59 protein-coding genes and 1 other RNA gene (2 of these 60 cut by a window edge) are annotated in these 55,175 nt (G+C 63.6%); 38 read left to right on the forward strand and 22 right to left on the reverse strand.

What is annotated here, in order from left to right; genetic code table 11:
* The 3 genes from HT051_RS04630 to HT051_RS04640 form a co-directional block, all read left to right on the forward strand.
* Positions 1–1,154 carry the 3' portion of an NAD(P)(+) transhydrogenase (Re/Si-specific) subunit beta gene (locus HT051_RS04630; RefSeq protein ID WP_174540945.1) on the forward strand. 244 nt of this gene lie to the left of the window's left edge, so the window shows 1,154 of its 1,398 coding nt (coding positions 245–1,398); the start codon falls outside the window, past its left edge; its stop codon occupies positions 1,152–1,154.
* 168 nt (positions 1,155–1,322) lie between these two features.
* Positions 1,323–2,978, forward strand: coding sequence for a heme peroxidase family protein (locus HT051_RS04635; protein ID WP_174540946.1), 1,656 nt, complete (start codon positions 1,323–1,325; stop codon positions 2,976–2,978).
* Positions 2,979–3,129: 151 nt separating this feature from the next.
* Complete coding sequence (locus HT051_RS04640) at positions 3,130–3,987, forward strand: alpha/beta hydrolase (RefSeq protein ID WP_174540947.1); 858 nt, start codon at positions 3,130–3,132, stop codon at positions 3,985–3,987.
* A 64-nt stretch (positions 3,988–4,051) separates the two neighbouring features.
* Here HT051_RS04640 and rpsU read toward each other — a convergent pair whose 3' ends face one another.
* On the reverse strand, positions 4,052–4,282 hold the full coding sequence (gene rpsU / locus HT051_RS04645; RefSeq protein ID WP_174540948.1) for a 30S ribosomal protein S21: 231 nt from the start codon (positions 4,280–4,282) through the stop codon (positions 4,052–4,054).
* Positions 4,283–4,482: 200 nt separating this feature from the next.
* On the opposite strand from rpsU, the gene HT051_RS04650 reads away from it, so the two are divergent.
* A complete protein-coding gene (locus tag HT051_RS04650) occupies positions 4,483–5,736 on the forward strand; it encodes a glycosyltransferase (protein WP_174540949.1) in 1,254 nt (417 codons plus the stop codon).
* 692 nt (positions 5,737–6,428) lie between these two features.
* On the opposite strand, the gene HT051_RS04655 is transcribed toward HT051_RS04650, so the two are convergent.
* The 3 genes from HT051_RS04655 to HT051_RS04665 form a co-directional block, all read right to left on the reverse strand.
* The gene (locus HT051_RS04655; RefSeq protein ID WP_174540950.1) at positions 6,429–7,517 is read right to left on the reverse strand and encodes a 5-(carboxyamino)imidazole ribonucleotide synthase; all 1,089 of its coding nucleotides are present in this window, start codon (positions 7,515–7,517) and stop codon (positions 6,429–6,431) included.
* Positions 7,510–8,025 (reverse strand): 5-(carboxyamino)imidazole ribonucleotide mutase, encoded by a 516-nt coding sequence (gene purE, locus HT051_RS04660; RefSeq protein ID WP_174540951.1) that lies wholly within the window; start codon positions 8,023–8,025, stop codon positions 7,510–7,512. Before purE ends, HT051_RS04655 begins: the two co-directional genes overlap by 8 nt.
* A 102-nt stretch (positions 8,026–8,127) precedes the next feature.
* The gene (locus HT051_RS04665; protein WP_174540952.1) at positions 8,128–8,334 is read right to left on the reverse strand and encodes a YdcH family protein; all 207 of its coding nucleotides are present in this window, start codon (positions 8,332–8,334) and stop codon (positions 8,128–8,130) included.
* Between the two features lie 251 nt (positions 8,335–8,585).
* Here HT051_RS04665 and HT051_RS04670 point away from each other — a divergent pair, with 251 nt between their 5' ends.
* A complete protein-coding gene (locus tag HT051_RS04670; RefSeq protein ID WP_174540953.1) occupies positions 8,586–8,762 on the forward strand; it encodes a YdcH family protein in 177 nt (58 codons plus the stop codon).
* 57 nt (positions 8,763–8,819) lie between these two features.
* Here HT051_RS04670 and HT051_RS04675 read toward each other — a convergent pair whose 3' ends face one another.
* Positions 8,820–9,194, reverse strand: coding sequence for an STAS/SEC14 domain-containing protein (locus HT051_RS04675; protein ID WP_174540954.1), 375 nt, complete (start codon positions 9,192–9,194; stop codon positions 8,820–8,822).
* A gap of 277 nt (positions 9,195–9,471) precedes the next feature.
* On the opposite strand from HT051_RS04675, the gene HT051_RS04680 reads away from it, so the two are divergent.
* Positions 9,472–10,086 (forward strand): SH3 domain-containing protein, encoded by a 615-nt coding sequence (locus HT051_RS04680; protein ID WP_174540955.1) that lies wholly within the window; start codon positions 9,472–9,474, stop codon positions 10,084–10,086.
* Positions 10,087–10,140: 54 nt separating this feature from the next.
* Here HT051_RS04680 and HT051_RS04685 read toward each other — a convergent pair whose 3' ends face one another.
* Both HT051_RS04685 and HT051_RS04690 read right to left on the reverse strand, forming a co-directional pair.
* Positions 10,141–10,551, reverse strand: a complete 411-nt coding sequence (locus HT051_RS04685) for a DUF1622 domain-containing protein (protein ID WP_246810178.1) — start codon at positions 10,549–10,551, stop codon at positions 10,141–10,143.
* A gap of 79 nt (positions 10,552–10,630) precedes the next feature.
* A complete protein-coding gene (locus HT051_RS04690; protein ID WP_174540956.1) occupies positions 10,631–11,020 on the reverse strand; it encodes a tautomerase family protein in 390 nt (129 codons plus the stop codon).
* Between the two features lie 184 nt (positions 11,021–11,204).
* On the opposite strand from HT051_RS04690, the gene HT051_RS04695 reads away from it, so the two are divergent.
* Positions 11,205–11,549 (forward strand): hypothetical protein, encoded by a 345-nt coding sequence (locus tag HT051_RS04695; protein ID WP_174540957.1) that lies wholly within the window; start codon positions 11,205–11,207, stop codon positions 11,547–11,549.
* Between the two features lie 54 nt (positions 11,550–11,603).
* On the opposite strand, the gene HT051_RS04700 is transcribed toward HT051_RS04695, so the two are convergent.
* From HT051_RS04700 to HT051_RS04715, 4 genes are all read right to left on the reverse strand, one after another.
* Positions 11,604–12,137, reverse strand: coding sequence for an HD domain-containing protein (locus HT051_RS04700; RefSeq protein WP_174540958.1), 534 nt, complete (start codon positions 12,135–12,137; stop codon positions 11,604–11,606).
* Between the two features lie 69 nt (positions 12,138–12,206).
* Positions 12,207–13,835 carry an acyl-CoA synthetase gene (locus HT051_RS04705; protein WP_174540959.1) on the reverse strand — a complete coding sequence of 543 codons (1,629 nt, stop codon included), beginning with the start codon at positions 13,833–13,835 and terminating at the stop codon, positions 12,207–12,209.
* A 143-nt stretch (positions 13,836–13,978) separates the two neighbouring features.
* Positions 13,979–14,908 carry a DUF1013 domain-containing protein gene (locus tag HT051_RS04710; RefSeq protein ID WP_174540960.1) on the reverse strand — a complete coding sequence of 310 codons (930 nt, stop codon included), beginning with the start codon at positions 14,906–14,908 and terminating at the stop codon, positions 13,979–13,981.
* Positions 14,909–15,048: 140 nt separating this feature from the next.
* Positions 15,049–16,050 carry an NAD(P)H-quinone oxidoreductase gene (locus HT051_RS04715; RefSeq protein WP_174540961.1) on the reverse strand — a complete coding sequence of 334 codons (1,002 nt, stop codon included), beginning with the start codon at positions 16,048–16,050 and terminating at the stop codon, positions 15,049–15,051.
* 79 nt (positions 16,051–16,129) lie between these two features.
* On the opposite strand from HT051_RS04715, the gene HT051_RS04720 reads away from it, so the two are divergent.
* The 3 genes from HT051_RS04720 (at position 16,130) to HT051_RS04730 (ending at position 17,772) form a co-directional block, all read left to right on the forward strand.
* Positions 16,130–16,318 (forward strand): DUF1192 domain-containing protein, encoded by a 189-nt coding sequence (locus HT051_RS04720; RefSeq protein WP_174540962.1) that lies wholly within the window; start codon positions 16,130–16,132, stop codon positions 16,316–16,318.
* Positions 16,319–16,605: 287 nt separating this feature from the next.
* The gene (locus tag HT051_RS04725; RefSeq protein WP_174540963.1) at positions 16,606–17,130 is read left to right on the forward strand and encodes a DUF1465 family protein; all 525 of its coding nucleotides are present in this window, start codon (positions 16,606–16,608) and stop codon (positions 17,128–17,130) included.
* Positions 17,131–17,178: 48 nt separating this feature from the next.
* The gene (locus tag HT051_RS04730) at positions 17,179–17,772 is read left to right on the forward strand and encodes a hypothetical protein (RefSeq protein WP_174540964.1); all 594 of its coding nucleotides are present in this window, start codon (positions 17,179–17,181) and stop codon (positions 17,770–17,772) included.
* Between the two features lie 477 nt (positions 17,773–18,249).
* Here the strand turns inward: HT051_RS04730 and rpmE are convergent, their stop codons facing one another.
* Complete coding sequence (gene rpmE / locus HT051_RS04735) at positions 18,250–18,471, reverse strand: 50S ribosomal protein L31 (protein ID WP_174540965.1); 222 nt, start codon at positions 18,469–18,471, stop codon at positions 18,250–18,252.
* Between the two features lie 197 nt (positions 18,472–18,668).
* Here rpmE and HT051_RS04740 point away from each other — a divergent pair, with 197 nt between their 5' ends.
* On the forward strand, positions 18,669–20,501 hold the full coding sequence (locus HT051_RS04740) for an ABC transporter transmembrane domain-containing protein (RefSeq protein ID WP_246810179.1): 1,833 nt from the start codon (positions 18,669–18,671) through the stop codon (positions 20,499–20,501).
* A gap of 636 nt (positions 20,502–21,137) precedes the next feature.
* Here the strand turns inward: HT051_RS04740 and HT051_RS04745 are convergent.
* The 6 genes from HT051_RS04745 to HT051_RS04770 form a co-directional block, all read right to left on the reverse strand.
* Positions 21,138–22,166: a peptidoglycan -binding protein gene (locus HT051_RS04745; protein ID WP_174540966.1), complete on the reverse strand. Its 1,029-nt coding sequence runs from the start codon at positions 22,164–22,166 to the stop codon at positions 21,138–21,140.
* 2 nt (positions 22,167–22,168) lie between these two features.
* A complete protein-coding gene (locus tag HT051_RS04750) occupies positions 22,169–23,188 on the reverse strand; it encodes a MotA/TolQ/ExbB proton channel family protein (RefSeq protein WP_174540967.1) in 1,020 nt (339 codons plus the stop codon).
* A 204-nt stretch (positions 23,189–23,392) separates the two neighbouring features.
* Positions 23,393–24,199 carry an inositol monophosphatase family protein gene (locus HT051_RS04755; RefSeq protein ID WP_174540968.1) on the reverse strand — a complete coding sequence of 269 codons (807 nt, stop codon included), beginning with the start codon at positions 24,197–24,199 and terminating at the stop codon, positions 23,393–23,395.
* A 78-nt stretch (positions 24,200–24,277) separates the two neighbouring features.
* Positions 24,278–24,841 carry an elongation factor P gene (efp, locus tag HT051_RS04760; RefSeq protein WP_174540969.1) on the reverse strand — a complete coding sequence of 188 codons (564 nt, stop codon included), beginning with the start codon at positions 24,839–24,841 and terminating at the stop codon, positions 24,278–24,280.
* A 159-nt stretch (positions 24,842–25,000) separates the two neighbouring features.
* Positions 25,001–25,978 carry a tetratricopeptide repeat protein gene (locus HT051_RS04765; protein ID WP_174540970.1) on the reverse strand — a complete coding sequence of 326 codons (978 nt, stop codon included), beginning with the start codon at positions 25,976–25,978 and terminating at the stop codon, positions 25,001–25,003.
* On the reverse strand, positions 25,975–26,598 hold the full coding sequence (locus HT051_RS04770; RefSeq protein ID WP_174540971.1) for a thiamine phosphate synthase: 624 nt from the start codon (positions 26,596–26,598) through the stop codon (positions 25,975–25,977). Before HT051_RS04770 ends, HT051_RS04765 begins: the two co-directional genes overlap by 4 nt.
* A 285-nt stretch (positions 26,599–26,883) precedes the next feature.
* Here HT051_RS04770 and HT051_RS04775 point away from each other — a divergent pair, with 285 nt between their 5' ends.
* From HT051_RS04775 to HT051_RS04790, 4 genes are all read left to right on the forward strand, one after another.
* Complete coding sequence (locus HT051_RS04775; protein ID WP_174540972.1) at positions 26,884–27,141, forward strand: DUF4164 family protein; 258 nt, start codon at positions 26,884–26,886, stop codon at positions 27,139–27,141.
* A gap of 38 nt (positions 27,142–27,179) precedes the next feature.
* Positions 27,180–27,551 (forward strand): cell division protein ZapA, encoded by a 372-nt coding sequence (locus HT051_RS04780; RefSeq protein ID WP_174540973.1) that lies wholly within the window; start codon positions 27,180–27,182, stop codon positions 27,549–27,551.
* Between the two features lie 57 nt (positions 27,552–27,608).
* Positions 27,609–27,765: non-coding RNA, 6S RNA (gene ssrS / locus HT051_RS04785), on the forward strand.
* Positions 27,766–27,900: 135 nt separating this feature from the next.
* Positions 27,901–28,722 carry a TIGR00282 family metallophosphoesterase gene (locus HT051_RS04790; RefSeq protein WP_174540974.1) on the forward strand — a complete coding sequence of 274 codons (822 nt, stop codon included), beginning with the start codon at positions 27,901–27,903 and terminating at the stop codon, positions 28,720–28,722.
* Positions 28,723–28,746: 24 nt separating this feature from the next.
* Here the strand turns inward: HT051_RS04790 and HT051_RS04795 are convergent, their stop codons facing one another.
* Positions 28,747–28,977 carry a hypothetical protein gene (locus HT051_RS04795; RefSeq protein ID WP_174540975.1) on the reverse strand — a complete coding sequence of 77 codons (231 nt, stop codon included), beginning with the start codon at positions 28,975–28,977 and terminating at the stop codon, positions 28,747–28,749.
* 188 nt (positions 28,978–29,165) lie between these two features.
* Between HT051_RS04795 and HT051_RS04800 the strand changes: the two genes are divergently transcribed.
* The 19 genes from HT051_RS04800 to HT051_RS04890 all read left to right on the forward strand — a co-directional run bounded on the left by HT051_RS04800 (position 29,166) and on the right by HT051_RS04890 (position 47,763).
* Entirely contained in the window at positions 29,166–29,492 is a 327-nt protein-coding gene (locus HT051_RS04800; RefSeq protein ID WP_174540976.1) for a hypothetical protein, read from the forward strand.
* A gap of 98 nt (positions 29,493–29,590) precedes the next feature.
* Positions 29,591–30,337: a YebC/PmpR family DNA-binding transcriptional regulator gene (locus HT051_RS04805; protein ID WP_174540977.1), complete on the forward strand. Its 747-nt coding sequence runs from the start codon at positions 29,591–29,593 to the stop codon at positions 30,335–30,337.
* An 89-nt stretch (positions 30,338–30,426) separates the two neighbouring features.
* Positions 30,427–30,951, forward strand: a complete 525-nt coding sequence (ruvC, locus tag HT051_RS04810; RefSeq protein WP_174540978.1) for a crossover junction endodeoxyribonuclease RuvC — start codon at positions 30,427–30,429, stop codon at positions 30,949–30,951.
* Positions 30,948–31,568: a Holliday junction branch migration protein RuvA gene (gene ruvA / locus HT051_RS04815; protein ID WP_174540979.1), complete on the forward strand. Its 621-nt coding sequence runs from the start codon at positions 30,948–30,950 to the stop codon at positions 31,566–31,568. Before ruvC ends, ruvA begins: the two co-directional genes overlap by 4 nt.
* A complete protein-coding gene (gene ruvB, locus HT051_RS04820; RefSeq protein WP_174540980.1) occupies positions 31,565–32,608 on the forward strand; it encodes a Holliday junction branch migration DNA helicase RuvB in 1,044 nt (347 codons plus the stop codon). The genes ruvA and ruvB overlap by 4 nt, the downstream gene beginning before the upstream one ends.
* The gene (gene ybgC / locus HT051_RS04825; RefSeq protein ID WP_174540981.1) at positions 32,605–33,069 is read left to right on the forward strand and encodes a tol-pal system-associated acyl-CoA thioesterase; all 465 of its coding nucleotides are present in this window, start codon (positions 32,605–32,607) and stop codon (positions 33,067–33,069) included. The genes ruvB and ybgC overlap by 4 nt, the downstream gene beginning before the upstream one ends.
* A gap of 214 nt (positions 33,070–33,283) precedes the next feature.
* Positions 33,284–33,967 carry a protein TolQ gene (gene tolQ, locus HT051_RS04830; RefSeq protein ID WP_174540982.1) on the forward strand — a complete coding sequence of 228 codons (684 nt, stop codon included), beginning with the start codon at positions 33,284–33,286 and terminating at the stop codon, positions 33,965–33,967.
* Positions 33,968–33,970: 3 nt separating this feature from the next.
* Positions 33,971–34,420 carry a protein TolR gene (gene tolR, locus HT051_RS04835; RefSeq protein ID WP_174540983.1) on the forward strand — a complete coding sequence of 150 codons (450 nt, stop codon included), beginning with the start codon at positions 33,971–33,973 and terminating at the stop codon, positions 34,418–34,420.
* A 28-nt stretch (positions 34,421–34,448) separates the two neighbouring features.
* Entirely contained in the window at positions 34,449–35,393 is a 945-nt protein-coding gene (locus HT051_RS04840; RefSeq protein ID WP_174540984.1) for a hypothetical protein, read from the forward strand.
* A gap of 80 nt (positions 35,394–35,473) precedes the next feature.
* Positions 35,474–36,847 (forward strand): Tol-Pal system beta propeller repeat protein TolB, encoded by a 1,374-nt coding sequence (gene tolB, locus HT051_RS04845; protein ID WP_174542871.1) that lies wholly within the window; start codon positions 35,474–35,476, stop codon positions 36,845–36,847.
* A 691-nt stretch (positions 36,848–37,538) separates the two neighbouring features.
* Positions 37,539–38,048 carry a peptidoglycan-associated lipoprotein Pal gene (pal, locus tag HT051_RS04850; RefSeq protein WP_174540985.1) on the forward strand — a complete coding sequence of 170 codons (510 nt, stop codon included), beginning with the start codon at positions 37,539–37,541 and terminating at the stop codon, positions 38,046–38,048.
* Positions 38,049–38,257: 209 nt separating this feature from the next.
* The gene (gene tilS, locus HT051_RS04855; RefSeq protein WP_208454387.1) at positions 38,258–39,604 is read left to right on the forward strand and encodes a tRNA lysidine(34) synthetase TilS; all 1,347 of its coding nucleotides are present in this window, start codon (positions 38,258–38,260) and stop codon (positions 39,602–39,604) included.
* A gap of 209 nt (positions 39,605–39,813) precedes the next feature.
* The gene (ftsH, locus tag HT051_RS04860) at positions 39,814–41,751 is read left to right on the forward strand and encodes an ATP-dependent zinc metalloprotease FtsH (RefSeq protein ID WP_174540987.1); all 1,938 of its coding nucleotides are present in this window, start codon (positions 39,814–39,816) and stop codon (positions 41,749–41,751) included.
* A gap of 86 nt (positions 41,752–41,837) precedes the next feature.
* Positions 41,838–42,059 (forward strand): hypothetical protein, encoded by a 222-nt coding sequence (locus HT051_RS04865; protein WP_174540988.1) that lies wholly within the window; start codon positions 41,838–41,840, stop codon positions 42,057–42,059.
* The gene (locus HT051_RS04870) at positions 42,060–42,644 is read left to right on the forward strand and encodes a hypothetical protein (protein WP_174540989.1); all 585 of its coding nucleotides are present in this window, start codon (positions 42,060–42,062) and stop codon (positions 42,642–42,644) included.
* Between the two features lie 7 nt (positions 42,645–42,651).
* On the forward strand, positions 42,652–43,734 hold the full coding sequence (folP, locus tag HT051_RS04875; protein ID WP_174540990.1) for a dihydropteroate synthase: 1,083 nt from the start codon (positions 42,652–42,654) through the stop codon (positions 43,732–43,734).
* Positions 43,735–43,944: 210 nt separating this feature from the next.
* Positions 43,945–45,291, forward strand: a complete 1,347-nt coding sequence (gene glmM, locus HT051_RS04880; RefSeq protein ID WP_174540991.1) for a phosphoglucosamine mutase — start codon at positions 43,945–43,947, stop codon at positions 45,289–45,291.
* A gap of 352 nt (positions 45,292–45,643) precedes the next feature.
* Entirely contained in the window at positions 45,644–46,384 is a 741-nt protein-coding gene (locus HT051_RS04885) for an outer membrane protein (RefSeq protein ID WP_174540992.1), read from the forward strand.
* Between the two features lie 209 nt (positions 46,385–46,593).
* Entirely contained in the window at positions 46,594–47,763 is a 1,170-nt protein-coding gene (locus HT051_RS04890; RefSeq protein ID WP_174540993.1) for a phosphoserine transaminase, read from the forward strand.
* An 18-nt stretch (positions 47,764–47,781) separates the two neighbouring features.
* On the opposite strand, the gene HT051_RS04895 is transcribed toward HT051_RS04890, so the two are convergent.
* Positions 47,782–47,994 (reverse strand): hypothetical protein, encoded by a 213-nt coding sequence (locus HT051_RS04895; protein ID WP_174540994.1) that lies wholly within the window; start codon positions 47,992–47,994, stop codon positions 47,782–47,784.
* Positions 47,995–48,249: 255 nt separating this feature from the next.
* On the opposite strand from HT051_RS04895, the gene HT051_RS04900 reads away from it, so the two are divergent.
* Together HT051_RS04900 and HT051_RS04905 are read left to right on the forward strand one after the other, a co-directional pair.
* Positions 48,250–49,542, forward strand: a complete 1,293-nt coding sequence (locus tag HT051_RS04900; protein ID WP_174540995.1) for an adenylosuccinate synthase — start codon at positions 48,250–48,252, stop codon at positions 49,540–49,542.
* Positions 49,543–49,556: 14 nt separating this feature from the next.
* The gene (locus HT051_RS04905) at positions 49,557–50,318 is read left to right on the forward strand and encodes an SDR family oxidoreductase (RefSeq protein WP_174540996.1); all 762 of its coding nucleotides are present in this window, start codon (positions 49,557–49,559) and stop codon (positions 50,316–50,318) included.
* Positions 50,319–50,894: 576 nt separating this feature from the next.
* On the opposite strand, the gene HT051_RS04910 is transcribed toward HT051_RS04905, so the two are convergent.
* Positions 50,895–52,253, reverse strand: coding sequence for an FAD-binding protein (locus HT051_RS04910; RefSeq protein WP_174540997.1), 1,359 nt, complete (start codon positions 52,251–52,253; stop codon positions 50,895–50,897).
* 193 nt (positions 52,254–52,446) lie between these two features.
* Between HT051_RS04910 and HT051_RS04915 the strand changes: the two genes are divergently transcribed.
* The gene (locus HT051_RS04915; RefSeq protein ID WP_174540998.1) at positions 52,447–53,817 is read left to right on the forward strand and encodes an NAD(P)/FAD-dependent oxidoreductase; all 1,371 of its coding nucleotides are present in this window, start codon (positions 52,447–52,449) and stop codon (positions 53,815–53,817) included.
* A gap of 284 nt (positions 53,818–54,101) precedes the next feature.
* Here the strand turns inward: HT051_RS04915 and HT051_RS04920 are convergent, their stop codons facing one another.
* Complete coding sequence (locus tag HT051_RS04920; protein ID WP_174540999.1) at positions 54,102–54,902, reverse strand: SDR family oxidoreductase; 801 nt, start codon at positions 54,900–54,902, stop codon at positions 54,102–54,104.
* Between the two features lie 188 nt (positions 54,903–55,090).
* Here HT051_RS04920 and HT051_RS04925 point away from each other — a divergent pair, with 188 nt between their 5' ends.
* Positions 55,091–55,175, forward strand: partial view of a hypothetical protein gene (locus HT051_RS04925; protein WP_174541000.1) — the 5' portion only. Its footprint extends 284 nt past the window's final position; 85 of the gene's 369 nt are visible here — the first part of the coding sequence; the start codon lies at positions 55,091–55,093; its stop codon lies beyond the right edge, outside the window.

The following is a 55,175-nucleotide window of genomic DNA, read 5'->3' on the forward strand; positions in this document are numbered from 1 at the left end:
CCATGACGGCGATGCCGGAGCTGGTGGCCGCCTTCCACAGCCTGGTCGGCCTTGCGGCCGTGCTGGTGGCGGGCTCGGCCTTCTATGCGCCGGAAGCTTTCGGCATCGGCGCGCCGGGGGCGATCCATGCCTCCAGCCTGGTGGAGATGTCGCTCGGTGTGGCCATCGGTGCCGTCACCTTCACCGGCTCGATCATCGCCTTCGCCAAGCTTTCGGGGCGTATGTCGGGCAAGCCGATCACCCTGCCGGGGCGCCATCTGATCAATATCGCGCTGGCCGCGGGGCTGATCGCCTTGGTGGTGATGTTCTGTCAGCAGCAGACGGCGGAGCTGTTCTGGGCCATCGCCGGCCTGTCCTTGCTGCTCGGTATCCTGATCATCATCCCGATCGGCGGTGCCGATATGCCGGTGGTGGTCTCGATGCTCAACTCCTATTCGGGTTGGGCGGCGGCCGGTATCGGCTTCACCCTGGGCAACACGGCGCTGATCGTCACCGGCGCGCTGGTCGGCTCCTCGGGCGCGATCCTCTCCTACATCATGTGCAAGGGCATGAACCGCTCCTTCATCTCGGTGATCCTGGGCGGCTTCGGCGGCGAGACGGCGGGACCGGCCGGCGGCGACGGCGAGCAGAAGCCGGTGAAGCTCGGCTCGGCGGAGGATGCGGCCTTCCTGATGAAGAACGCCTCCAAGGTGATCATCGTCCCCGGCTACGGCATGGCGGTGGCGCAGGCGCAGCATGCCTTGCGCGAGATGGCCGACAAGCTGAAGGCGGCGGGCGTCGAGGTGAAATACGCCATTCACCCGGTGGCGGGGCGCATGCCCGGCCATATGAACGTGCTGCTGGCCGAGGCGCAGGTGCCCTATGACGAGGTGTTCGAGCTGGACGACATCAACAGCGAGTTCCCGCAGACCGACGTGGTCTATGTGATCGGCGCCAATGACGTCACCAACCCGTCCGCTGAGGACGATCCGTCATCGCCGATCTACGGCATGCCGGTGCTGGAGGTCTGGAAGGCGGGCACGGTGCTGTTCAACAAGCGCTCGCTCGCCTCCGGCTATGCCGGCATAGACAATCCGCTGTTCTATCGCGACAACACCATGATGGTGCTCGGCGATGCGAAGAAGATGACGGAATCGATCGTCAAGGATCTTTAGCGCCAGGCGCGCGCCTTCCCGGGCGCGACCTCTCTCTGCAGACACAGCGTTTGAATCACCCCGGCAGAAATCTCTGCCGGGGTGATTGCGTTCGGTCCGCCGAACGCGACTAGCAAGGTAGTTAATTTCTATCTATAGTTGTGACGTGGCAACGTTGGGAGGTTGGCCATGCTCAAGAAAATCTCGCATGCCGGCGGCGTGACCGACACCGATGAAGTGTTGTTTGCGACCGCCTTCGGTTATCTGTTTCCCGAGCTTGCGCGGTCGCCGCGAGCTCTCTTGCAGGAGGGGCAGGACACGGTCCGCGAGCTTTTGGAGCTCGGCGAGGCGATGGCGGTGGATACGGGCAAGCCGCCGAAAGACTCCGAAATTCCTTCGGTTTTCACCTATCTCGGTCAATTCATCGACCACGACCTCACCGCACGCACCGACCGGGAGACGACGGCGAGCGAGGTGTTCGCGCCCGATGGCGGCTCGTTGCCGATCAAGCCGCGAAGCCCCGAGGAGATCGTCACGACGCTGAAGAACGGGCGGCGTCCGCAGCTCGATCTCGACAGCGCCTATGGAGATGGCCCCTCATTCCTCTATCAGAACGGTGAGCCTGCGCCCGGCAGCAGCACGGTTGCGCAGGATCTCTACGATTCGGATCTGAAATTCCGGCTCCAGAGCTACAAGACGAAGTCGATCATCGACCTGCACCGGCCGCGCTCCAACCAGGATCATCCGCGCCCCAACGACCGTATGGCGCTGATCTCCGATATGCGGAACGATGAGAACGTCAATGTCAGCCAGCTCCATGCCGCGTTCCTGGCCTTCCATAACGCCATCATGGACGGTCTGGAGATGGAGAATAAGAGCCGCCGGAGCAAGAAATTCAGTCTGACGCAGCGCTTCGCGCAGGCCCGGCAATATGTCCGTTGGACCTATCAATACATCGTCGTCGAGCAATATCTGCGGACGGTGTGCATCCCGGAGGTCGTGATCGACGTCAAACGGAACGGCCCTGCCTTCTACGGGCCGGTGAGCGGTGGGCTGCCGCTCTTCATGCCGCTGGAATTTTCCGTGGCGGGCTTCCGTTTCGGCCATTCCATGATCCGGCCGAGCTATAAGCTCCGCGGCGCCGAACGCCGCGTCGAGACGCTTCTCGATGTCTCCAGCTCGGAAAAAGAGGAGAAGGATAGACTGCTGCGGTTCAACCGCAGCGGCCCGGATGCGTGGCGGCTGGAGGAGAAGTTCACCGTCAATTGGAAAGACTTCGTGGGCGCGAATCCCGCCAATAAGGCCCGGCCGATCGACAGCTTGCTGGCGGCCGGGCTCGGCCAGCTCCCCGGCATGGGCGGGCTGACGGTGATGGCGCATCTCGCCAAGCGCAATCTGATCCGCGGCTTCTCGTTGAATATCCCGACCGGGCAGGCAGTGGCGGCGGCTTTCGGTGTGGTGCCGCTCACGCCGAAGGAAATTCGGGATGCCGAGAGCGACGGGATCGGCAATGTCCTGGATAAGACCAGCTTCATGGAGCGGACGCCGCTTTGGTATTACATCCTGCGGGAATCGGCGGTTCAGTGCGGCGGCAATTCGCTTGGTGTGATCGGGAGCCATATCGTGGCGGAGACGATTATCGGCCTGCTCAAGAAGGATCCAAACAGCTACCTCAACCAGTACGGTGTGGCGCGGAACATCTCCAAGGACGGCATCGAAGTCCCGACCAAGGATGGCCGGGTCTGCGTCGGCTCGATCGAGGGATTGCTGCATGTGGCAGGGGTGTTCCCGGAAGGGAGAACGGCTGTGAAGCAGGTGAAACCTCGCAGACGCCTCGGCTCCTAAGCCTTCTGCGCCAACCGGACACCGCATCTTTCAAGCGGAGCCGTCTTCCCGGCGAAACGGTCTTTCCAGCGGCAACCCTCTGGCAAGCATGATCGCTCCTGCGCCCAATTGCGGCTTTGTAATCTAGGGCTGTCAGAGTATGTCTCGCCCTATGCTTGTGAAACTGCTGCTGCTTTTCGTGGTCGCCTATGCGCTTGTCTGCCTTGCCGGCCGCAAGGTGCACCGTCACTTCGTCTATGTGCCGGATAAGACCTATGTCACGCCGGAGGAGGCGGGGCTCGAGGGCGTCCGGGAGGTCAGGCTGAAGACGCCTGACGGGGTGACGCTGATCGCCTGGTACAAGGCGGCGCCGGCGGGCAAGCCGACCCTTCTCTATTTCACCGGCAATGGCGGCTCGGTGGCGACCCATGCGGCGAAATTCGCCGAGATCGTCGATGCGGGCTACGGCCTCTTGATGTTGAACTACCGCGGTTACGGTGGATCGGAAGGGCGCCCGACGGAGGCCGACAATGTCGCCGATGCGGGGCTGGCCTATGCCTATCTACGAGAGCAGGGCGTGCCAGCCGACGAGATCGTCGCTTACGGCGAATCGCTCGGCACCTCGGTGGCGACCCAGCTGGCCACCGGTCACGACGTGAAGGCGCTGGTGCTGGAAGCCCCGTTCAACACCATCGTCGATGTGGGGCGGCGGCGCTGGTGGTTCCTGCCGCTTCGCCTGGTGATGGTCGATCAGTACCGCTCGCAGGATTATATCGGCGATGTCCGCGTGCCGCTCTTCGTGGTGCACGGGACGGAGGACAGCGTGATTCCGCTCGCCCTGGCCGAAAAGCTGTTCGCCGCGGCGAAGCAGCCGAAGGAGATGGAGATCTTTCCGGAGGCGGATCACAACGATCTCTACGAATATGGCGCCTTCCGCGCCATCGACCGCTTCCTGCAAAGCCTGGATGCCAAGCCGCAAGCCCGCAGCAGCAACGCAAAGAAGCCCGCAACAGCAAAGGCTGCGGGCTAACGAAAGCGGCCGGAGCTTGCCTCCGGCCTTACCTGCAATGGATCGATTACGAGCTTAGCGCGCCTTAGCGGCGGCCGCGGCCACGGCCCGGGGTCAGACCCTCGCGCTGAGCGCGCTTGCGGGCCAGCTTGCGGGCGCGACGGATGGCTTCGGCCTTCTCGCGGGCACGCTTCTCCGACGGCTTCTCGTAATAGTTCCGGAGTTTCATCTCACGGAACACGCCCTCGCGCTGCATTTTCTTCTTCAGCGCGCGGAGCGCTTGATCGACATTGTTATCGCGTACAACGACTTGCACTTGAGTGCTATCTCCGAATAGTGATCTTTAGAGGATCGAAGCGGGTCCAAGCCACGCCTATCGGCGAGCGGCCGACCTCAAATCTGGGGCGTTCTCTAACAAATGACCCGCCGCTTGTCCAGCGAGCATAAGCGTTTTCAGCCTCCGGAAATATTCCCGCGCTATCTTGGCTCCAGGCCTTTCTTACTGGGGAATTCGGCATGAAGGTGCTGCTCTACACCTTCGGCACGCGCGGAGACGTCCAACCCTTTGTGGCGCTCGGCGTGGCGCTGAAGCAGCGCGGCCACGAGGTAACGTTGTGCACGGGCAAGGGCTATGACTGGCTGATCGAGGCCTATGGGCTCACCCCGGCGACGGTTTCGATCGATTATCGGGCCATCATCAAGACCCCGGTCGCGATCGAAGCCTTCCGCAGTATTTCAGGGCGATTCAAGGCGTTACGGGAATTCAAAGGGGTCATCCGCACCCAGTTCGACGAGATGTGGACGGTGGCGCAGGAGGTGCGGCCCGACGTCATCGTGTATCACCCGCGGGGCTTTGCCGCGCAGCATATCGCCGAGGCGCTGCAGGCGGTGGCGATCCCTTCGACGCTGCAGCCGGCCTTCGTGCCGACGGGCGCGTTTCCCAATCCGCTGACGCCGTTGCCGGATATGGGCTGGCTCGGCAACCGGCTGAGCCACGATCTGATCGACCGGGTGACCCGCTGGGCGCAAAGCTCGCTGATCGGGAAATGGCGCGAATCCAAGCTCGGGCTGACCTCCAAGGGACAGGTAAATTTCTTCGAGGGCTACGATCCGCAAGGGCGCCTGCGCCAGCGGCTGCATGCCTATAGCCGCTATCTGGCGCCGCCGCCCGACGATTGGACCGAGCGGGAGCGGGTCACCGGCTATTGGTTTTTGAACCGGGCGGAGCAGTTTCAGCCGCCGCCTTCGCTAGAGGCCTTCCTCGCCGCCGGGCCGCCGCCGGCCTATGTCGGCTTCGGCAGCATGCCGGCGGCCAATGTGAAGCGGCAGACCCGCATGGTGATCGAGGGCCTGCGCCGGGCCAAGATGCGCGGCGTGCTCGCTTCCGGCTGGGGCGGGCTCGACGCGGTGCCGGCCGACGATATCTACAGCCTGGAATCGGTGCCGCATGACTGGCTGTTCCAGCGCTGCGCGGTGGTGGTGCATCACGGCGGCGCCGGCACCACTCATGAAGGCTTGCGCTGGAGCCGGCCGACGATCGTCTGTCCGATGGGGATCGATCAGCCCTATTGGGGCCGCATGGTCCATGCGCTGGGCGCGGGGCCGAAGATGGTGCCGTTGCGCTCGCTGACGCCGGGCGGGCTGGCAAAAGCGCTGGAGCAGGCGAAGAGCTGGAGCATCGTCTCGCGCGCCGCCGAGATCGGCACGGCGATCGGCCAGGAGAAGGGCGCCGAGGACGCGGCCGAGATGATCGACACCTTGTCTTTTTAAGTTGCGCTACCGGCCTCTGGCCTACTTGAGCGCTTGTTTAGGTGCGCTATCGGGCTTTTGTTTGCCCTACCGCTTCGCTGCTTGAGGGCTCTGCGGACCATGACGATAGAGCAGCGGAGCGAGCACCTATTTCCTTCGTCATTGCCGGGCTTGACCCGGCAATCCATGAATACCAGGGCCTGTTGAAAGAGCTACCACGGAGGTCATGGATCCCCGGCACAAGGCCGGGGATGACAAACGTGGGGAGAGGGCGTGAGCTACTCAGACTCGCGTCAAATTCAGTCGTCATGCCCGGACTTGATCCGGGCATCCACGCCGTTACCGCGCAGCTCGGGGAGCGGTGCTCTTAAGCGTAGGGCGCAAGCGGGTTGGAAACGGCATGGATTGCCGGGTCAAGCCCGGCAATGACGAAGGAGGAAGACGGGGGGCACGTAGCATCGGTCAAATTCAGTCGTCATGCCCGGGTTTATCCCGGGCATCCACGAATGAGTGCGGTGCTTTTGCGAAAGACGTGGATGGCCGGGACACGCCCGGCCATGACGAAGGCGGAAAGGCGGGGGGCCTCATGGTTCGAGACACGCTTCCTTCGGAAGCGCCCTCACCATGAGGAGCACGAGCCTAAGACCGCCTCATCCTGAGGGCGAGCGCAGCTCGCGTCTCGAAGGAGAGGCGGTCCTGTTGGGATCCTGCTGCTAAAGCGTCGTCTTGGGGAAGATGCGGGTGATGTGGCCCATCTTGCGCCCCGGTCGAGCCTCGGCCTTGCCGTAAAGATGCACCGCCATGCGCTCGTCGGCGGCAAACTCGCGCCACTTGCCGGCATCGTCGCCGATCAGATTGGTCATCATGGCGTCGCTATGCCGGCCGGTGGCGCCGAGCGGCCAGCCGGCAATGGCGCGGATATGGTTCTCGAACTGGCTGACCAGGCAGGCATCCAGGGTCCAGTGGCCGGAATTGTGCACCCGCGGGGCGATCTCGTTGACCACCAGCTCCGGGCTGTCGCCCGGGCAATGGAACATCTCCACGCAGAGCACGCCGACATGGTCGAGGGCGGCGGCGATCTTGCCGGCGATGTCGCGGGCGGCATCGGCGCATTCGTCGCCGACAGTGGCGGGGGCCCGGCTGACGGCGAGGATGCCGTCCTGGTGCTGGTTCTCTATTGGGTCGTAGAAGCCGAGCGCGCCGTCCCGACCGCGGGCAACGAGGACGGAGATCTCGCGCTCGAAGGCGACCAGGCCTTCCAGAATGGCCGGCTGGCTGCCGATGGCGGCGAAGGCTTCCTCCGCCTGATCGGCACCGCGGACCATGGCCTGGCCCTTGCCGTCATAGCCGAAGCGGCGGGTCTTCAGCAGGGCCGGTGCTTTAATGGTCTGAAGCGCCTCTTTCAGGTCGGCGACCGAATCCACCTTGGCGAAAGGCGCCACCGCAATGCCGAGGCTCTCGACGAATTGCTTCTCGATCAGCCGGTCCTGGGTGGTGGCGAAGGAGCGCGCCGGGGGATGAAGCTGCGCCTTGCTGGCGGCGGCCTCCAACGCGGCGGCGGCGACATTCTCGAACTCGCAGCTGACGACGTCGACCTCTGCGGCGAAGGCGGCGATCTTTTCCGCATCGTCATAGGCGCCGATCACGGTCTTGTCGGCAACTTGCGAGGCCGGCGAGTCCGGGCCGTCGGCATAGATATGGGTCTTGAGCCCGAGCTGGGCGGCCGCGACAGAGAGCATGCGGCCGAGCTGGCCGCCGCCCAGAACGCCGATGACGCCACCGGGCGCTAAAGGATCAGGCATCTTCGGGAGTCTCGGCGATGGAATCTGTTTGAGCTTGGCGCCAATCGGCGACGCGGATGGCGAGCGCTGCATCTGCCAGCGCGAGGATCTGCGCGGCGAGCAGGGCGGCGTTCTTGGCGCCGGCCTTGCCGATGGCCAGGGTGCCGACGGGAATGCCGCCCGGCATCTGGGCGATGGAGAGCAGGCTGTCGAGGCCTTTGAGGGCTTTGCTCTCGATGGGAACGCCGAGCACGGGCAAGGCCGTCATCGAGGCGGTCATGCCGGGCAGATGCGCCGCGCCGCCGGCGCCGGCGATGATCACCTTCAGGCCGCGGTCCTGCGCTTCCTTGGCGTAGGCGTAGAGCCGGTCGGGGGTGCGGTGCGCGGAGACGATGCGGGTCTCGTACGAGACGCCGAGCTTATCGAGGATGTCGGCGGCGTGTTTCAGGGTCGGCCAGTCGGACCGGCTGCCCATGATGATGCCGACGACGGGAGAGCCGCTGGTGCTGTTTGGCGCTGGATCGCTCATTCCAGATATCCTTCGGCGCAAAGTCCGCGCCGTTCCCGGAAAAGCGCGCGATTATAGGGGTGCGCGGGGGCTTGGCAAGGTGGCGGCGTAATAACACGCCTCTTAAGCGATGATGTCGGGGAGGAGGGTGTCCTCGATGCGGGAGATTTCATCCTTCAGCAGGAGCTTCTTCTTCTTCATGCGGCGAAGCTCGAGCTGGTTGCCATAGCCGGAATCCTCGAGCGCATTGATGGCGCTGTCGAGGTCGCGATGCTCCTGCTTCAAGCGAGCCAGAGCGTGCTGGAGCTCTTCCAGCTCCTCGCTATCCATGGCTGTCCTCGACCCCCTTCAAGCCTTGGCCGGCCGGCTCTCTCAGGCTGCGGCCGGCTCCCCCAGGACGGGCGGAGTATTGCGATGAATGGCGCCAAGCGCAAGGCGCCAGGGCAGAGCGGGCGGTGCTGTGAGATTCGGTCGCGGCCTGAAATAATTCGTGACCCTTTTGCGAACCCTGCGCGTTAGACAAGCCCAGCCGTTTGGTCCAAACTGAACGGCCCTGGACCAGCCATTATGGAGGTCTGAATATGGCGCTTGAAGCACATCTCTCGGAGCTTTCCCACAAGCACAGGACTTTGGAGCGTAAGATCGAGCAGGAGGAGGCCAGACCGATGGCCGATCCGCTGAAGATCACCGATTGGAAGCGCAGGAAGCTACGTCTCAAGGACGAGATGGAGCGCCTCAAACATCAGGTACAGCATTAGAGTCTGAGGTCGGACGCAAGGCCGGCTGGCAGCGCGTTCATTGCAGCGAACGCGGGGCTAGAACTCCGCGTCCTCGCTCGCGCGCAGCCAGTCGCGCGCCTCCTCCTCTTCGCCCGGCTTGAAATAGCGCACTTCGCAGCGGGAGAAGGGTGCGACGAGCTCCGACCACAAGTCGACGATCTTGGCTTCGCAGACCACCGCGCAGCGGGTGAGATCCTTCAGGTGGCGCAGGCTGAAGCGGATGTCGTGCCAGAAGGCGGTGGCGTCCATGCCTTCGAAGCTCTCGACGATCTCGAGCACGCGGATATCGCCGTGGCGGGCGATGAACGCCTCCAGCTTGGCGGCGACGGCGTCGAATTCCTCGGTCGAGACGCGGCCCGAAACGGTGATCTCGGCGGTCTTGGCGTTGTCGGATTCCTTGTAGCTCAGCATTGTCCTTCCCTTTGGCGCCCGGCGCAGCTCGCCCCTTGCGTGCCGCCGAGTGTATCGGCGCGGTCCTAGCCTTGCCAGCAGCCATGTTCGGCCATGACGGTTTATGTATGCCCGTTTACGCGGCGGGTTTTGCCGGCGGTACGGCCCGATTCCCGTCAAACGGGTGAGGCGCGACCGTTACCGGAACGATCCTCATAGACAACTCGTTAACCAGCCAAGTGACGCTGCGCAATTGCGGGGGGCGGGAGCTTCGCAAGCCGGCGAAAGGAGCTTGGTTATGACCAGATTGGTGATGATGCTTTGGATGGCGAGCGGAGCGGTCTTCGTTCTCGGCGTCTTTCTGCTCGCCCAATCCAATCTCGGACCGCAGGACACGCGTGCCGCCCGCCAGGACGCGATGCTGGCGGCCGCGCCGCGGGTGAATGAGAGCGCTGTCGCGCGAGCTCCGGTGACGCACGAGACGGCCTGGCAACCGGTCCTGGCCGAAAACGATGTGCAGCAGGCAAACGGCCAGCCGCCGCTGCCGCCGAAGCGGCCGGATCAGCCGGCGCGCTGGACCCAAGTTTCCGGGACGGATGCGGTGCTGCGCGCATCGCCGGACGAGGCGGCGGCGATGATCGCCGGCTTCCCGGTCGGCTATAGGCTGAGCCTTCTGTCAGAGCAGGGCGGCTGGGCCAAGGTCGAGGAGCCGAAGAGCCGCACGGTCGGCTGGATGCAAGTTTCGCAGCTGGACGGCAATGGCAGCCCGGTGGCCAGCACCGGCCGGTCGGGATCGCGTATCGCCATGGCGGAAAGTAGCGATGACATGAATGCTCCCGCGGTGCATGACCGCCGTGTCGCTCGCCGCAACGGGCCGATCGCCAATCTGTTGCGGGCTCTGGGCGGGCGCTAGCCGCGCTTTGCCGAAGAGGCGCCAAGAGCGAGAACGCCAAGCGCGCAAAGAGCGCTAACAGCGCTTCGAAGAAGAGCGGTTATCCCGGAGCGGCCGGGTCACGCCGGCTTGGTCCTCCGGGTCGACCACCTTGCTGAAGGTGGCGATGTCCTTGGCCAGGAAATAGTTCAGCATGGTGCGGATGAAGGCGATGGCGCCGAGCTTGCCGATATCGTCCCAGGTCGGGCTGATGGCGGTGTGCACGATGTCGGCGGCGAGCGCGAATTCCAGGGCAAGCAGGATCCAGGTGGCGAATTTCAGCCAGATGACGCGGCCCTGATAGGCGGTGGGCTCGCGCTTGGCAAAGGCCTGGAACAGCAGGATCAGGGCTTCCGAGGCGCCATAGGCGACGACCAGCACGGCACCCGCCTCGATCGCCAAGGCGACGAAACCGGCAATCTCCTTGAACTGGTCCTCCAAACCCAACGGACGCCCCCCGATTGATTCGCGTGAGATCTAGTGTCCGCGAGGGGAGGCGTCAGGCCAATGGATTTTGTGAAATCGTCTACAACTCCCCGGTGAGGAATTGCGGCCTTCCATAGCCGAAGGACCAGTCTTCGTCGCTATTCTCCACCATGGTCACCACCACGTCGGAGGGGGCGATGCCGCATTGGCTGGAGAGCTCCTCGGTGAGAAGGCGGTAGAAGGCCTCCTTCTGATCTTTCGGCCGCGGCCGGGTGGTGATCTGGAAGAACACCACATCGCGGGTGCGCTGGATGCCGAGGCCGGTATCCTCGATCTTCATATGCTCGGCGGGATGCTCGGAGAGGATCTGATAGCGGTCGCCTTCCGGCACCTTGAAAGCGGCCAGGACGGCGCGGTGCGTGGCGTCGAGGAGCGCCTGGCTCTCCTCCTCGGTGCGGCCTTCAATGGTGTCGATCTTGATCAGAGGCATTCGCAATCTCCTGCGGGCGCTAAGTATTCTTGGCGCAATGGGGTGCAATTAACCCTTGCGGACCTTACCTGGAAACTATCCCGCGCTGTTTTTGGTTTGCATTTGCGGGGTATCGCTCAAAGCCGGCCTGTGGGGCAACCCAGCATCGGCTTTTCATTTGAGACCAAGACCTAGGAGAAACGTCTTGCGTAAATTCATTCTTGCCATTGCGACCGGGGCCGGGCTCGGGATTGCGGCCTTCGCCGCGCCGGCTTCGGCGCTGCCGGTCGGGGCCTCGGCCGCGTCGGGCGCCGGTAGCGCTGCTGCCGTTGCCGGCGGTGATGTGGTGCAGGTCGGCTGGCGCCGCTACTGCTATTACCATCCTTACGATTATCGCTGCCGCGGCGGCCGTCCCGGCGTTTCGGTGCGTGCGCCTGGCGTGAGCGTTGATATCGGGCCGCGCCGCTATGTCGGTCCGCGGGTCTATTACCGGCACTACAAGCCGTATAAATACAAGAAGCGCTGGAAATATCGCCGGCGCTACTGGTAGCGACCGGTGCAATGAAAAGCCCGCCCTTTGAGGCGGGCTTTCTTTTGGCCTACCTCATGGATGTGCGTCTTGACGGGGCGCCCTGTCGAAGAGGCCGGCCAGGTCTGCAAGGCTCTCATCCATCCGGTTGCAGAGGTCGGAGATGATTGGCAGCAGGTAGGGTCTGCGCACTAGACGCTCGGAAAGCTCGTGCCACCCTCCTTCCGTGCCGATCCGACCGATAGCTTCGCGGCCTGCGTCCTCATCGGCGATCGCAAGTGCATCGGCCAGTTTCAGAGCGTCGGCGAGCTCCGTTTCCGCCTTAACACCAGTCCGGTGGTCATGGGCGCGGATGGCCTCGAGGGCGTCGGAAGGTAGGTCGTCAGCTAACCACTGGGCAGTCAGGATCCCGTGAAGCTGGCGATTGCCCTTGGTTTCGGTCTCGTCGAGGTCATGGCAGAGCCCGACGACCTCCCATAGGTCTGCGTTTTCCTGCGACTTTTCCGCAAGCTGCCGCATCAAATGCGCCACGACCCGGCAGTGGGTGGCCTTCGGGCTATCGCCCAAATGGGCCTTCAACTTGGCATGAGCCTGTTCGATCGTGATCAATGTGAGAGTTTCAGCAAAGAACGGGGCTGCAATGTCTTGAGGGTGCCAGGAGCATGCGGCCGAGGCGGCTTAGACCTCTTCGGTCATCTCGCGCAGCTTGAACTTCTGGATCTTGCCGGTGGAGGTGCGCGGCAGCTCGGTGAACACCACGAAGCGCGGGCATTTGAAATGGGCGAGCCTGTCGCGGCAATAGGCGATGATCTCGTCTTGCGAGATCTCCGTGCCGGGCGCTACCTCGACGAAGGCACAAGGGGTCTCGCCCCATTTCTCGTCCTGTTTGGCGACCACGGCGGCGGCAGTGATGGCCGGGTGCTTGTAGAGCACGTCCTCCACCTCGATGGAGGAGATGTTCTCGCCGCCGGAGATTATGACGTCCTTGGAGCGGTCTTTGAGCTGGATATAGCCGTCCGGGTGCAGCACGCCGATATCGCCGGAGTGGAACCAGCCGCCGGCGAAGGCCTCTTCCGTGGCGTGGCGGTTCTTCAGATAGCCCTTCATCACGATATTGCCGCGGAACATCACCTCGCCCAGGGTCTCGCCGTCGGCGGGCACCGTCTCCATGGTCTCCGGATCCTTGACCGTGAGGCCTTCCAGCGCGTGGTAGCGGACGCCTTGGCGGATGCGCAGGGCCATGCGTTCGGGATGCTCCAGATCGTCCCATACGTCTTTCCACTCGTTGAGCGTCGCCGGACCGTAGGTCTCGGTCAGCCCATAGAGATGGGTGAGGTGGAAGCCGGCATCGTCCATGGCGGCGAGCACGGCGGCGGGCGGCGGGGCGGCGGCGTGGTTGAAGGCGACCTTATGGTCGAAGTCGCGCTTTTCGTCCTCGCCCGCCTGCAGCAGCACCGACATGACGATGGGCGCGCCGGAAAGATTGGTGACCTTGTGCTCGGCGATGGCGTCATACATCGGCTTGGCACGCACCTGGCGTAGGCAGACATGGGTGCCGGAGACCAGCGACAAGGCCCAGGGAAAGCACCAGCCATTGCAGTGGAACATCGGCAGCGTCCACAGATAGACGGGATGGGTCTGCATGCCGGTGGCGATGGTGTTGGCGTAGCACATCAGCGCCGCGCCGCGATGGGTATAGACCACGCCCTTTGGGTTGCCGGTGGTGCCGGAGGTGTAGTTCAGCGAGATGGCGTTCCATTCGTCGGTCGGCATCTGCCAGGCGAACTCCGGATCGCCGGACTGGACGAAATCCTCGTAGTCCAGATCGCCGAGGCGCTCGCCCTCGATGCCCATCTCGGTATCGGCATAGGCGATCAGCTTTGGGTGCACGCTGGCCTGGGCTAGAGCCTCCTTCATGGCGGGGGTGAATTCGGTGTCGGTAATCAGCAGCTTGGTCTCGGCGTGATCGAGCTGGAAGGCGATGATCGGCGGATCGAGACGAGTGTTGATGCAATGCAGCACTGCGCCGATCATTGGCACCGCGTAATGGGCCTCCAGCATGGAGGGGGTGTTGGACAGCATCACCGAGACGGTGTCGCCGGGGCCGATGCCGGCCTGAACTAGTGCGCTCGCAAGGCGCCGGGCGCGGGTATAGAACTCCCCATAGGGAATCGCCAAGCTGCCATGGATGATGGCGGTGTGGTCCGGATAGACCATGGCCGCCCGCTCCAGAAACACGGTGGGCGTCAGCGGCTGATAATTGGCCGGCGTCTTATCCAGATGAAAGTCGTAAGGACTCGTACTCATGCTTCTTCATCCCCCCTACGGAGGGTCTAAAGAAGCAAGTCAGCGCGGTTCCATCAACGGGAATATGAACGATCCGACCGGAAATTTGCACGAAGGCGCCATGAGGCCCCGAAAGAGGCGGATTCCTCAAGGCGGACACGGCGTTAGCTGCGCGTGTCTTCTTCCTCGTCCGTATCGGTCTCGCCGGCCTCTTCCTCAGTAGCGGCGTTTTCGGCAGCGTTATCCTGATCGCCGTCCTCAGCGCTCTCGTCGTCAGCACTTTCGTCTTCAGAGCTTTCGGCCGCCGGGACGTGGTCGAGCGGATCCTCGCTCTCCGCCTGCTTCAGCTGCTCCAGCTTGGCGAAGACGGAATCGGGATCGGGCGTATCGTCGTCGGTCTCGCGCTCCGAATGGCCCATCATGGCCTCGGCCTCGCGGGCGAACACAGCGCCGGGAGATTCGTCGAACGGAGCCGGGGTCTCGGTCTCCTCCATGGTGCTCTCCTCGGCGGAGAGCAGGGTGCCGGCCTTGGGCTCGGGCTCGCCGCGGGCCTTGCGCTCACGCTCAAGACGCGCCGCGGCCTTCTTCACCTCGGCGTCGAGGTCGATCTGCGAGCAAAGCCCCAGCGTAACCGGATCCTGGGCCTGCAGATTGGCCGAGTTCCAATGGGTGCGCTCGCGGATCGCCTGGATGGTCGGTTTGGTGGTGCCGACCAGGCGCATGACCTGCGAATCCTTGAGCTCCGGATGGTTCTTGGTGAGCCAGAGAATGGCATTGGGCCGATCCTGGCGCCGCGAGACCGGCGTATAGCGCGGGCCCTTCTTGGTCTTGACCTCAGGCACCTCGACCTTCGGCTCGGCGAGCTTCAGGCGGTAGGAGGACTGCTCCTCGGCTTTGCGGATTTCCTCGCGGGTGAGCTGGCCGGAAGAGATCGGGTCCATGCCCTTGATCCCTTGGGCCACGTCGCCATCGGCGATGCCTTTCACCTCCAGGACGTGGAGATGGCAGAATTCGGCGATCTGGTCGAAGGTGAGCGAGGTGTTGTCCACCAACCAGACGGCGGTTGCCTTCGGCATCAAGGGGATACGGTCCATGGGTCCTTCCAAACCTTATAGAATCCGGCTGTGCTCTCGCCCCCTTCCGGCGCGAGAGCCACGAGATAACGATGAAGGGGATAGGCTCTATATAGGGCGTGACGGTTTGGTACGCAAATGGTTCCGTGACACCCTTGCCGTCAGCCCCGCTCCACGGTGAGCACGATCTTGCCGATATGGTGGGGGTTATCGATGCGCTCATGGGCCTTTGCCGCGTCGGCGAGATCGAAGGTGGAGTCCATGATGGGGGCGAGCGTGCCGTCTTCCACCAGGGGCCAGATCTCCGCTTCGATGGTCTTGGCCATGACGGCTTTGGCCTTGTCGGACTGGGCGCGCAAGGTGGAGCCGGTCAGGGTCAGGCGGCGCATCATCAGCCGCATCAGGTCGAGCTCGACCTTGGAGCCTTGCAGGAAGGCGATCTGCACGATGGTGCCTTCGGTGGCCGCGGCGTAGATATCCTTCTGCACGTAGTCGCCGCCGACCATGTCGAGGATCACGTCGGCGCCGTGGCGCTCGGTCACCTGTTTCACCACCTCGACGAAGTCTTCCGTCTTGTAGTTGATGGCTTTGGTGGCGCCGAGCTCCTCGCAGGCATGGCATTTCTCGTCGGTGCCGGCGGTGACGATCACCTTGGCGCCGCGCAGGACCGCCATCTGGATCGCCGTGGTGCCGATGCCGCTGGAGCCGCCATGCACCAGCAGCCAGTCTCCAGCCTTCAGTCCGCCACGCTCGAACACGTTGTGCCAGACGGTGAATACGGTCTCCGGCAGGGCGGCCGCTTCGGTGAAGGAGAGGGCTTTCGGCTTGATCAGGGTGGTGGCCTCTGGGGCGACGGCATATTCGGCATAGCCGCCGCCATTCACCAGGGCGCAGACCTCGTCGCCCGCCTTGAAGCGGGTGGCGCCTTGGCCGGTGCCGACGATCCGGCCGGCAACCTCCAGGCCGAGCAGGTCGGATGCGCCTTTCGGCGGCGGGTAGAGGCCTTTTCGCTGCAGCACGTCGGGCCGGTTCACGCCGGCGGCGTGAACCTCGATCAGCACCTCGCCTTCGCCCGGCTCCGGCATGGGGCGCGATGCGGTCTGCAACACGTCGGGCGCGCCGGCCTCGCGGGCTTCGATGACGGTGATGGTCGATGGCAGCATGGATCTCTCCGGAAAATTCGAATGGGGTCGGTCGAGCGCGGAGTTTAATCATCTCGGCGCCAGATGATAGGATCGGGACATGAATTGGGACGAGCTCGAACCGAAAAAACCGCCGCAGCATCAGCTCGGTCAGGATCTCTCGGCGCTTTCAGTGGATGAGCTGAAGGCGCTGATCGAAACCTTGCAAGGTGAGATTGCCCGGGTGGAGGCGGAAATGGCCGCCAAGCAGTCCACGAAAAGCGCCGCGGAAGCCGCATTCAAGCGCTAGGGATTTTACGAAATTTTCCCCGGTAAATTCCCGTTTAGGTAAATCCACCATTAGGATTAACAACTTATTAGGGATTTAGCCTTAACGTTCCCCTTATCCAGTCCTCTGGATCGGAGTGGCCCCAACCACTCTGTTTGACGCCTCCCTGTTAACTTCCTGAGCCGCCCGTCGAGGCGGCTCTTTTTTTGGTTGATTCCGGGGTTAACCTTTTGTCGCATGAGGTGGTCCGAAATGGGACGACTTGGCATAGTGTGCGGCTTGCCAGCGACGGGAGGGGAAATTAGCCGATGGCGGAGAGTTCGAGCGAAGACGGCAGCGAGGTAACCATCTCGTTCGGCGCCAAATTTGCCGAGTCCGAACAATTTAAGGCGGTTTTTCGCGAGGGTATGGCCCTTGTGGAGGAAGCCGCGGCCTATCTCGACGGGGATGGCCGGCTGGAGGCGCGCGCGCTGAAGCCGCCGCTTTCGCTCGCCTACGCGACCGAGAGCATGAGGCTTACCACACGGTTAATGCAGCTTGCCTCCTGGCTTCTGATTCGCCGCGCCGTGACCGAGGGCGAGCTCTCGCCGGAGCAGGCGATCGAGGAGCAGCGCAAGATCAAGCTGCCGGTGAAAGGCTCCGACAAGCCGAACAAGGATTTCGAGGATCTGCCGGAGCGGCTGAAAGAGCTGATCGGCGAAAGCCTCAAGCTGCAGGAACGGGTGGTCCGGCTCGACGCCATGCTGACGCAGAAGGACAGCCCGCCGGAGGCGGAGCATCCGCTGCATAGCCAGATGTCGCGGTTGCGCGCCGCATTCAATAGCGGAGAATAAACCCCTCATCTGCCGGGGCGGGCGAGGGAGCTTCGAGGAGAAAATGCCATGAGGTTGCCTCTCGCTGCGTTGTTGCTCCTGGTTTCCGTCACGCCGAGCGCGGCGGAAGATTGCCGGGAGACGTTTATCCGCCTGCTCACCGACCAGAGCGACAAGGGGCCGGTGAAGGTCCACGTCACCCAGGCGATCAAGGGCGGCCCCAGCACCACGAATTACAATTATCAGCTCGGCCCCGGCCACTGGATGACGGAGATGATCGAGCCGGCCGCCGGGCAGTGGACGCTGGTCTACGACAACGTGATGTATTCCTCGACCGACAAGGGGAAGAGCTGGACCGAGGTGCGTACCCTGGATAGCGGCCAGCGGGCCGAGGACGGGCAGAAACATCTGGAAGAGGCGGCGGCGACCGCCGCCAACGAGGCTTGCCGGGACGAGGAGTTCGACGGGGTGATGCATCAGGTGGTGGAGGCGGATTACGACTATCCGCAATTCGGCACCAAGCATCACCAGGTTTATTGGGTGAATCCGGAGACGGGCTGGATCACGAAATCCGTCACCACCACGGTGCAGAGCGGCTTCGAGAGCACCACGACGCAGCTGATCGAGGCTGCGCCGGATCTTGAGTTGCCGATGCCGGAGTAGGGCGGGCCCAGGGGCCTAGGCCCTTCTGTGAAGCGTCATGCCGGCAACAGCCGGCATCCAACCCAATCGTCTGAGATTGTTGCTGGATCCCGACTTTCGTCGGGATGACGCCGTGCTGGATGCGGGGCGCGCCGGTCTACGGATGGTTCGACATTCTCCGTCGTCATGCCCGGATTTATTCCGGGCATCCACGCTTACAACGTCCGCGGTTCAGACCGTTCGTGGATGGCCGGGACACGCCCGGCCATGACGATTCAAAGAAAGGCCGTGGGCCAAATGGTTCGAGACACGCTTCGCCGATGGCGAAGCCCCCTCACCATGAGGAGATCGGGTACGGGCGCGATCCTCACCCTGAGGGGGCCGAAGGCCCGTCTCGAAGGGTGCAGGCCCCAACAGACCTATGCCGGAACGACAAAGGCCGGGCGAACCCGGCCTCTTTTCGTTGCGCTAACGGCCTCCGGCCTGCTTGAGCGCAGGCTACTTGATGAAGCCTTCGTATTTCGCCTTGAAGCGCGAAACACGGCCGCCGCGGTCGATCAGGTGCTGGCTGCCGCCGGTCCAAGCCGGGTGGGTCTTGGGGTCGATATCGAGCTTCATGGTCTCACCTTCCGAACCATAGGTCGAATAGGTGGTGAATTCGGTCCCGTCGGTCATCACGACGTTGATCGCATGATAATCGGGATGGATGTCTTTCTTCATGGCCTTAACCCGCATCTTAGGGGTGTGTCTTAGAATTTGGCGTGGCTATACCGGAAGTTGCCGGGGCGCACAAGGCCGGGAGGCGGATTTGCGGGACTTTCGCCCCTGCGCCGGAAGGGCGCGGGAGTAATCCTTGCGCTCTACCTTGCCGATGACGCATTCTCCGCCCAAATCTAGAACCAATCCATTGTAAGATTGTGACAGCTCTCGATTCAGAAACGGCCGGCCGGGTCACCCCGATCGACCCATTGCAGGAGGCGGCCGAGGAGGCCAAGCCTCGGCGGTCGCTTGCGCCGCTGCTCAATCTGAAATCCTACGTGCTCCGCTATAAGGGTATGGTCGCCGCCGCGGCGCTGGCGCTGATCGTCTCGGCGGTCGCCACCTTGGTGTTGCCGCTGGCGGTGCGGCGGATGATCGATATCGGCTTCAGCGGCGCCGAGCCGATCCTGATCGACGAGTATTTCATCACCCTGATCGGCGTCGGCCTAGTGCTGGCCTTGGCGAGCGCGGCCCGCTTCTACTACGTGAACTGGCTCGGCGAGCGGCTGGTGACGGATATCCGCACCGATGTGTTCAGCCATCTTCTGACCCTGAGCCCCGCCTTCTACGAGATGACCCGCTCCGGCGAGGTGCTCTCGCGCCTCACCGCCGACACCACCCAGGTGAAGGCGGCGATGAGCACGGCGGTGAGCCTCGCTTTACGCAATATCCTGATGCTGGTCGGCGCGCTGGCGATGATGTTCGTCACCAGCTGGAAGCTGTCCTTGCTGGTGCTGGTGGCGATCCCGATCATCGTCCTGCCGCTGGTGGCCTATGGCCGCTCGGTCAGGGCGCTGTCGCGCCGGGCCCAGGATACGCTGAGCCAGGCTTCGGCCTATGCCAGCGAGAGCCTGGCCCAGGTGCGCATTCTGCAGGCCTTCGTCAACGAGCCGGCGGCCCGCCAGCGCTTCGATGCCGATGTGGAAGGCGCCTTCAACGCGGCGCTGTCGCGCAACCGCTCCCGCGCCGGGCTGACGGCGCTGGCCATGTTCCTGGTCTTCGCATCGGTGGTGGCGATCCTCTGGTACGGCGCACAGGACGTGATGTCCGGTGCCATGAGCGGCGGCAGTCTCGGCCAGTTCGTGCTCTATGCGGTGCTTGCCGCTGCTTCGCTCGGCCAGCTCAGCGAGGTCTGGGGTGAGGTGAGCCAGGCTTCCGGCGCGGCTGAGCGGCTCGGCGAGATCTTGCAGGTGAAGCCGCAGATCGTCTCGCCGAAAGATCCGATGCCGATGCCGGTTCCGGCCAAGGGCGAGATCAATTTCGACGAGGTGACCTTCGCCTATCCGACGCGGCAGGAGACCAGCGCGCTGCACCGGGTCTCGTTCCATATCGAGCCGGGCGAGCGGGTGGCCATTGTCGGCCCGTCCGGCGCGGGCAAGACCACGCTGTTTGCCCTGCTGCTCCGCTTCTACGATCCGGCCCGCGGCATCGTCACTGTCGACGGGGTGCCGGTGAACCGGGCCGCGCTGGACGAGCTTCGCTCGCATTTCGCGCTGGTGCCGCAGGAGCCGGCCCTGTTCGCCGATACGGTGGCGGAGAATATCGCTTTCGGGCTTGCCGGGGTGAGCCGCGGCGATGTCGAGGCCGCTGCCAATGCCGCCTTCGCCCACGACTTCATCATGGATCTGCCGGAAGGCTACGACACCAATCTCGGCGAGGGCGGCGTGCGGCTCTCGGCCGGGCAGCGCCAGCGGATCGCCATCGCCCGGGCGCTGCTTCGCAAGGCGCCGATCCTGCTGCTGGACGAGGCCACCAGCGCGCTGGATTCGGAGAGCGAGATCCTGGTGCAGCGGGCCTTCGACAAGGTGATGGAAGGGCGGACCACCCTGGTCATCGCCCACCGGCTTTCCACCGTGACCAATGCCGACCGCATCTTCGTGATGGATGGCGGGCGTCTGGTGGAAGAGGGCACGCATCAGAGCTTGCTCAAGAAGGGCGGCATGTATGCCCGCCTCGCCGAGCTGCAATTCGCGCCGGATGCGGCGGAGTAGTCCCGTAGTCCGTGGCGCTACTTAGAAGCCGTCATGCTGAGGTGCCCGGCTCTGCCGGGCCTCGAAGCATGGACCACGTCTCCTTCGAGGGCTGCCTAGGGCAGCCGCCTCAGGATGACGTGGTGTAAACGCTTGTCGAGTCGACAATTTATCATCTCGTCATGCCGGCAACAGCCGGCATCCAACCCGATACGCTGAGAAAGCTGCTGGATCCCGACTTTCGTCGGGATGACGCCGTGCTTGATGTGGGGCGCGTTGGGCGAGCGAGAGCTCGACATTTTCCGTCGTCATGCCCGGATTTATTCCGGGCATCCACGTTTGCGGCATTGCGGTTCTAGATGTTCGTGGATGGCCGGGACACGCCCGGCCATGACGGCTCAGAGAAACGCTGCGGGCCACATGGTTCGAGACACGCTTCGCCGATGGCGAAGCGCCCTCACCATGAGGAGAGAGGGCAGGGGGTTACTCCTCACCCTGAGGGGGCGAAGGCCCGTCTCGAAGGGTGCAGGCCCAAAGTAATGCGTCATTGGCGGGCTTGATCCGGCAATCCAGAGCGGCTTGTTCCTGAGCGTGATGCCCCTGGATGGCCGGGACACGCCCGGCCATGACGGACGAAGGATTGAGGCTGCAGGCCCTCTACCGCTCGGTCAGCTTCAGCTCGATGCGGCGGTTCTTGCGGAAGGCCTCCGTGTTGAGTCCCGGATCCAGCGGCTGATATTCGCCGAAGCCCGCCGCCACCAGGCGGGAGGGCTTCACCCCGTCGCGGATCAGATATTTCACCACGGAGATGGCGCGCTCAGAAGAGAGCTCCCAGTTGGAGGCGAATTCCGGCGTGGCGATCGGGTTGATGTCGGTATGGCCGTCGACCCGCAGCACCCACGGGATGTCCTCGGGGATCTCGCCCTCCAGCTGCTTCAGTGCGCTTGAGAGCTTGTCGAGCTGCGGCTCGGCGCTGGGTTTCAGCGCGGCGGAGCCGGAATCAAACAGCACCTCGGCCTGGAAGACGAAGCGGTCGCCGACCACGCGGATATCCTCGCGATTGCCGAGGATCTCGCGCAGCCGGCCGAAGAAATCGGAGCGGTAGCGGGCGAGCTCCTGCACTTTGCGGGCAAGCGCCAGGTTCAACCGCTTGCCGAGATCGGCGATCTTCACCTGGCTTTCGCGGTCGCGCGCTTCCGACGCCTCGAGCGCCTCCTGCAGCGAGGCGAGCTGTTGGCGCAAAGCGGCAAGCTGCTGGTTCAGCACCTCGACCTTGGCCAGCGCGTCGTTGGTGATGCCCTTTTGCTCGGCGAGCTGTTTGGTGAGGCTGGAGGCGCGGGCCTCGGCCCCTTCGGTCTCCTTGCCCTGGTCTTCGAGAAGGGCGCTCAGCCGCGCATTCTCCGCCGTCTTGTCGGCGAGGGTGGCTTGCAGCGCGGCGAGGCTGTCTTCCAGTGACTGCTTCTTGGAGCGCTCCAGCGCCAGAAGCTCGGTGAGCTGGGAGAGCTGGGTGTTGAGCCGGGCCAGCAGCGTGTCCTTGCCGCTCGCCTGCTGGGTGATGAAGTAGTTGGCGAGCATGAACATGGACAGCAGGAAGATCACCACCAGAAGCAAGGTGGAGAGCATGTCCACGAAGCCCGGCCAGTAATCGCCTCCCGGGGGCCGGCGGCGGGATCGCGCCAGGGCCATGGCTATTTCTGCTCCTTGGGCGGCGTTGCCTTATCGGCGATCTGGCGAAGCGTTTCGGCCAGCTCATGCTGTTGCTGGGATTGATCGTCGGCCCATTCGCGCACGATCTTCTGCTCGGCGCGCATCTGCTTGATCATCTTGTCGACGGTCTGGGTCAACTCCTGCACCGCGGCGGTGGAATCGCCGCCTTTGCTGCGGGCGACGTTGTCGCTGAGATCGGAGAGCGAGCGCTGCATGTCGAGCAGCGCGAAGCGAAGCTGCGGCGGCACGCCGGCCGCGCTGCCCGAGTCGCCGGACTGCAGCTCGGTGATGCCGGACAGCCAGTCTTCCAGCTCGTTATAGAAGCGGCTCTGGGCATGGCCGGCCTGCAGGTCGAGGAAGCCGAGGATCAGCGAGCCGGCAAGACCGAACAGCGAGGAGGAGAACGCCGTACCCATGCCGGAAAGCGGCGCGATCAGACCTTCTTTCAGCTGATCGAACAGCATGGTGCTCTCGGTGCCGTTGGTGTCGAGGCTGGCGACGGTGTTGCCGATGGAGCCGATGGTCTGCAGCAGGCCCCAGAAGGTGCCGAGCAGGCCTAGGAAGACCAGCAGCCCGACCAAATAGCGGGTGGTCTCGCGTGCCTCGTCCAGGCGCGAGGCAACGGAATCGAGCAGCGAGCGCATGGCGCCGGCGGCGAGCGAAAGCTGGCCGGTGCGGTCGCGGAGCATGGTGGCCATGGGCAGAAGCAGCACCGGCTGGTTTTCCACCGCAAGGCCCGGATCGGCGATGCGGAAGGAATTCACCCAGCGAATCTCGGGATAAAGGCGCAGCACCTGGCGGAAGGCATAGACGATTCCGACCAGCAGCACGCCGACGATCAGCCCGTTCAGGCCGGGATTGGCCATGAAGCTGTTGCGGATCTGGTGAGTCTGACCGTCAATGATGACGCCGAGCAGCGCGGTGAGGATGAGGAACAAGATCATCCGCCACAGAAACACCTGCGGCCGCGTCAATTTCGCCTGAAACGTCTCTTCCGCCATATTGCGTGCCCCGATTTTCCCGCGGTTTTTCGCCTTGGGCCCTCCCGTCCGGAGGTCTTTCGCCTCCGGCCCCCGCGCGAGATTAGCTGAATCCCGTGACACAACAAACCGTACGGACACGGCATTGTTCATTGTCGCGGTTGTGCGAAGGGGCGGGGAGGCCGGCCGGCGTCGCGGCTGGGCGCGTATCGGGGGCCTCGGCGGTCAGGCGCCGATGGGGCGGGGGACCTTCTTCAAGGTCTTCAGCAGGTCGGTGTGGATCGACTCGTTGCCGCCGACCACGTCAGTGCAATCGGCCCTCAAGGGCTTGCCGTCCATATCAGTAGCGAAGCCGCCGGCCTCGCGCAGAATGACGATGCCGCCGGCGAGATCCCACGGATGCAGATTGCGCTCCCAATAGCCGTCGAAGCGGCCGGCCGCGGTCCAGGCGAGATCGAGGGCCGCGGAGCCGGTGCGGCGGATGCCGGCGCAGGTCGCCATCACCGCTTCGGCCTCGGCGAGGAACTGCTTTTGGCCGGGGCGGCCGAGATGGGGAATGCCGGTGACGATGATGCTGTCGGCGAGGCTGGAGCGGGCGGCGACGCGGATGCGGCGGTCGTTGAGGAAGGCGCCCTTGCCCTTCTCGGCGGTGAAGGTCTCGTTCAGCACCGGCGCATAGATCAGCCCGGCGACGAACTCGCCCTCGCGCTCCAGCGCGATGGAGGTGCAGAACAGCGGCACGCTATGGAGAAAATTGGTGGTGCCGTCCAACGGGTCGACCACCCAGCGATGGGTCTTGTCGGCGCCTTCGACGAGGCCGCGCTCCTCCATCAGAAAGCCGTAGCCGGGGCGGGCGCGGGAGAGTTCGGTGTAGATGATCTCCTCGGCGCGCATATCGGCGGCGGAGACGAAATTGCCCGGTCCCTTCAGGGAGACCTGCAAATGTTCGACCTCGCCGAAATCGCGAGCCAGGCTGCGGCCCGCCTTACGGGCGGCGCCGATCATCACATTCATGAGGGCGGAGGCGGGCATAGCCGAAATGTCTTCAGTTGTCGGGCGCCCAGGGAGCGGGAGCCGGTTGGTGTCGAGCCGAAGCTGCTGGCGTCCCGCCTAGTCGGCGCGCTTGACGTAGGTGAGTTCGTTGGTGTCGACGACGATGCGCTCGCCGGTCCCGACGAAGGGCGGAACCATGACCCGCACCCCGTTATCCAGCGTGGCGGGCTTGTAGGAGGAGGCGGCGGTCTGGCCCTTCACAACGGGCTCGGCCTCGACGACCTCGAGGGTCACCTGGTCGGGCAGGGAGACGCCGATGGGCTTGCCCTCATGGCTCTCCACCACGACCTGCATGCCGTCCTGCAGAAAGGCGGCGCGCTCTTCCAGGGAGTCGCGGGGGATCTGGATCTGCTCGTAATTCTCAAGATCCATGAACACCAGCATATCGCCTTCTGGATAGAGGAACTGAAAATCGCGCTGCTCCAGCCGGGCGCGCTCCACCGTCTCGGAAGCGCGGAAGCGCTCGTTGAGCTTGGTGCCGTCGATCAGGTTCTTCAGCTCGACCTGGGCGTAAGCCGGGCCTTTGCCGGGCTTGACGTGGTTGGTCTTCACCGCGAGCCAGAGCCCGCCCTTATGCTCCAGTACGTTGCCGGGGCGAATTTCGTTGCCGTTGATCTTCATGGGGTGCGCCTTAAGCGAATGCGTCAGCTAATGCGTTGTGGCGCCTTTTAGCCGTGCAAAGGCGGGCGCTGTCAAGCCGCGTAGGGTTCGGCGTGCCGCTTGAGCCTAACCCTCGCTCCGTCCGATGGGCTCGAACCACGCCTGTTGGGCGATCGCGCGCTATTGGTCCCCTTGCGCGGGGGGATTTTCGCCGAAGCTGGCGAGCGGCGCGCCGTTCAGGCTGTTATTGTGCCAGCCTTCAGCGGCCCACTCAGCCTTTTGCCGCTCGTCCGGGGTGAGCTTCGAAAGCATCAGCTCCAGGTCGAAATCGCTGATCCCGGCCTCGCGGGCGATGAGATGCCATTTGGCGGCCTCGACCAGATCCTTCTTGTAGACGAGGCCGTTGGCGTAGAGGCGAGCGAGGCGGTTCTGGCCCACCGGATTGCCTTGTTCGGCTGAGCGGCGGATGAACTCGGCGCCGCGCTTTTCGTCCTTCTCGACGCCTTCGCCGCGGAACAGCATGATGCCGTATTCGATCTCCGCCTGGTCGTAGCCCTGCTCGGCGGCTTTCTCGACCCATTCGGCGGCTTTGACCTTATCGAGGGGAACGCCGCGGCCGAACTGGTAGAGGGCGCCCAGATCGTATTCGGCGTACGGATTGCCCTGCTCAGCGGATTTGGTCATCCATTCCACCGCCTTGCCGACATTGGTCTCGCGGCCTTTGCCGGAGAGATAGACCAGGGCGAGATTATATTGCGCGTCCGCACGGCCGGTCTTGGCGACCTTCTCGAACAGATCGGCGGCGATACGCATATTCTTCGGCACGCCCTCGCCGGCGGCGGCCAGATTGGCGAGGGCGAATTGAGCGTTCACATCGCCGAGATCTGCGCCCTTGGCGTAAGCGTCGGCGGCCTTCTCGAAATTTTGCGAAACGCCGAGCCCGCCGGCATAGATCTCGCCCATCAGCGTATAGGCCTGAGCCGAGCCCTCCGCGGCCTCCTTCTCGGCCAGATCCAAGGCGGTCAGGTAATGGCCGGTGCTGAAGGCGGCGAAAGCCTTGCTCTCGGCAGCGCGGGCGGGGCTGACCAAGGCATTCCCGAAGACGTTCCCCAGGACAAGAGCGGCGGCAAGACAAGGCCAGAGGAGCGCAGATCTCATCGGGCGCCTCCGATCCGGCTGCCGATCTCGGCGAGTCTCTCGGCGAAATCTGTCACTTCTAGGCAACGTCCTGTCAAAGAAATGAAATCTGCGCCTGCCCGCATGGCCAATTCCGCGTCCTCAGCCGTCTCGATATCCCACGCAACACAAGGGATTTGGAAGATTTCGCTCCACCAAGCGATGAGATCGACGGCAATTTGATCAGAATGCGTCCTACTTTGCATCCGTACCGGAAATGCGACATAGTCAGATCCTAACTCGGCTAAGGCCATGGCATCATGTCGATTCATGACGAAAGCTCCGACGATGGCATCCTCCGCGAGGCGCTCTCGTGCTCGAGTGTAGATAGCCGGATCGGCGTAAATATGGACACCGTCTGCCCCCAAGGCCTCGGCGGCGTCCGCATCGTCTTGCAGCAGAAAAGCGACATCTTCGGCGTGGCAGAGGGCGAGCAGACGCTTGGCCCAGTCTTGGTCGAGCGGGGTGTTTTCCGAATTTTCGAGCAGAACGCACGCCACGTCGGCGTGACCAAGCGCGTGGATCAGGTTCGCCTCGATCCGCGGCGAGGGCAGGTGCGGGACTTGCAGATAAAGCCGGCAGGGCGGCGTTTTGTCAGCCATCGGAACCGGCTCCGGGCGCGTAACGGCAATGTTGGGATGCTAGAGGGTGTGAGAGCATGCCGGCCAAGCGGATGTCAATCTCCTAAAAAAGGAGGATATGCCGCGCGCTGTGAGCGTAGTTCACTGCAGTTGTTGTTGAATTTGGGAACGGGGGGTACGATTCGGAACTGACCACTAGTTCAGGGAGCGGAGGCCAACACGCTGCAGTTTTCAGCAGTGCCTAAGCGGGGAGTTCTTGTGGTGACACTATCTAGGACGGATAATATCAACGAGGCGACCAAACGATTGGATGCGGCACTCGATGCTCTGGAAACACTCATCGGTCCGCATGTCGACGAAATACGACAAGGTGAGACGGTTGGGGCGTTGCGGGAGCGTTTGCGTTTGATGACCGAAGAGCGCGACCAGCTTCTAATAGAGCTTGATCAATTGCGGGCGAGAACGCATCGGCTGGAATCGGCCAATGACGAAGTGTCCGGCAGGCTCGAAGCGCTACGGACGTCGCTGGCGGATAATCTGCCGACGGCGAACGGATCGGCTTGAAGCCGTCTCGCTAGCGCGGCAACGCGCGGAAAAGGACGATGGGACAGGTTAGCGTCACGCTAAACGGTCGGACCTATCGGCTTGAGTGCGGGGATGGGGAGGAAGCGCATCTGATTGCGCTGTCCGAACATCTTGCGACTCACGTCGATACGATGAAACGCAAGTTCGGGCAGATCGGTGACGACCGGTTGGTGCTGATGGCGGCGCTTATGGTCACCGATGAGCTATGGGAGGCGCGGCGCCAGATCGAGGCGCTGCGCGCGGAGCTCAACGACATTGTGCAAGGCATGTCGGCAGCGGATGCCGATAACCGCGCGCTGGAGAAGGGCCTGGTCAACACGATCGGGGCCGCGGCCGACCGGCTGGAGATGCTCACCGAGCGCTTCGGCTTGGTGAAGCCGGGGAATTAGGCCCCGCGGCGCGCAAGCATCTGGCACCTTCAACAAGCAATCGCTATATTCCGCTTCGGCAGGCTGCGAGGCGCGTTAGGAGCGCTATTCCCCGGGCCCTATAAGATCTCATGGGAGCTGACCCTGTTGGGGATCGTGGTCTCCGGCACTCGGCGCCCCCCTACTTATGTAGGGACACCAGGGATCTCTGCTCCGACGGTCTCGCGGCTTTGCTTTTCTTCTGCCGCCGCCAAGATGCGGCCATCGAATTCGCGGCTCCTTCGCGGCGCGCCTGGATCGTTCGAATCGCATCCCGGCGTTTTTTCCGCTTTCCCCTCACAAGGCGCCCTGACGGTCTGAAAGCGCATTCATGCGGATTGTTTTCCTCGGAGATTTGGTCGGACGGGTCGGCCGCCGCGCGGCGATCGAGGCGCTGCCGGGCCTGATCGAGCGCTACGCCGCCGATTTCGTCATCATCAATGGCGAGAACTCCGCCGGCGGGTTCGGCATCACCGAGCAGATCCTGACCGAGCTTCTGGATGCCGGCGCCGATGTGGTGACCACCGGCAATCACGTCTGGGATCAGCGCGAGGCGCTGGTGTTCATCGAGCGCTACGACCAGATGCTCAGGCCGGTGAATTTCCCGCCCGGCACGCCGGGGAAGGGCGCCGGGCTGTTCAGGGCCAGGAACGGCGCCGAGGTGCTGGTGATCAACGCCATGGGCCGCGTCTACATGAACAGCTTGGATTGCCCGTTCCGCGCGGTGGACCGCGAGATCGAGGCTTGCGGGCTGAAGCGCGGGGCGGATGCGATCTTTCTCGACTTCCACGCCGAGGCGACCTCCGAGAAGGAGGCGATGGGGCATTTCATCGACGGGCGGGCGAGCTGCATGGTCGGCACCCATACCCATGTGCCGACGGCGGATCACCAGATCCTCTCCGGCGGCACCGCCTATATCAGCGATGCCGGCATGTGCGGCGATTACGATTCGGTGCTCGGCATGGACAAGGACGAGCCGATCTCGCGCTTCCTCGGCCAGATCCCGAGCAGCCGCTTCTCGCCCGCCTCGGGGGAAGCGACGATCTGCGGTGTGGCGCTGGAGGTGGACGACAAGACCGGGCTCGCGACCGCCTTCGCGCCGATCCGGCTCGGCGGCCGGCTGGCGCGGGCGGAGCCCGATTTCTGGCTCTAAATTGGGAAGCGTGCGGGCGCGAGCCTAAGCGCCGCGCAGGATCGCCTTGCTTTCGGCGACCATGGCTTTTAGGCAGCCGATGGCATTGTCGAGATGGGCCATGGCCATATCGGGATCGGCCGCTTCGAGATCGAGTGCGGTGCGGGCCCGGGCGACATGATCCGCCGCGTCGTTGCAAAGACCCGAAAGGCTGAGCACCGGCTTTTCGGAAGTTGCTTCGGCGTAAATTGCGGTGGCTTGATTCTGGCGTGACATAGCCGCCCCTTTCACTGAACAGACACGAACGGGTTCCCGGGCGGCTCTCGCTGCCCCGAATCCGCCGATTGTCGAAGGATTAAGGTTAAGGCGGGGCTAACGGCGTATAACTCGCATCATCCATATCTCGCTGATCATCCAGCTATGAATGCGGTGAATGCAGTCTATTGTGAAATGGGAGGTGAGAGATGGCCTACCGCGATGGACTTGAAGTCGTGTCCCAATGGGCGGCGATCCTCACAGCAGCTGTCGCTGTGTGGGCCTATGCTGTCTACCGATGCGAGCGTTATAGGAAACGCAAGAAGCTTGAAACGTACCTAAAGCGTGAAAAAGCGGTAGGAAAGGACAAGGGGCAACGGAGTATTCTGCACCTTGTGGCACGTCTTCGCATGTCGGAAGCGGACGTGATGAATGCTGCATTCCGCAGCAAGCACGTGTCTTGTTTGGTAGCGCCAGATTTTAGCAATAGAGCTGGAATGCTGCTGCTCGAATATGCAGCGGATGATCCGGATTAGAATCCTAACGCGAAACCGCGCGGCTGGATTTTATGGCGCCCGGCGCCTATAAGTCGGCCGATTCCAAAACATTTCATCGATCGTTAGGACGGAAGCGAATGGCCGGCCATTCAAAATTCAAGAACATCCAGTACCGCAAGGGCGCGCAGGACAAGAAGCGCTCCAAGCTGTTCTCCAAGCTCTCGCGCGAGATCACTGCGGCGGCGAAGATAGGGCTGCCGGATCCTGCGATGAACGCGCGGCTGCGCGGCGCCATCCAGGCCGCCCGCGCCCAGAACATGCCGAAAGACAATATCGACCGGGCGATCAAGAAGAGCCAGGAAGACGACGGCACCAATTACGAAGAGATGCGCTATGAGGGGTTCGGCGTCGGCGGCGTCGGCGTGATCGTCGAGGCGCTGACCGACAACCGCAATCGCACCGCCTCCGATGTGCGCTCCATCTTCACCAAGCATGGCGGCAATCTGGGGGAGACCGGCTCGGTTTCCTTCATGTTCGACCGGGTCGGCTCGATCGAATATCCGCCGGAAGCCGGCAGTGCCGATGCGGTGCTGGAAGCGGCGATCGAGGCGGGCGCGGACGATGTGGAGTCGTCGGAAGACGGCCATGTCATCTATTGCGCGGCGGAGTCCCTGCATGAGGTTTCCGGCGCGCTGGAGACGGCGCTTGGCGAGCCGCAGAGCGCTTCGCTGGTGTGGCGGCCGCAGAACAATATCGAGCTGGAAGACAATGCTGGCGAGACGTTGTTGAAGATGCTGGAGGCGCTGGAAGATTCCGACGACGTGCAGCAGGTCTTCGCCAATTTCGAGGTCTCCGACGCGGTGTTGGAGCGTATGGGGGCGTAACGCCTTCCGCTCTTTGCGCCTGATGCACGCAACGCTAAGCGTCCACGCGATTCCGCTATACTGGGCTCAAGCGATTCGCGAGGGACGCAATGGCGGTTATCCGCATTATCGGCATCGATCCGGGGCTTCGGCATACCGGCTGGGGGATCATCGAAAGCGATGGGCCCCGGCTCAGCTATGTCGCCAGCGGCACGGTCTCTTCGGAGGCTAGGGACGATCTGTCGGTGCGGCTCTGCCAGCTCTTCGACGGTTTGAACGCCACGTTGCGCGAATGGACGCCGCATGAGGCGGCGGCGGAAGAGACCTTCGTCAACAAGGATGCGCGGGCGACGCTGAAGCTCGGCCAGGCGCGCGGTATCGCGCTTCTGGTGCCGGCGCTGACCGGGATCGTGGTGGCCGAATACGCCCCCAATCTGGTGAAGAAGAGCGTGGTCGGCAACGGCCATGGCGGCAAGGAACAGGTGCGAGCGATGATCCGGCATCTGCTGCCGAAAGCCTCGCCCGATAGCGAGCATGCCACGGACGCGCTGGCCATCGCCATCACCCATGCCCATCACCGCACCGCGGTCACCGCGCGACTGACGCGGGGCGAGCTGCAAGGAGCGCTTCGATGATCGGCAAGCTGACGGGTAAGGTGGACGCGGTGGGCGTTTCCACGGTGATCGTCGATGTGAACGGCGTGGGCTATGAGGTGACCTGCTCGTCGCGGACGCTGTCGCAGCTTCCCTCGACCGGTGAGGTGGTGAGCCTTGCCATCGACACCCATGTGCGGGAGGACGCGATCCGGCTTTACGGTTTCGCCACCGAGCATGAGCGGGCCTGGTTCCGGGCTCTGCAATCGGTGCAAGGGGTCGGCGCCAAGGTGGCTATCGCCATCCTCGGCGTGCTCACCGCAGACCAGCTCGCCAATGCCATCTCGCTGCAGGATAAGGCACAAGTGGGCCGCGCGCCCGGCGTCGGGCCGAAAGTCGCCGGCCGCATCGTGGCAGAGCTGAAGGACAAGATGCCGACGCTGTCGCCGGCCTTTGCGCCCGAAGGCGGCGCTGGCGGGGCTGAGCCGATCGAGCTGCCGCAAGGCCGGCCGGTTCAGGAGGCGGTTTCGGCGCTCACCAATCTCGGCTATGACCACACTCAGGCGGCGGCTGCGATCTCGGCTGCCGCGGCGAAAGCCGGCGAGACGCCGAAGACGGAGGAGCTGATCCGTCTCGGGCTTAAGGAGCTTGCGCAATGAGCGACCGCATGCTGGCGGCCGCCAAGCGGCCGGAAGACGAGGAGGCGGAGCCGACGCTCCGCCCGCAAACGCTCGGCGACTTCATCGGCCAGGCCAAGGCTTGCGCCAATCTCAAAATCTTCATCGAGGCGGCGAAGACCCGGGGCGAGGCGCTGGACCATGTGCTGTTCGCAGGGCCTCCCGGCCTCGGCAAGACGACGCTGGCCCAGATCGTCGCCAAGGAGCTGCAGGTGAATTTCCGCGCCACCTCCGGCCCGGTGATCGCCAAGGCTGGCGATTTGGCGGCGCTGCTGACCAATCTGGAAGAGGGCGACGTCCTCTTCATCGACGAGATCCATCGCCTGAGCCCGGCGGTCGAGGAGGTGCTCTATCCGGCGATGGAGGATTTTCAGCTCGATCTGATCATCGGCGAGGGGCCGGCGGCGCGTTCGGTGCGCATCGACCTTGCCCGCTTCACGCTGGTCGGGGCGACGACGCGGACCGGGCTGCTAACCACGCCGCTTCGCGACCGGTTCGGCATTCCGATCCGGCTTGAGTTCTATACCGCCGCCGAGCTGGAGGAGATCGTGCGCCGGGGTGCGCGGCTGCTCGGCCTGCCGCTCACCGCCGAAGGCGCGCAGGAAATCGCCAAGCGGGCGCGGGGCACGCCGCGTGTCGCGGGGCGCCTGCTCCGCCGGGTGCGGGATTTCGCGGCCGTGGAGGGCGCAACCACCGTCGATGCGGGGCTGGCCGACAAGGCGCTGTTGCAGCTCGACGTGGACTCCAGAGGGCTGGATGCGCTGGACCATCGTTATTTGCGCTGCATCGCGGTGAATTACGGCGGCGGGCCGGTGGGGATCGAGACCATCTCCGCGGCGCTGTCGGAGCCGCGCGATGCGCTGGAGGAGATCGTGGAGCCGTATCTCCTGCAGCAGGGTTTCATCAGCCGCACCCCGCGCGGGCGGCTTCTCACGGCGCATGCCTTCGCCCATTTGGGGCTCACCGTGCCGGACGCGGCGGCAGGGCAATTTGCGTTTTTCGACCAGGGTGAGGATCAGTGACTGACAATTGGCCGGATCTTGCCGGACGTATCGAAGGGGACCGGCATATCCTCCCCGTGCGCGTCTATTTCGAAGACACCGATTTCGCCGGGATCGTCTATCACGCCAATTATCTGAAGTTCATCGAGCGCGGGCGGACCGATTTCATCCGGCTGCTCGGCATCCATCATCAGGAGCTGGCCAATCCGCAAGAAGGCGAGCCTTCCGTCTTCGTGGTGCGGCGGATCGAGATCGACTACTTGCGCCCGGCCAAGCTCGACGATGTGCTGGAAGTTGTCACCACCTGCGAGGAGATCGGCGGGGCCAGTCTCACCCTGGCGCAAGAGGTGATGCGCGGCGAGACGGTGGTCGCGCGGGCCAAGGTCATCGTGGTGCTGATCTCGCCTTCGGGCAAACCGCAGCGGATCGGCAAGCTGATCCGCGAGGCGCTGGGCCGGTTCAGCGGGGCGATCGAGGTCTGATCCGCCTGCCGGGGCCGGCCGACCGACGCCGTTCTCTGGTAAATCTGCTTCAGTTGCGTCACATTTCTCGCACAGTGTGCATTGTGCTGCGTGCCTAAGTGATTCCCCTGCCCGAACTGGTTTTTGCGGTCCCGCGTCAACGCGTCGCGCACCCAAAGCCTCGCGTTTTGTGTCAAGCGAGCAGAGCAGGGGGAGGCAATTTCAAGAGGGCCGAATGACTCCGGACGTCAATGTCGATCTGTCGATCGTAACGCTCTTCTGGAACGCCCATATCATCGTCAAGCTGGTGATGATCGGGCTGGTTCTGGCTTCGGTCTGGAGCTGGGCGATTATCATCGAGAAATTCTTCCTGTTCGCCAGGACGCGGCGGGAGACCGACCGGTTCGAGCAGGTGTTCTGGTCGGGCCAGTCGCTGGACGAGCTCTATCAGGCGCTGAGCCAGCGGCGGAACGTGTCGCTGGCGGCGATGTTCGTCGCGGCGATGCGCGAGTGGAAGCGCAGCCTGGAGCAATCCTCCCGGCCCACCGCCGGGGTGCAGCTTCGCATCGACAAGGTGATGGACGTCACCATCTCCCGCGAAGTGGAGCGGCTGGAGAGCCGCTTGAGCTTCCTGGCGACGGTCGGCTCCACGGCGCCCTTTGTCGGCCTGTTCGGCACGGTGTGGGGCATCATGACCGCCTTCCAGTCGATCGCGGCCAGCAAGAACACCAATCTCGCCGTGGTGGCGCCGGGTATCGCCGAGGCGCTGTTCGCCACCGCGCTCGGCCTGCTGGCGGCTATCCCTGCGGTGATTTTCTACAATAAGTTCAATACCGATGTGGCGCGGCTCGCGGCGCGCATGGACGGTTTTGCCGACGAGTTCGCCGCCATTCTTTCGCGCCAGATCGAGAGAGGCTGAGCCATGGGGGCGAGCCTTCAGCCGGCGGAGAGCAATGGCAGCCGGGCGCGCCGCCGCCGCGCCAGCCGGCCGATGAGCGAGATCAACGTCACGCCGATGGTGGATGTGATGCTGGTGCTGTTGATCATCTTCATGGTCACCGCGCCGCTGCTCACCGTCGGGGTGCCGGTCGATCTGCCCAAGGGCGAAGCCAACCAGATGCAGAGCGACGACACGCCGCTCGAGATCAGCGTTACCCAGGACGGCAAGATCTTCCTCCAGGAGACCGAGATGTCTCCGGACGAAATTGTGCCAAAACTCAAAGCTATCAGTAACAACAACACTGAAGCGCGCATTTATGTGCGCGGCGATCAGAACGTCGATTACGGCGCGGTGCTGAAGCTTATGGGCAAGATCAACGGGGCCGGCTTTAGCCGCGTGGCGCTGATCATGTTGCCCGAAGATGCGCCTTAGCGTCTGCAATTAAGAGGTCCGGACACCTGTGGGCAGGAGCACCGCCATCTCCGCTGCGTTGCACGCCGCGATTCTGCTCTGGATTTTGGTGGTGCTGCCGGGCTCCAGCCCGCTCGATGCGCCGCAGATCCGGGAGATCCCGGTGGAGGTGCTGACGCCTTCCGAGTTGACCGAGATCAAGGCGGGCAAGCTCGACGAGGAGAGCGATGCGCCGCTCGCCGCGCCGGAACAGGAGAAGCCGGTGGCGGTGAATCAGCCGGCGCCGCCGCAAGAAAGCGCGGCCCCGCCTCCGCCGCCGGAGCGTGCCGAGCCGGAACCTGTGCCCGAGCCTGAGCCTGTCGAGCAGCCGGCGGACGATGCCGTGCCGCCAATGCCGGAAGAGAAGGCGGAAGCGCCTGCGCCGGAGCCTGCTCCCGAACCCGAGACGCAGGTCTCCGATCAGCCGCCGCCGACGGCGCCGCTGCGGCGTCCGACGCCGCCGACTGAGGCCCAGAACAACACGCCCAGCCCCACGCCTTCACCGAACACTGACAGCGATTTCAGCACCGACCGGCTGGCGGCGCTGCTTAACAAGGTGCCGGACGGGGGCGAGCAGGCCTCGCTCGATGCGCCGGCGGAGAATGCGCAGGACAACGTCTACGGCCAGTCCAACGGCGATGGGCTGTATATGTCGGCCAATGAGATCGATGCGCTGCGCGCCCGTATTGCGCAATGCTGGAATCCGCCGCCTGGCGGGCTCGGCGCTGGCCAGTTGATCGTCAAGCTGCGCATGAAGCTGAACGAGGACGGGACCTTGGTGGGCTATCCGACGGTGGAGAACAGCAACCCGTCTCCCTTCTTCCGCGCTGCCGCCGACAGTGCCGTGCGCGCCGTGTATCAGTGTCAGCCTTATGTGCTGCCGCTGGAAAAATATTCGCTGTGGCGCGACTTGATCCTCAATTTCGACCCAAGCGACATGTATCGCGCCGGATAGTCGCTAGCTTTTCCCAAGATGATTTCATCAAGATGATGCGATTCCTTCAGCCGACGACCAGCAGGCACGATCTGAAGCCGATGCAGACACTCGATCACGTCCCGTCTTGCCGCAACGGCGCGCGTAGATGCACAAATCCCACGCGCCTGTTGCCGCTTTGCCTTCTTGCCACGTTTGCCGCGGCCGCTGGCCTGCCGGCGCCGGCCCATGCCCAGCTTGAGCTCAACATCACCCAAGGCACCATCCAGGCGGTGCCGATCGCCATCACCCCGTTCCAGACCGACGGTTCGATGGATCCGGCGGTGGCGCAGGAGATCACCAATGTGGTGGTCAACGATCTGGCTTCGTCGGGTCTGTTCAAGCCGATCGACCCGGCCGCTTTCATCCAGCGCGATCTCAGCACCGACCAGGCGCCGCGATTCCAGGACTGGCAGGTGCTTAACGCCCAGGCGCTGGTGGTGGGGCGGGTGGGCGCGCGCGACGGCCGTCTGGAGGCCGAATTCCGCCTGTGGGACGTCTATGCCGGAAAGCAGCTGGCCGGGGAGCAGTTCTTCACCCGGCCGAAGGATGCCAGGCGAATCGGGCATATCATCGCCGACACAATCTATGAGCGAATCACCGGCGAGAAGGGCTATTTCGACACCCGCATCGTCTTTATCGACGAGACGGGCCCGAAGGATAAGCGAATCAAGCGCTTAGCCATCATGGACCAGGACGGGCACAATGTCCGCCTGCTGAGCTCTGGGCAAAGCCTGGTGGTGACGCCGCGATTCTCTCCCTCGACCCAGGAAATCACCTACATGTCCTATGAGGAGGGCATGCCGAAGGTGTTTCTCCTGAACATCGAAACCGGGCAGAAGGAGATCGTCGGCAGCTTCCCGGGCATGAGCTTTGCGCCCCGATTCTCTCCCGATGGGCAGCGAATCATCATGAGTCGCGAGGAAAACGGCGCCGCCAACATCTTCACCATGGATCTGCGCAGCCGACAGATGAGCCGACTCACCAATACGCCGGCGATCGATACCTCGCCGTCCTACTCCCCCGATGGGCGCCAGATCGTGTTCACATCGGACAGGAACGGGCGCCAGCAGCTTTTCGTGATGAATGCCAACGGCTCCAACCAGCATGCGATCAGCGCCGGAAACGGCAGCTATTCAACGCCTGTCTGGTCGCCGCGCGGGGATTTGATCGCCTTCACCAAACAGGCGGGCGGACACTTCCTGATCGGGGTGATGCGGCCGGACGGGTCGGGCGAGCGGATCCTCACCGAGGGCTACCACAATGAAGGGCCGACCTGGGCGCCGAACGGTAGAGTCTTGATGTTCTTTAGAGAATCGCCTGGCCCGCAAGGCGGTCCCAGGCTCTATACGGTGGATCTGACGGGCTATAACGAGCGGCCGGTGCGCACGCCGTCCTTCGGCTCCGATCCGGCCTGGTCGCCGCTGATCAACTGAGCGTCCAGCAAGGGGCCCGTCCAGGGCTCTCAGAGCGGCGGGGATGCCCCGGCGCACTTGGCTGGCAAAAAAACCGCCAATTCTCAAAATAAGACAGCGGTTACCTAGCATTAACCATCTTGGCGCACTGTCCCATATTGGCTAGCATAGCCGCTCGCGGGGGGCCGAAGTTCAGCGTGGCATTTTCGCACCAACACCCGACAAAACGTTGGGTACGGCTAGTCCGTTCTTGATCTGGAGAGGGCACGCCGGTATTCCAAAATCTGGCTACTGCCGGTTAACCAAAGGAGAGAAGACCATGCAGGGTATGAAGGCTGTAATCATCGCAGTCACGCTCGCGACCGCCGCTGTCGCACTGGGCGGCTGCTTCCATCATCACGAGAAGGCTGTCATCACCGAGCCGCTGAAGTAGGCTGAAGACAGTTAATCGTGGTCGAGCAAGTTGCTCGCTAACGCGATCAAAGAAATTTTTCATCTTCGCAGGAATATTCCTGTCTGATGGATCTGGATGCCGGGACGCTGCAGGCTTAGGCCGTAGCGTCCCGGGCAGCCAGGTCTTTTTTTTATGCCTCGTTTCTGGCCTGCCCCGCAGTTCTGCCTCACCAGCGCCTTATGGCTAGGAAATCGTTAAGGATATAGGTCTAACGATTCCTAATTCAGGGCCGGGGGTTTGTGGGGAGTACATAACACCATGCGCATCAGGGAATTTACGCGGCATGCCGGCGCCATCGTCGGTGTGCTGGTTTTGGCATTCGCGCTCGGAGCCTGTGCCCGCAACGGCCAGCCGAAAGAGTATGGGCTGAGCGGCGGAAGCTCCGCGCGTCCCGGCACGACTCAGGACTTCGCCCAGAATGTCGGCGATGTGGTGCATTTCCAGACCGACAGCGTCAACCTCACGCCGGTCGCCCAGGATACGCTACGCAAGCAGGCCCGCTGGCTGAATCAGTATCCGCAATATTCCATCACGCTGCAGGGCCACGCCGATGAGCGGGGAACGCGCGAATACAATATCGCGCTCGGATCCCGCCGCGCCGTCGTGGTGCGCAACTTCCTGACCCAGCAAGGCGTGAACTCGGCGCGGATGCGGACCGTCTCCTACGGTAAGGAACGTCCCGTGGCCACTTGCGACAACATCTCGTGCTGGTCGCAGAATCGCCGCGTGCAGACCATCCTGAACACCAGAGGCATGGTCAGCCGCTAGGCTCGCCGGGAGATGCCGCGATTATCTCGCTCGACGCCGATCGGAGCCCGCCCGTCTTGCTTTGCCGGGCGGTTTGCCGTCATTAGTCTTCGGTAAGACGCATTTTCGCGAGCGAGAAGGGCTTTGCCCGAGCCATGGCCCGGCCAAGCACGACATCGACACCATCCAACCGAAACGCCGTTTCGGCGCCCTCCGGCGCCACGTCGGGCGTGTCTTCTCCGGTGCGCGGGGATGAGGCGGAAGCGCTGTTCGCCGGCCTTAGAGCCTCTCCGCGACTCGCTCTGGCCGTCTCCGGCGGAGCGGACAGCCTGGCGCTGTTTTATCTCGTCCATCGCTGGCGGCAGGCGCGCGATGCCGGGCCGGAGCTGAGCGTGCTCACCGTCGATCACGGGCTTAGGCCCGAATCGGCCGGCGAGGCGGCGATGGTGGCGGCGCTGGCGGCAAAGCTCGGCCTGCCGCATCGCACATTGCACTGGACCGATAGCGCGGGCGGCCCAGGGCTGCAGGAGCGGGCGCGGCAGGCGCGCTACCGGCTGATGGCCGGCTTCTGCCATGACAACGGCATTCCGGCGCTGCTCACCGCCCATCACCTGGACGATCAGGCCGAGACGGTGCTGATGCGGCTGAGGCGCGGCAGCGGGCTGGACGGACTCGCGGCGATCCCGGCGCAAGGCGATTGGGCGGGGATTACGATTCGCCGCCCCTTGCTCGATCTCCCCAAGGCGCGGCTGCAGGCGACGCTGCGAGAGGCGGGCATCGTCTGGGCGGAAGATGCCTCCAACCAGGACAGCCGGTTCGAGCGGGTGGATTTACGGCAACAGGGGCGTGCTTTGGCGGCACTCGGGCTGACGCCGGAGGCGCTGGGGCGGACGGCGCGGCGCCTGGCGCGGGCGCGCGATGCGCTGGAGGCGGAGACCGGCCGGTTTCTCGCCGATCATCTGCGCATCGATCCGCAAGCCGGCGCGGCGGGGTTTGCGGCGCTCTCCTTTGCCGCCTTGCGCGATGCGCCGGAGGAGGTCGCCTTGCGGGCGCTCTCGCGGCTGATCGCCATGATCGGGGGGCAGGAGCGGCCGGTGCAGCTTTCCAAGCTGGAGGCGCTACTTGCCGCTCTGAAAGCGGAGCCGGGCAAGACCCGCACGCTTGGCGGCTGCCGCCTGGCGCCGAAGCAGGAGGATTTGCGGCTATTCCGGGAAATCCGCCGGCCCGGCCTGCCGGTGATCCAGCTGCGGCCGGGCGATACCGCGTTATGGGACAATCGCTTCTATGTCGGGCTGGGCAGCGAGGCCAAACGGCCGGTCGAGGTGCGCGCGCTGGGTAAGGACGGACTTCTTGCCGCACAAGAGGCGTGCCCCTGGCTGGGTGCACTGCCGCGGGCGGCGGGCGCGGCGCTGCCATCATGCTGGCGCAATCGGCGGCTGGTATCGGTGTCATGCATCGGCTTGGAGCCGCCAGACGGCCAAAAAGCACCGTTTTTCACCGCCCGTTTCGTGCACGGGCCGGTTCGGCGCGCCGAATTGGTGGAAATCCCTCAAACTTTCGCGCAACCGCCGCGTTGAGAAAGCGTGCACCTCTTTGCATTAGGGTTGGGCTTGGAGTTTACTTGGCAAAGGAACCCTCGGTTCCTATCTTAACGCATGGTTAGCAAAGTTCTTTATGGGCGCGCGGCATATCTGCAAACTGCCGGTACAAGCCACGGTTGCGGCACTGGGCTCCAGGCCGCACCGATAAGAACGTCGCCATAGATCTTTCGTAAGTAGGGCAATCGATGAATTCGAACTTCCGAAACTTCGCAATCTGGGTCTTTATCGGTCTTCTGCTGATTGCCCTGTTCAACCTGTTTCAAAACCCAAGCAGTCATGTCAGCGGCAGCGAGATCAGCTTCTCGCAGCTCCTGAGCGACGTGGATAACGGCGCTGTGCAGGACGTGACCATCGCGGGCAACCAGATCTCCGGCCATTATTCGGACGGGCGGACGTTCCAGACCTACGCGCCGAACGATCCGGGCCTGGTCGAGCGTCTCTACCAGAAGGACGTGAAGATCACCGCCAAGCCGTCGGACGAGGATGTGCCCTCGCTGATGGGCGTGCTGGTCTCCTGGTTCCCCATGCTGCTTCTGATCGCGGTGTGGATCTTCTTCATGCGCCAGATGCAGTCCGGCGGCGGCCGGGCCATGGGCTTCGGCAAGTCGAAGGCCAAGCTCCTGACCGAGCGCCATGGCCGCGTCACCTTCGAGGATGTCGCCGGCGTGGGCGAAGCGAAGGAAGATCTGCAGGAGATCGTGGAGTTCCTGCGCGATCCGCAGAAATTCCAGCGGCTCGGCGGACGCATTCCGCGCGGCGCGCTGCTCGTCGGCCCTCCGGGCACGGGTAAGACGCTGCTGGCGCGGGCGGTTGCCGGCGAGGCCAATGTGCCGTTCTTCACCATCTCGGGTTCCGATTTCGTGGAGATGTTCGTCGGTGTCGGCGCGAGCCGCGTCCGCGACATGTTCGATCAGGCGAAGAAGAATGCGCCGTGCATCATCTTCATCGACGAGATCGACGCGGTCGGCCGTCATCGCGGCGCCGGTCTCGGCGGCGGCAATGACGAGCGCGAGCAGACCCTGAACCAGCTCCTGGTGGAGATGGACGGGTTCGAGGCCAATGAAGGCATCATCCTGATCGCCGCCACCAACCGGCCCGACGTGCTGGATCCGGCGCTGCTGCGCCCCGGCCGTTTCGACCGCCAGGTGGTGGTGCCGCGTCCCGACATTGTCGGTCGCGAGAAGATCCTCGGCGTGCATGTCCGCAAGGTGCCGCTGGCGCCGAATGTCGACCTGCGGGTGATCGCCCGCGGCACGCCGGGCTTCTCCGGTGCGGACCTCGCCAATCTGGTCAACGAGGCGGCCCTGCTGGCGGCCCGCCGCTCCAAGCGGCTGGTCACGCAGGGCGAGCTTGAGGACGCCAAGGATAAGGTGCTGATGGGCGCCGAGCGGCGTTCTATGGTGATGACGGACGAGGAGAAGATGCTGACCGCCTATCACGAGGGCGGCCACGCCCTGGTGGCGTTGCATCAGCCGTTCTCCGACCCGGTGCACAAGGCGACCATCATTCCGCGCGGCCGTGCGCTGGGCATGGTCATGCGCCTGCCGGAGCGGGATGTCCTTTCCCATACCCGCGGCAAGCTGATGGCCGACCTCACCGTCTCCATGGGCGGGCGCGTCGCCGAGGAGGTGATCTTCGGCTACGACAAGGTCACCTCGGGTGCGTCGTCCGACATCAAGATGGCGACCAATCTGGCTCGGGCCATGGTCACCCAGTTCGGCATGTCCGATAAGCTGGGGCCGCTCGCCTATGGCGAGAACGAGGAGGAGGTGTTCCTCGGCCATTCCGTGGCGCGACAGCAGAACCTCTCAGACGAGACCCAGGCTCAGGTCGATGAGGAGATCCACCGTTTCGTGGACGAGGCGCATGAGCGTGCGCGCAAGATCATCGACGAGAATCTCGACGATCTGCACACCATCGCCAAGGGCTTGCTGGAATACGAGACGCTGAGCGGCGAGGAGATCAAAGATCTCTTGAACGGCAAGCCGCCGCAGCGCGACTTCTCCGACGATGTGCCGTCCAAGCCGGCCTCCGGTTCCGCGGTTCCCGCCGCCGGGCGCGGCAAGAAGAAAAAGGGGCCGGAGCCGGGCACCGGCGGCATGGAGCCTCAGCCGCAGACTTAAGAATGCTGGATGGCTCCGAGCTTATTCCCGTCGTAAGCGATCTGGTCTAAGTTTGGAGCCATCAACTCAACGCCGCAGGACTCGATATGGCCAACAAGACGCTCTCTAGAGCAGCCAAGAACGGTACAAGCTTGGACCGTACAGGGGGGAAGCGCTACTTGTCCTCAAAGCGGGATGTTGTGCAATTCAAGGCTGCGGCGCGTGCCTATCTCGAAAAGCATGCGAAGAGCAAAGAACTGGCTTTAGAGGCACTTCAAGCTATGGGCATGGTCACTGCTAAGGGCCGTCTAACCAAACACTATCGCTAGGTGCATCGGCTCAGTACCAGCTTCATTCTCGGATATCATGGTTGCGACGAAAGCGTTGCAGAGCGCCTTTTAGGCGGGTCTGCCTTTCGTGCGAGCGAAAACGATTATGATTGGCTCGGCCCGGGAATCTATTTTTGGGAGAGCAATCCGCGCCGGGCACTGTCCTTTGCCAACGAAGTCAGCAAACGCAAGGGATCGGATATTCGTAAGCCGGCGGTCGTCGGTGCCGTTGTCGACTTAGGGCTGTGTCTCGACCTGGCATCGGAAGCCGGTATTGCGCAGCTGAAGGCCGCCTACAAAACGTTTGAGCGATTATGCGAAGTGGGCGGCGTCTCCATGCCCACCAATAGCGGTGGAGAAGACTCACTTTTTCGACGACTCGACTGTGCCGTCATTCAGCAATTCCACAACATTCGCTTAGAAAGCGAGGAACCTGCAGTCGACACTGTCAGGGGGTTCTTTATTGAAGGAGAGCCGATTTACCCAAGTGCCGGATTTCGCGACAAAGCTCACTGCCAAATCTGCGTCTGCAATCCGCTTCAAATCAAAGGCGTCTTCCGTGTCTCCCCGAGTGAACTAAAGTAGCGCACCTATGCCAAATCTCTATCTCCGGCCGCTGGGCTTTCTTTATGGAAGCCGCGCCGTTACCGCGATTGCCGATGGAGCCGCCTTGCCGCTTGCCGGCGGGCCGGCGGCCTTCACCCTTGCCGAGCTGATCGAGGGGGGGCCGGGCGATGCCAACCGGCGGCTGCTCAGTGCTTCGGAGCTCGCGCAAAGCGATGACGGCGATCTGGCGGCGTTGCTGGCGCAGGTGACGGGGCCGCGCGGGGCGATCGCCGGGCTGCCGGAAACGCGGCTCGCCGACGGCCGGCCGGTGCTGATGGGCATCGTCAACGTGACCCCGGACAGCTTTTCCGATGGCGGGCTCTACGACGAGACCGAGGGCGCCGTGGCGCATGCCGCGTCGTTGGTGCAGGCAGGAGCCGAGATCATCGATATCGGCGGCGAATCGACCCGTCCGGGGGCCGAGACCGTGCCGGGGGAGGACGAGCTCTCCCGCGTGGTCCCGGTGGTGGCCGAGCTTCGCGGCATCAAGGCGGCGATCTCCATCGATACGCGCAAAGCCGATGTGGCGCGGGCGGCGGCGGAGAAGGGGGCGACGATCTTCAACGACGTCTCCGCGCTGACGTTCGATGCCGACAGTCTTGCCACCGCCGCCGAGCTGGGACTCGAGGTCGTCTTGATGCATGCCCAGGGCGAGCCCAAGACCATGCAGCACAACCCGTCCTATGACGACGTGGTGCTGGAGGTTTACGACTATCTGGCGGCGCGTATCGGCGTTGCCATGGAGGCCGGCATTCCGCGGGAGAAGATCATCGCCGATCTTGGCATCGGTTTCGGCAAGACCATCGAGCATAATCTTGAGCTGCTCTCCCATGTCAGCCTGTTCCACGGGCTCGGCGTGCCGCTGTTGATCGGCGCTTCGCGCAAGAAGTTCATTCACGGCGTCTCGGGCGAGACCACGCCGAAGCGGCGGGAGCCCGGATCGCAAGCGGCGGGAATCGCCGCCGTCTCGCAAGGGGCGCAAATCTTGCGGGTGCATGACGTGGCCGGCGCCAAGCAATCGCTGGAGGTCTGGCGCGGCGCGGTCTATGGGCCGGACGAAAACGCCTGAAGCGCCTCCGAAACCCCGAAAACCAACGAAAAGCGCCAATGTTACAGGCTGCTAGCTCTGTAACGGTTGCTTACATGATTTGAACGCATACTGCGCGTTTCCGGCGCATAATCGGCGCAGTTCAGCGCCACAACTGCAGTGAGTCGCAATAACGTGGCGAAAACGAACAAATCCCAGAGGGACAGACACGGGAACGAGACGGGGGGCGACATGGCTCGCAACTATTTCGGCACCGATGGTATTCGGGGCAGCGCCAACAGCTATCCTATGACATCGGAAGTGGCACTTCGCGTCGGCATGGCGGCGGGGAAGCTGTTCACCAACGGCAATTACCGGCACCGCGTGGTGATCGGGAAGGATACCCGGCTATCCGGCTATATGATCGAATCGGCGCTGGTCTCCGGCTTCACCGCGGTGGGCATGGACGTGTTCCTGCTCGGTCCGATGCCGACCCCGGCGGTGGCGATGCTGACCCGCTCCTTGCGTGCCGATCTCGGGGTGATGATCTCCGCCTCCCACAATCCGTTCAACGATAACGGCATCAAGCTGTTCGGGCCCGACGGCTATAAGCTCTCCGACGAGGTGGAGAGCGAGATCGAGGCGCTGATGGATGGGGATATGTCTCCGCTTCTGGCGCCGCCGGAGATGATCGGCCGGGCGACCCGCATCGACAGCGCCTCGGAGCGCTATATCGAATTCGCCAAGCGCACCTTGCCGCGCAATCTGCGTTTCGACGGGCTGCGCGTGGTGATCGATTGCGCCAATGGTGCCGGCTACAAGGTGGCGCCCGCGGCGCTCTGGGAGCTCGGGGCCGAGGTGGTGCAGATCGGCGTGGAGCCGAACGGCCTCAACATCAACAAGGAATGCGGCTCCACTTCGCCCGAGGCGTTGGCCGATAAGGTGCGCGAGGTGCGCGCCGATATCGGGATCGCCCTGGACGGCGATGCGGACCGGGTGCTGATCATCGACGAGACCGGCAAGGTGGTCGACGGCGATCAGCTGATGGCGGTGATCGCCGAATCCTGGCTGAAGCGCGGGCGGCTCGCCGGCGGCGGCATCGTCACCACGGTGATGTCCAATCTCGGCCTGCAGAAGCATCTGGAAGCGCTTGGGCTCACAGTGGAGCGCACCCCGGTGGGCGACCGCTACGTCTCGGAGCATATGCGCCGCCACGGCTATAATGTCGGCGGCGAGCAGTCGGGCCATATGATCTTGTCGGATTTCTCCACCACGGGCGATGGGCTGGTCACCGCGCTGCAGATCCTGGCCGTGGTGTGCCAGAGCAAGAAGCCGGTGAGCGAAGTCTGCGAGCGGTTCGAGCCGCTGCCGCAGATCCTGGAGAATGTGGAATATTCCGGCGCCATCTCGCCGCTCGACAATGTCACGGTGGAGCGGGCGATCAAGGAAGCCAATGAGAAGCTGGGCAAGACCGGGCGTCTCGTGGTGCGCGCCTCGGGCACCGAGCCGGTGATCCGGGTGATGGGCGAGGGCGCCGATGCCGGGCTGGTGCAGAGCGTCGTCTCCGACCTGATTCAGGTGCTGAAAACAGCGGCTTAGGGCCGCAATCCGGCGATCCGCCAAGCAGGCGGCTAGTCGTTAACGAATCCTTTCCAAGTGTTTAATGGATTCTTACCAAGGTTCCGGCCTAACGGCCGGGACCTTTTGTTTTTGGTGCTGCAAGAGTTTCAAAACGAAATCTCTATTAGATCTCCATTAACCATTCCGCCGCATAGTCCCGTTTTGAGACAGCTGAGAACGCACCCGCTCCGTTGGGGAGCTTTGGCTGGAGAAAAAGGGGACGATCATGCGAAACACACGCTTGGTATTTGCTGCGTTGGCTTTTGTCGCGTGCCAGACCGCCGGCGCTCAGGCAGCCGATTTGGGCCTGCCGCCTCCGCCGCCTATGGCCATGGAAGCACCGCCGCCGATGATGCCGGTGGTCGACGATTGCTGCACCGACGACACGGGCTGGTATTTCCGGGGTTTCCTCGGCACCACCAATTACGATCTGGACCGGATCAGCAACCCGGCCTTCGACACTGCCGACTTCACCTTCTTCGATCTGGGCTATGAGTCGTCGGGCTTCGGCGGCCTCGGTGTCGGCTGGAAGTTCAACAACTGGCTGCGCTTCGACACCACCTGGGAATATCGCAGCAAGTCGACTTTCCACGGTCTGGACCGCTATGTCGGGCCCGGCTTCTCCGGCACCAATCAGTACCAGGCGACGATGAAGTCCTGGGTCTGGATGAACAGCCTCTATTGGGATGTGTTCTGCTGGAACGGCTTTAAGCCCTATGTCGGCGCCGGTATCGGCTATGCGGCCAACTACATCGACGACTTCTCCGACATTAACACGCCCAATCTCGGCGTTGCTTACGGCGACGGCCACCGGGAAGGCAACTTCGCCTGGTCCGTCACTGCCGGTCTCGGCTATCAGGTCAACAACCGTGTGACCCTGGACCTGGCCTATCGCTACCTGGATCTGGGCGAGGCCATGAGCGGCAATATCCGCGCCTATGACGGCAGCGGCGGCGTGGCCGAGGGGCTGAAGTTCGAGGATGTCCATTCCCACGATCTGATGCTCGGTGTCCGCTACAAATTCGGCGGCTGCTGCGATCAGCCGGTGGCGATGCCTGTCGCTTTCAAATAAGCGCGAGGCTCTTAAAGAGCCGCCAGAAAATCCAAGACCGCCTGTCGTCCAAACGACGGGCGGTTTTTGCGTTTGCGGCGGGTTGAAGCTTGCCGTTCGTCGCGCCGCGCCCGATGACGCTTGACGGACTTATCATGTCGCATATATGGCGATTGGACCGACGGGCCCGCTGATGCCCCACGATTTCATTTTAGAGTGAGGCATGTGCCATGACCGCTAAGCCGACACGGCGTCCGGCCAATCCGCGTTTTTCCTCCGGCCCCTGCACCAAGCATCCGGGCTGGTCGTTGGAATTCCTCGCCGGGGCTGCGCTGGGCCGCAATCACCGCTCCAATGTCGCCCATGCCAAGATGCAGCTGGCGCTGGAGAAGAGCCGCGAGGTCTTGCAGCTTCCCGACGATTATCTGATCGGCATGGTGCCGGCCTCCGATACCGGCGCCATGGAGATGGCGATGTGGTCGCTGCTGGGGCCGCGCGGCGTCGACGTGTTGGCCTGGGAGGCGTTCAGCGCCGATTGGGTCACCGATATCGTGGAGCAGCTCAAGCTGAACCAGGTGCGCTCCATTCTGGCGCCCTATGGCGAGCTGCCGGACCTCTCTCAGGTGGATTTCACCCGCGATGTGGTGTTCGCCTGGAACGGCACCACCTCCGGCGTGCGGGTGCCGAATGGCGACTGGATTCCCGACGACCGCGAAGGGCTGACCATCGTCGATGCGACCTCGGCAATCTTCGCGCAGGAGATCGACTGGTCGAAGATCGATGTCGCCACCTATTCCTGGCAGAAGGTGCTTGGGGGCGAAGCGGCGCACGGCATGCTGATCTTGTCGCCGCGGGCGGTGGAGCGGCTTGAGAGCTATACGCCGCCTTGGCCGCTGCCGAAGATCTTCCGCCTCACGCAAGACGGCGTCCTGATGAAGGAGATCTTCGAGGGCTCGCCGATCAACACCCCGTCGCTGCTGTGCATCGAGGATTATCTCGATGCACTTTCCTGGGTGGAGAGCATCGGCGGTTACGCGGCCACCATGGCGCGGAGCGATGCCAATGCCGGCGTGATTGCCGCCTGGGCCGAAGAGACGCCTTGGGTGGATTTCCTGGCTGTCGATCCGGCGACGCGCTCCAATACCGGCGTTTGCCTGAAGCTTGTCGATCCGGACGTGCTGGCCTTGCCGGCCGAACAGCAGGCGGCGTTGCCGAAGGAGATGGCGGCGCTGCTGGATACGGAGAACGTTGCCAAGGATATCGCCGCCTATCGGACCGCACCGCCCGGCTTGCGCATCTGGTGTGGGGCGACGGTAGAGAAGAGCGACGTCGAGCTTTTGATGCCGTGGTTGGAATGGGCCTTCGCCGAGGCCAAGCGGAGCCTCGCCAAAGCGGCGTAATGGCTCCGCCTCGTTTGCCTAGCTTTGCTCGGCAGGCGCTTGGTGGTGGCGTTGGTAGAACCGGTCGAAGAGATGGGTCTGCTTCTGCGTCACCGTCGGCGCGCCGCCATAGGGGCAGGTGTCGGGATTCGGCGCTTCCATGCAGTGCGGAATGACCGCCAGGGCCGGTGTTGCGGCCGCGCCGGTCAGGACCGCTGCGGAGGCAAGTCCAATCATCAGTTTTTTGAGCATCGGTCTTCTCCCTAGCTTGCCGGGCGTCCCCAAGACACCCGTATAAAGGGAAGCGTGGCGGGGTTCGGCCCGTTCCGCGCGCGGGCCTTCGCTTGACAATTTGTCGCACCCTTACGCCGCTCCTGCGCCGCATGCGACGGCGGGTCCGCCCGCTGCTCCAATGAGCGCACTCGCATCTGATCCGGCCACGCGCTATAACGCGTCACGGCCCCGGGACCTGCGGGGCCGTTTTGGTGTCAGCCGGAGGCAGAAAAAGTGGCCAATGTGGTGGTCGTCGGCTCGCAATGGGGCGACGAAGGCAAGGGCAAGATCGTCGATTGGCTCTCGGAGCGTGCCGATGTGGTGGTGCGGTTCCAGGGCGGACATAACGCCGGTCATACGCTGGTGATCGACGGGGTGACCTACAAGCTCTCGCTACTTCCCTCCGGCGTCGTCCGTTCCAGCAAGCTGTCGGTGATCGGCAATGGCGTGGTCGTCGACCCATGGGCGCTGGCCGAGGAGATCGACAAGCTTAAGGACCAGGGCGTTGCGATCTCGCGGGAGAATTTGCGTCTGGCGGAGAACGCCACGCTGATTCTGCCGCTGCACCGGGAGCTTGATGCGTTCCGCGAGGCAGCCGCCGGCGCCGGCAAGATCGGCACCACCAAGCGGGGCATCGGTCCGGCTTACGAGGATAAGGTCGGGCGGCGCGCGATCCGGGTCATGGATCTGCAGGATCTCAGCGCGCTGAAGCCGAAGATCGAGCGGGTGCTGGCGCATCACAATCCGCTGCGCCGCGGGCTCGGCCAAGACGAGATCAATACCGACGAGCTGTGCAATCAGCTGACCGGGATCGCAGACCGCATCCTTCCCTATATCGATACGGTGTGGGCGCTGCTGGACAATGAGCGCCGGACCGGAAAGCGCATCCTGTTCGAGGGCGCGCAAGGCACGCTGCTGGATATCGACCACGGCACCTATCCCTTCGTCACCTCGTCCAACACCGTCGCTGCCCAGGCCGCGACCGGCTCCGGCGTCGGACCGAGCTCGATCAACTACGTGCTCGGCATCACCAAGGCCTACACCACGCGGGTGGGCAGCGGGCCGTTCCCGACCGAGCTGACCGACGAGACCGGCAAGCTGCTCGGCGAGCGCGGGCACGAGTTCGGCACGGTGACGGGCCGGGCGCGGCGCTGCGGCTGGTTCGATGCCTGTCTGGTGCGTCAGGCGGCCAAGGTCGGCGGTATCGACGGGATCGCGCTGACCAAACTCGACGTGCTGGACGGCTTGCCCGAGCTGAAGGTTTGCACCGGCTACCGGCTGGACGGCGAGGTGGTCGACCATCTGCCGGCAGGGCAGGCGGCGCAGCTGCGGGTCGAGCCGATCTACGAGACCATCGAAGGGTGGACGGAAACCACCCAGGGCGCGCGCTCCTGGGCGGAGCTGCCGGCAAAATGCATCAAATATGTCAAACGGTTGGAGGAGCTGATCGAGGTGCCGGTGGCGCTTGTCTCGACCAGCCCGGACCGAGAGGACACCATTTTGGTGCATGATCCTTTCGAGGATTGAGGGGGGCTTGAGCCTTGGCCGAGAAGAGCTGGAAAGTTGCGTGGATCACGGGCGCGAGCGGCGCGATTTGCGGCGAGCTTGCCCAGCGATTGGCGGCAAGCGGCGTTAAGATCGCCGCGACGGCGCGCCCCTCGGAGCGGCTCACCGAGCTCGCTGAGGCACATGCCAATATCACCGCCTATCCGGCGGATATGCGCGATCCGGCCGAGTTGAAACGCTGCGTCGAAAAGATCGAAGCCGAGCTCGGACCTATTGATCTGATGATCGCCGGGGCCGGCATGTACGAGCCGTTCGACGTGCATGCGATCGATCTGGAAGGCTTCGCCGACACGATGGAGCTGAACGTCACCGGGCTGATGAACACCATCGCCGCGGTGCTGCCCGCCATGCTGGCGCGACGGTCCGGCCATGTGACGCTGATGGGATCGCTGTTCGGCTATTCCGGCTGGCCGGGGAATGGCGGCTACGGCGCCAGCAAGGCGGCGGTGATCAATCTCGCCGAGAGCCTGAAGCTGGAATTGAAGGGGACCGGCGTCGATCTCACCCTGGTCAGCCCCGGCTTCGTGAACACCAATCTCAATGCGTCCTACAAGGGCAAGAAGCATTTCGTGATGAGCCCACAGCGCTGCGCCAAGCAGATCCTGAAGCGGCTCGACCGGCGCCCCTACGAGATCGCCTTCCCGATCCAGGTGGCGCTGTTCCTCAAATTTGCGCGTGCCATGCCGCACGCCATCGGTTTCGCCATGATCCGCGCTTTCATCAAGGCGATGGGGTAGGGAGAGGTCGGCCTATCAATCATGTGTCATGCCCGGCCTTGTGCCGGGGATCCATGACCACCGACTGGGTGAGTTAACCTCGGCCGGTGTTCGTGGATCACCGGGACAAGCCCGGTGATGACGCGCTTTGCTCGCCGAAATCCGATGTTGTGATGTTCGGCACCTCTCCACGATCATTCGTCACCCTCGGGCTTGACCCGAGGGTCCATGCCATTGCCGTGCCGCTTGCGCCCGTCCTCACGATGAACCGCTGACCGCGCCGAGAGGTAACGGCGTGGATGCCCGAGACCTTTTTGCGCTACCGCGCTTCGCGCTACTTGAGCGCGTCCGGGCATGACGACGGAAGGATTCGCTGAGGGACGGGGCCCCACCCAAGGCGTCGCCCTAAAGCAATTCGCGGAAGCGCGAGCGCGTGCCCGGGCATGGGAGTCCTTGGCAACGCTCGGGCCTTCACCCTTCGAGACGCGAGCTGCGCTCGCCCTCAGGATGAGGAGAGAGGTTAGCGGCTGTGTCGCTCCTCATGGTGAGGGCGCTTGGCGGAACGCCAAGCGCGTCTCGAACCATTGAGGCCCAGACTTAAAGCAGATCGCGGAAATAGTCGTCCATCAGGCGGTCGTCGGGATCGGCGGCCTGGCGGGCGGCTTTGAACTCGGCGATGCGTTCTTCGCCGAACGCCTTATGCACCTGATCGTGAGTCAGGAACGGCGTCTGATTGAACAGCGGCGTGCCGCCATGCTCGCTGCAGAAGACGTTGTAAACTTTCAGGAATTCTTCCCAGGCCTTGCCGCCGGTGGAGGCCGGATCGATGCTCAGGCTCGGCCCGTTCCAGCAATAGGAGAAGAGCGCGTTGCGGTCCTGGGCGATGGAATAGCCGACGCTCGGCAGGTTGGTGCGGTAGCCGGTCTTCTTCTCGTATTCGATCAGGAAGTCGCAATAGGCATCGAGGATGTCGAAGAAGCCTTCCTGCGGGAAAGCCCACATGGAGAAGATGTAGCGGTTCAGCCCGGGATCGCGCGGATAGTTGATGATCTGGGCGTGGGGCCAGGTCTTGTCGCCGCCGACCAGGCGGGAGAGCCCGAGACGGATCAGGCCGAAATGCACGCTGTCGAGAAAGGCGCGGACCTTCTGATTGGGCGCCCATTCCTCGATCTTGCGGGTGATCAGCGGATCGTATTTGCGCCAGAAGCGGTTGCGGTATTTCCAGCGATATTCCTGTTTCGGCGTCTCGTCGGGATTGTCTTTCTTCAGCTCCACCACGACGCGCTTGTCGTAGGGGAAGATGTAATACATCACCGCGCAGCCATCGGCCTTGTACTGGGGAAAGCGCTCGCGGAATTCCTGCAGAGAAACGTTGCGGTGGCGCAGCCACAGCGCCTTGGTCGGGCGGACGCGGATGGTGAGCTCGAAGACGATGCCGAGCAGGCCGTAGCTCGAGCGCATCAGGAACATCTCGTGCGGATCGTCCTTCTCGTTGATGGAGCGGATCTCGCCTTTCGGCGTCACATAGCGCATGGCGGTGACGTAGGAGGAGATCTGACCGAGCTCGCCGGGAAAGGAAGAATCCTTGGTGGCGGCTGTGGCCATGGCGCCGAGGGTCACATTGCCGATCTCGGTCATGATGTGAAATTGCAGCCCGTGCTTCTTCAGCTCCAGGGCCAGCGGCTGGAAGGAGATGCCGGGCTCGACGGTGACGGTCTCCTTGCCGATCTCGATGATGCGGTTCATGGCCTTCATGTCGACCATGGTGCCTTCGTCGCCGTTCATGCGGGCGGTGGAGTGCATGGAGCCGGCCGGGCGCACCGGCGACGGGAAGCGCTCCTTGTCGGTGATGATCTCGACCAGATCTTCGACAGTGTTCGGCGTCACCAGGACCTTGGGGCTGTAATCCCAGGTTCCGTCCCAGCTCTTGATCTTGACGTCGCGGCGAATGTCCATGTTTTCCCCCCAACAAATCCGCAGCGGACCTTAAAGCAAAGCTACAGCGCTGCCATCCCCTGTCACGCGGCGTTTCTGCCGCAGGCGGTGCGCCCCTGCGGCAAGGGATTGGGGTGCGCGAGAGGGCTCGGCCATGCTATGGGAGAGCCACCCGTTTGACGGGCGGGGAGGATGGGAAGGCACGCATCTCGCCATGACTGAAGGGATCGCTGAAAAGCGCTATTGCATCATCGGCGCCGGGGCTTCCGGCCTGCCCGTGGCCAAGAGCCTAGCGGAGCGGAATATTGCGTTCGACTGCTTCGAGGCCTTGGGCGATGTGGGCGGGATCTGGAACCCGGAAAGCCCGCACCGGGTCTATGGCTCGACCTATCTGAACTCCTCGCAGAAGCTTTCCCGCTATACCGACTTCAACTTCGCCGAGGGGCTGCCGCATTATTTGAGCGCGGCCCAGGCGCAGGAGTATTTGCGCGCCTATGCTCGGCATTTTGGGCTCTACGACAAGATCAGCTTCAACTCCGAGGTGGCCCGCGCCGAACGGGTCGACGGGCGCTGGCAGGTGACGCTGAAAGGCGAGAGCGAGCCGCGCATCTATGACGGGCTGGTGGTCGCCAACGGCCATCACTGGTCGCCGAAAATGCCGAGCTATCCCGGCACGTTCGACGGCGAGATCCTGCACTCCCATGACGTGAAGTCGAAGGAACAGCTCCGGGGCAAGCGCGTTGTGGTGGTCGGGGCCGGAAATTCGGCCGTGGATATTTTGTCGGATGCGGCGCTGGACGGGGCGGCGGCGATCCACTCCATGCGGCGAAGCTATTACTTCTTCCCCAAGATGGTGTTCGGCCGGCCGACGGACCGGTTCATCGATCTCACCAGCCGCTGGCCGCTGCCGCGCAGCTTCATGCGCTGGCTGTACAAGACCGGGATGCTGGTGCTGGTCGGCAGCCACAAGGCTTACGGCCTGCCGGCGCCCGATCACGGGCTGTTCGAGCAGCATCCCACCGCCTGCACCACCTATCTCGATCACGTGGTGCATGGGCGCGTCCGGGTGCATCCGGGCATTGTGCGGCTGGACGGCAAGACGGTGCATTTCACCGATGGCAGCGCGGAGGCGGCGGATCTGATCGTGCTCGCCACGGGCTACGATCTCAGCTTCCCGTTCTTGGATAGCTCATACATTCTGGATGCCGAGGGGCGCTCGAAGCTGTTCATCCATACCTTCCACCGGGAGCTGGACGATTTCTTCGTCGCCGGCCTGTTCGAGCCGGCGGAAGGGGGCGTGTGGCAGCTCGCCGATTATCAGGCCAAGCTGATTGGCAGCTTCCTGGTGGCGCTGGCGCGCGATTCCGAGAAGGCCGATTGGTTCAGAAAGCTGAAGCGGGACGGGCATCCGGATATCGGCCACGGCATCGCCTATCAGGGCACTGCCTGGCACAAATTCGAGATCCAGCATTACCGCTTCCGCAAATATATGAAGGGCCTGCTGGAGCGCTTCGGACGGGCGTCCGAGGAGACCGTGGACGGCGCACCTCTGCCGGACGAGAAGGCGCAGCAGGAGGCGGCTTAGGGGGCCCGGGCTTCACCCCGTCATCACGATCATTCGTCACCCTCGGGCTTGACCCGAGGGGCCATGCCGTTGCCGTGCCGCTCGCTCCCGTCTTTACGATGAATCGTTGACCGCGCCGCGAGGTAACGGCGTGGATGCCCGGCGCATCCTTTTGCGCTAACACGCTCCGCGCTACTTGAGCGGGGCCGGGCATGACGACGACAGAGAGAGGCGTAGGGGCCGTGCGTCCCTCATGTCTCGCTTCGCTCGCCCGAGGATGACCGATGTTTGAATGGCGCTGCCCCTCACGCCTTCCGCTTCGCCCGCTTCGAGGCCTTGCGCAGCTGGCTGGCGACGAGGTTGGGGAAGAGCGCGTTCAGCACGAACAGGGCGCGGAACAGGCCGGGCTTCACGATCTGGTTCTTACGGGCTTCCAGCCCGGTGACGATGGCCTTGGCGGCCTCGTCCGGCGTCAGCGTCGGGAACAAGGTCTGATTGGTCTCCGGCATGTTCTCGCGGCTGCCGGGATTGTGCTCCCAATAGGGGGTCTCCACCGTGCCGAGCACGATCAGGCTGACGCCGATCCCGTGCGGCTTCATCTCGCTGCGCAAGCCATCGGCCAGCCCCTTCACCGCGTGGCGGGCGGCGATGTAGCAGGTGGCGTTGGGCCAGGCGAGATAGGAGGCGGGCGAGGAGACGAAGCCGATCTGGCCGCTGTCTGCCTCGATCATCGCCGGCAGCAGGGCGCGGGTGAGGTAGACGCCGGCCAGATACGGCACCGCGATCATGGCTTGGGCCTCTTCGGCGCTGGTCTCGATCAGCGGAATCCAGCGTCCGACACCGGCATTGTTGATCAAGAGATCGGGCGGACCGCCGCGATCCAGCACGGTCTTGGCGGCCTCGCCGGCCGCATCTGAGTCGGCAAGATCGGCGACCACGATCTCGGCGCTGCCGCCTCCCTCCCGGATGTTGCCGGCGATCTGCTCGAGCCGCTCCTGGTTGCGCGCTAGCAAAATCAGACGCGCGCCGCGGGCGGCGAAGGCCTTGGCCGCCGCCGCACCGATGCCGCTGGACGCGCCGGTGACCAGAACCCGCTTGTAAGCCATTGATTTCTCGCCTCTTTCGGAAGCGCTCAAGAAGTCGGTCCGCGGCGGCCGGCGGCCTCCCACACCCTGTGGCGGAAACGTTACAGTCGTGCAGGAATGTGGCTACACCCTAGGGAAGCAAGCTGCCAAGAATTCCCGCCCGAGATATCTTACCGACTCTTCTTTCTAGCTAACAGGGGGAGCGGTTGATGAGCTCGTTCGGGCGCGCCTTGGTTGTGGCGCTATTGTTTGCAGGAGCTGGCGTTGGGCTGAGTGCACCGGCGGCAGCGCGGT

The sequence above is a fragment of the Methyloligella sp. GL2 genome, assembly GCF_013341275.1.
Taxonomy (GTDB): Bacteria; Pseudomonadota; Alphaproteobacteria; order Rhizobiales; family Methyloligellaceae; genus Methyloligella.

Bases quoted from the DNA above. Each gene is read 5' to 3' on its own strand.
- HT051_RS04890 (WP_174540993.1), top strand. From the start codon at position 46,594: ATGACCGCTAAGCCGACACGGCGTCCGGCCAATCCGCGTTTTTCCTCC.
- HT051_RS04680 (WP_174540955.1), top strand. From the start codon at position 9,472: ATGACCAGATTGGTGATGATGCTTTGGATGGCGAGCGGAGCGGTCTTC.
- HT051_RS04720 (WP_174540962.1), top strand. From the start codon at position 16,130: ATGAATTGGGACGAGCTCGAACCGAAAAAACCGCCGCAGCATCAGCTC.
- HT051_RS04745 (WP_174540966.1), bottom strand. From the start codon at position 22,166: ATGGCCCTGGCGCGATCCCGCCGCCGGCCCCCGGGAGGCGATTACTGG.
- HT051_RS04750 (WP_174540967.1), bottom strand. From the start codon at position 23,188: ATGGCGGAAGAGACGTTTCAGGCGAAATTGACGCGGCCGCAGGTGTTT.
- HT051_RS04650 (WP_174540949.1), top strand. From the start codon at position 4,483: ATGAAGGTGCTGCTCTACACCTTCGGCACGCGCGGAGACGTCCAACCC.
- pal (WP_174540985.1), top strand. From the start codon at position 37,539: ATGCGCATCAGGGAATTTACGCGGCATGCCGGCGCCATCGTCGGTGTG.
- HT051_RS04790 (WP_174540974.1), top strand. From the start codon at position 27,901: ATGCGGATTGTTTTCCTCGGAGATTTGGTCGGACGGGTCGGCCGCCGC.
- tolB (WP_174542871.1), top strand. From the start codon at position 35,474: ATGCAGACACTCGATCACGTCCCGTCTTGCCGCAACGGCGCGCGTAGA.
- HT051_RS04920 (WP_174540999.1), bottom strand. From the start codon at position 54,902: ATGGCTTACAAGCGGGTTCTGGTCACCGGCGCGTCCAGCGGCATCGGT.
- HT051_RS04755 (WP_174540968.1), bottom strand. From the start codon at position 24,199: ATGCCCGCCTCCGCCCTCATGAATGTGATGATCGGCGCCGCCCGTAAG.
- HT051_RS04780 (WP_174540973.1), top strand. From the start codon at position 27,180: ATGGGACAGGTTAGCGTCACGCTAAACGGTCGGACCTATCGGCTTGAG.
- HT051_RS04730 (WP_174540964.1), top strand. From the start codon at position 17,179: ATGAGGTTGCCTCTCGCTGCGTTGTTGCTCCTGGTTTCCGTCACGCCG.
- HT051_RS04910 (WP_174540997.1), bottom strand. From the start codon at position 52,253: ATGGACATTCGCCGCGACGTCAAGATCAAGAGCTGGGACGGAACCTGG.
- HT051_RS04710 (WP_174540960.1), bottom strand. From the start codon at position 14,908: ATGGACCGTATCCCCTTGATGCCGAAGGCAACCGCCGTCTGGTTGGTG.
- glmM (WP_174540991.1), top strand. From the start codon at position 43,945: ATGGCTCGCAACTATTTCGGCACCGATGGTATTCGGGGCAGCGCCAAC.
- tolR (WP_174540983.1), top strand. From the start codon at position 33,971: ATGGGGGCGAGCCTTCAGCCGGCGGAGAGCAATGGCAGCCGGGCGCGC.
- ruvA (WP_174540979.1), top strand. From the start codon at position 30,948: ATGATCGGCAAGCTGACGGGTAAGGTGGACGCGGTGGGCGTTTCCACG.
- HT051_RS04800 (WP_174540976.1), top strand. From the start codon at position 29,166: ATGGCCTACCGCGATGGACTTGAAGTCGTGTCCCAATGGGCGGCGATC.
- HT051_RS04640 (WP_174540947.1), top strand. From the start codon at position 3,130: ATGCTTGTGAAACTGCTGCTGCTTTTCGTGGTCGCCTATGCGCTTGTC.
- ruvC (WP_174540978.1), top strand. From the start codon at position 30,427: ATGGCGGTTATCCGCATTATCGGCATCGATCCGGGGCTTCGGCATACC.
- HT051_RS04770 (WP_174540971.1), bottom strand. From the start codon at position 26,598: ATGGCTGACAAAACGCCGCCCTGCCGGCTTTATCTGCAAGTCCCGCAC.
- HT051_RS04725 (WP_174540963.1), top strand. From the start codon at position 16,606: ATGGCGGAGAGTTCGAGCGAAGACGGCAGCGAGGTAACCATCTCGTTC.
- HT051_RS04665 (WP_174540952.1), bottom strand. From the start codon at position 8,334: ATGGATAGCGAGGAGCTGGAAGAGCTCCAGCACGCTCTGGCTCGCTTG.
- HT051_RS04865 (WP_174540988.1), top strand. From the start codon at position 41,838: ATGGCCAACAAGACGCTCTCTAGAGCAGCCAAGAACGGTACAAGCTTG.
- rpmE (WP_174540965.1), bottom strand. From the start codon at position 18,471: ATGAAGAAAGACATCCATCCCGATTATCATGCGATCAACGTCGTGATG.
- HT051_RS04690 (WP_174540956.1), bottom strand. From the start codon at position 11,020: ATGCCTCTGATCAAGATCGACACCATTGAAGGCCGCACCGAGGAGGAG.
- HT051_RS04655 (WP_174540950.1), bottom strand. From the start codon at position 7,517: ATGCCTGATCCTTTAGCGCCCGGTGGCGTCATCGGCGTTCTGGGCGGC.
- purE (WP_174540951.1), bottom strand. From the start codon at position 8,025: ATGAGCGATCCAGCGCCAAACAGCACCAGCGGCTCTCCCGTCGTCGGC.
- HT051_RS04805 (WP_174540977.1), top strand. From the start codon at position 29,591: ATGGCCGGCCATTCAAAATTCAAGAACATCCAGTACCGCAAGGGCGCG.
- HT051_RS04765 (WP_174540970.1), bottom strand. From the start codon at position 25,978: ATGAGATCTGCGCTCCTCTGGCCTTGTCTTGCCGCCGCTCTTGTCCTG.
- efp (WP_174540969.1), bottom strand. From the start codon at position 24,841: ATGAAGATCAACGGCAACGAAATTCGCCCCGGCAACGTACTGGAGCAT.
- ruvB (WP_174540980.1), top strand. From the start codon at position 31,565: ATGAGCGACCGCATGCTGGCGGCCGCCAAGCGGCCGGAAGACGAGGAG.
- HT051_RS04675 (WP_174540954.1), bottom strand. From the start codon at position 9,194: ATGCTGAGCTACAAGGAATCCGACAACGCCAAGACCGCCGAGATCACC.
- HT051_RS04895 (WP_174540994.1), bottom strand. From the start codon at position 47,994: ATGCTCAAAAAACTGATGATTGGACTTGCCTCCGCAGCGGTCCTGACC.
- HT051_RS04885 (WP_174540992.1), top strand. From the start codon at position 45,644: ATGGAAGCACCGCCGCCGATGATGCCGGTGGTCGACGATTGCTGCACC.
- HT051_RS04635 (WP_174540946.1), top strand. From the start codon at position 1,323: ATGCTCAAGAAAATCTCGCATGCCGGCGGCGTGACCGACACCGATGAA.
- HT051_RS04715 (WP_174540961.1), bottom strand. From the start codon at position 16,050: ATGCTGCCATCGACCATCACCGTCATCGAAGCCCGCGAGGCCGGCGCG.
- HT051_RS04795 (WP_174540975.1), bottom strand. From the start codon at position 28,977: ATGTCACGCCAGAATCAAGCCACCGCAATTTACGCCGAAGCAACTTCC.
- ftsH (WP_174540987.1), top strand. From the start codon at position 39,814: ATGAATTCGAACTTCCGAAACTTCGCAATCTGGGTCTTTATCGGTCTT.
- HT051_RS04670 (WP_174540953.1), top strand. From the start codon at position 8,586: ATGGCGCTTGAAGCACATCTCTCGGAGCTTTCCCACAAGCACAGGACT.
- HT051_RS04705 (WP_174540959.1), bottom strand. From the start codon at position 13,835: ATGAGTACGAGTCCTTACGACTTTCATCTGGATAAGACGCCGGCCAAT.
- tolQ (WP_174540982.1), top strand. From the start codon at position 33,284: ATGACTCCGGACGTCAATGTCGATCTGTCGATCGTAACGCTCTTCTGG.
- folP (WP_174540990.1), top strand. From the start codon at position 42,652: ATGCCAAATCTCTATCTCCGGCCGCTGGGCTTTCTTTATGGAAGCCGC.
- HT051_RS04915 (WP_174540998.1), top strand. From the start codon at position 52,447: ATGACTGAAGGGATCGCTGAAAAGCGCTATTGCATCATCGGCGCCGGG.